Below are 57671 nucleotides of genomic sequence, written 5' to 3' on the forward strand. Positions count from 1 at the left end.
TTGATGTGAAAATTGGTGTGTGAGGTTTTATGCAAGGCTAGTGCTTATAGTGTGGCTATTTTCCCGCACAACGCGAAAAACAGGCCTGTAGCAACTCATAGTGTTGCTATTTCCTGTTACATATTACCGGATTACTTTTACAGCGGCGCCATACCGATTATTCCGCGATAAAGGCACCACTTCTCTCCCATATTCCTCAAGCCATTCGATAAAAGCTTTATATTCTCCATTTTGCCAATTATCGTATTGTTCAATCAAATCCCCCATCCTGTAATTTCATCAAAATAGAGAATGGTTCCATTCACGATCCGTTCATTTAGAACAGTCAAAATCGTCTTAGCAGAACTATACAAGTCGGAATCTATATTGATGAAAGCAATCTTTTCGTTATGATGGTTTGCAAATTCAGGTAACGTGTCGCTAAACAACCCTTTACTAAAACGACATTAGAACTTACCTCGGGTAATTTCTCCACAGAGAAAGTCCCCGCTTCGTAATTGAGTGAACCATCCTTTTTTCTTTCCCATGTTTCGGGCAATCCCTCGAACGAATCAAAACCGTATATGATACGGGGTGAAATGATATTGGCGATAAAATTTACGGAGTCCCCTTCTCTCACACCAAATTCTAAAAATAAGCCATCCGTTGATACTTGATCCAACAGATGCTCGAAATGGTCATAACGGTCATCGATACAATAAGAATTACGCATCAACTCAATGAATTCCATAGTACACCTCGGAAATTTAGAAATCAGAAAATGCAAAACTATTGCTATGAACGTACCACTGACCAATAATGAAGGAGACAGCTAACGTTGAATTGTTCATGCAAGGCATTTATTCCAAAAGGATGATGAGTGATGGACTTCAAACTGCTGGCCCACCGACATGTACGCGCAGCATTTGCTAAATAATCAGGAGCCCTTCGTGCATCCGCGTTTGAAAAATATCGTTAACCCCTGCCTGTAAGCACCAAGACGAGATAAGAAAGGAACGGCGGTCCCGACATGGTATTTGCCTTGGACTGCCGTTCCGGTTGTTTAAATACAGTTATTCCCATGATTGGAAGGTGGACCTTAGAATGAATCAATATCATTGCTGCGCCACGTGCATACATTTCGGCGTTAATAAGACGAAGCCCCATACAACTTATAAATGTGAGAGACTGGGCTATGCAACAAAGCCTTCATACAAATTTAATTGCTGGGTCCCGAAAGACATTGTGAAGCAGCGAATAGAAAAAAGGAAATGAAGCCTCAAATTTGTTGTGCCACTTTAAACATATGGCCGTTAAGATCACGGAAGGTAAATTCTTTTACTTCCCACGGCTTATGTTCCAATTCCTGGACAATGTCTACGCCTTTGATTTTATATTCGGCATACATTTCATCTGCATTATCAACAAAAAAGTACGAATGCGCCCGATATGTAGTGAACGATTCCTGTACATCCAAATGCAGTTCAATATCGCCGCATCGTACTGCGGCATATCCGTTGTCTTCCCAAACCCACGCGACATCGAAACCAAGCACATCCCGATAAAATGCAAGAGATTCATCCATAGAATATACCGGTATAATCGGCACCTGACATTGGAACCCCATCCCATACACTCCCTTCATCTTTCAACAGTTCATGTTAGACTCACCGCACTAGGTTTTGCTAAAGTTTTTAATTCTTCCTTTATTTCCTGTTCAATATTCCCAAATATTGTTTCCAGGGCCCGACATCTTCCCTATATCTTTCAGCCATTACTCGTACGATTTGAGCTATATGGGTGAAATCATGGACAACCCACGTAGAAAGCAGTTCGCTTGCCTTCACCACGCCGAATGCAGGGTGCTTACCCGTCAAATCAAGGTGCAATTCAGGCTCAATAAGAGCCTTAAGTTTGGCTATATTATTCAGCCGGGTCGTTTTAAAAGCATGCAATTTTTGTTCAATGGAAGTATTAGAGTTTTCTTGTAAGTGCGAAGTACGGTCAAATGGCGGAAAAGTTTTGCTTTCGCCTTCCGTAATAATCGTTTCCAATCTTGGTATCCAATTCGTATTTTCTGCCTCGATCAGGTGGTCGATCACTTCGGTAACATTCCATGTTCCTTCGCCTTCGTTGCACTGAAGCCACCCGTCGGACAAGCCGGACAAAAAATATTCCAATGATTGCGGTGTGCGCTCCAGAACCTCAATCGCTTCTTTCATATTGAAATTCATATTATCCTCCTCTGTGGAATCTACAATACGGAGATCACCCACGTTATCCAATAAGCCGCCGGCACTAATAATAATTGCGCGACAACTGTCCCCGCTAATCTTGAGACCAGCAGCAATCCGAACACTTTTTGAAGCGCCGCAATATTTTTTTCGCCTCTTAGGACTTTGTCGGTGATCAGGCCGATTTGCGGATCGATCAGCAGGGTCAGTAATATTGTCGCAATGCCATTGATCAGCCCGGACGATTGGGAGGCAGCCGTTGAATATTCGGTAGTCAAGGTCGAGGCAAGCAGGGCGGACAAGACTCCAATTGTATAAATGGCTGTAACAAAACAATTTAGAAGTATTAGCCTTTTGGGTACTCCGCCGATTCTTAAGCGCGCTAACATCGATAGTTTCGGAGACCGCAAATGATTCCGTGCGTTGCTTATTTTTTGAAAGGAAACGGAGGAGCGCACCATTTGAGGTATGGAACCGGCTGCTTCCAGTTGAACCACGACCCTAGAAAAAAGGGAAACGGCTGACGGAAAAAGGAGTATTGCAGCGAGCGTTCCAATAGCTGCCGACCCGACGATCAGTCGAAGTTGATCGGTTAACGCGTACTCCGGGTGATGCTTAGCAAAATCAATCATCTTCCCGAGAAGCGGAGCTTGGACCATGTTAGCCGTTCGAGCAATCAATAGAATAACTCCGGATAAGGACAAGGCGACGGCGAGTCTTCCTAAACGCACCCCTGCTAAACGCAGAGAATAAGTAATGGTTTCCGAAAAATGGATGACGAATGTAAAAACAGAAATAATGATCAGCTGTTCAACCAACAATTCGCTTCCCCTTTTGCCTGTTATTCTAATTGCTAACAAGGTCCCATATTTGAATCGTGACGTGAGGCGCGAATTCTTGCGGGTAGAGAGCGACGGCAACAACCATCGTCAACAAGATGACGACCACGCCGCAGAAGGTTTTCAACGATTTCTTGGTATAACGAGCCGCAATGATTCGACCTGTTAGTATGATGATGATGTTTACCGTCAGAATGGCTGGAATGGCAGCGATCCTGCCTAATCCGGTATAGGGGAAGTATTGAATAAGCAAATAAAGGGTGAGGTATGTCGGTGCAAGCATTAGCAGCACCTTTAATGTACCGAATAAGGCGTTCATTACAGCATCACTCCGTTATAGCGCCGCTCTGTCCAAGAAAGTGGCCATCCTTGAAAAGAATGGCCATTTCGTCCCTTACCTAAGCAAGCGAATTTTGCAATACCGAGCGGTGCCGCAAAATCCAAGCCGCAGCCCGTGCCCGCCAAGCAATCCCCCAAAGCGGTCCTTGACTGTCGGGGGTAACTTGATTCTCAATCGCTTCCTCAGCAGTCTCTCTTACGACCACTTCCAAGATCAGATCGAACATCTTATGCCTTTGAGCCCGATCTAAACCGTAAGCGTCCACAAGCAGCCTAAGCTGCCGAGCTCGAACTGCCAATGAGGGCAAACCTACCCGATCCGCGACATCATCGTCATGAAGCTGCGGAAACAGCCAACATACCCGTGCCAGCTCCGCTAACGGATCGACGGGACCGGCAAACTCCCAATCGATCAGCGCAAAAGGATGCCCATTACGTGTCACCATGTTCCAAGGCGCCACATCGCCATGACTGTATACAACATGCGTTCCGCCCATTCCCCTCAAAAACCATGGCTTCCATTCCGCATCGGCTGCAGGCACAAACTTTGCGGAAGCATCATGAAGCTTTCGAAGCATGCCCCCAACCTCCACTAACGCCTCGTCGCTCCAAGGGCCGGGGTGTATGAACTCCCCTTCAATAAAGCTCAGCATCTCGCGACCGTCTTCGTCCAATCCGGAGCCGATGACGGATGGCAGCGAGGTAAAGCCCGATTCCTGCAAATGCCGCAACAGTGAATGCACGTGCGGCGTCCACGGACCCGAAGGCCGATAAATGACATTCTCCTTGCGAGTAACGGACTTGTCGGCAGATAATACGAGTTCGTTTTCCTTATCTTTCACGCGGTGGTACCCCTTTCGTCATGTAAGGGGAATTTCGCAGTTTAACGGGCTAGTTATGCGTGTTCCCCGTTTGATCATATGCCCGATTGTCATGTACATGGCTTTCCATAGACAACGCCTCCATTCGGTAATACCAATAGAATATCATATAAAAACCAACCGCTACTTGCTCCAATCAAAAAAGTAGCGGCCGAGTTTAATCAAAATTCAATATTCGACGATTCAACGAGGTTTGCAAAAGCCCGAAACTGATCGTTGTAACGGGCGATAATCTCCTCCGCACTTTCATTGCCTATGCTAAAGGTGCTATGGCAGTCTTTGACCACAGTCACTTGATAGTTTAACTCGCTGGCTCGGCGGCTTGTCGCGTGGACGCAATAATCGGTTTGAAGCCCCGTCAAAATAACGTTATCGATCCCTAGCGACTTTAATTCCGTTTGGAGATTCGTTTCATGGAACGAGTCGGGCACGTGCTTTTGAATAATTAAATCCCCATCAATAGGCGCAATCCTAGGGTGTATGTTCCAGCCTTCGCTGTTAGTTTCAAGCGGCTCGCCTTCACCTTCGTTATGTTGGACATATATAACGGGAATGTTTTTTTCTCTAGCTTTTGTAATAAGACTGCTAATTCGCTCTAGCAACCCGTCGCTGTCGTGTAACGGATATTCTTCCATAAACATTCCGTTCTGAACGTCGATGACCAGCAAGGCAGTGCCATTCCCCATCTTTCGGACCCCATTCCATGAATTAATTGGTTTCCTTTCTATTTTATACAAACGTATGTTCCTTTGGCAATATAGTACCTGCGGCAAGCAACAAAACGTGCCTTGATGCGGTAAGAGCCGAAGATCGCAACAAACAACAATAAAATAAGAGCAACTAGCCAAATCCCTAACCGATTTATATCTTTCAGCCCCTCCGCATGAACAATTACAAATACGGACAGTCCGAAAAAGAAAACATATGTCAGGATATTGGGAATTAACCATGCGATTCTTAGCGCCATAGTAGGTTTGCCCATTCGATTATCCTCCATTTCAATTCTTCGTTGATGACTTACCCTTCATTCGGCGGTCGGTACCCTTTATACGCTTCCATTGATTGGAAAGTTACGTCAAAAAATCAATTTTCAAACACTGACATACTGCTGTCAAACTTCACCCTTTACGATGGAGTCAATCCAAACGAAAGGGTGTCTATGTAAATGAGCAGCAACAAAAGCAAATCCGCATGGGTCGTCGCAGGGCTTCTGTTATCGATCCTCATGTCCTCCATGGACAACACGATTCTCGCAACATCAATGGGAACCATCGTAGGGGAGCTCGGCGGCATGGATAAATTCGTATGGGTCATGTCCGCTTATATGATCGCTGAGATGGCGGGGATGCCCATCTTCGGCAAATTGTCCGATATGTACGGCCGCAAGCGTTTCTTCGTCTTCGGAATTATTACGTTCATGCTCGGCTCCGCGCTGTGCGGAACGGCTGACTCGATTGTCGAACTAAGCCTCTACCGCGCGATCCAAGGAATCGGCGGCGGGGCGCTGATCCCGATCTGCTTCACGATCATGTTCGATGCGGTGCCTCCGGAGCATCGCGGCAAGCTGATGGGCATGTTCGGCGCCGTATTCGGCCTCTCGAGCATCTTCGGCCCGCTGCTCGGCGCATACATTACCGATTATATCAGCTGGCAATGGGTGTTTTACGTTAACATCCCGTTAGGCCTTATTGCGCTGCTGCTTATCGCCGGCTTTTATAAGGAAACGATTCAACATGCCAAGCAGCGGATCGACTGGATCGGGGCAATCACACTGGTGGGGGCGGTCGTTTGCTTAATGTTCGCGCTTGAGTTCGGCGGAAAGATGTATGCCTGGGATTCGGTGCAAATTGTCGGTTTATTCGGGGGCTTTACGGTTCTGGCGGCCTCCTTCGTACTCGCCGAGCGGCGCGCCTCGGAGCCGATCATTTCGTTCCGCATGTTCCAGAACCGCCTCTTCGCTTCCAGCAATCTGATCGCCATACTTAGCGGCGCAGCGTATATTATCGCCTCCGTGTACATTCCGATCTTCATGCAAGGCGTATTGGGCGGTACGGCGACAAATTCGGGCCATGTGCTGTTGCCTATGATGCTGGGAACCGTCGTCTCGGCTACCTTGAGCGGCTTCGTCATGAACCGGCTCCCTTACCGGACCATATTATTGACGACCTTGACGCTTCTTGTAGCGGGGACCGGGCTTCTGACGACCATATCGACGGACACATCGCGTTTGATCATCACCTTGTACATGATTCTGGTCGGTTTAGGGATCGGCGCTTCGTTCTCGATTTTAACCAATGCGGCAATGCATTCATTGCCGGGAAATCAAAGAGGGTCGGCCAACGCGACGTTAAATTTCCTTCGTTCTTTGGGAATGACGCTCGGGATTACCATTTTCGGCATTCTTCAAAGCCATGCCATGACGAGAGAACTGTCCGAATCTTTCGCGGCAAAAGGATTGGCCGTACCCAAAGGCATCGACTTTAAGGACCCCTATGTGTTGATGGCTTCCGCATCGCGGGCGCTAATACCGGAAAACGCTTTGGAGCTGATTACGTCCGGTTTGGCATCGTCCATTTCAGGCATTTTTGTTTGGGGGCTCATTCCCGCTTTTCTCTCGCTTGCGGCGGCTTTCGCAATGGGCGGTGAAAAGCACGATCCGAAGGCGGAATCGGAAGCGTACGCCGCATCTCATTAACGAGAGGGGGCGCTCACGTCGACCGCATCGAACTGATGCGGTCGACTTGCGCCTCCGCATACTTATTCAGCATATGTTCAAGCATCGTCTTGAATTCGGTTCTCCACTCGGCAGGCTCCTCGAGTTCCGCCTCTTCACCGAAGCTTAATAGAATCGGGAACAGCCATCTCTTTTCTTCGGGCGATTTCAAACGAAGCGTGACGGTAAGCGTACCGTCCGAATGAAAGTGTTTTTCCCGATCATTGAAATAATCAAGAGCTCTGGCAAGTATAAAGCGCGAAAACCGAACGGAGGCGACGATCGGCTCCTCCGGTATGAGATCTTCGAATGCCCCGCGTTCTTGAACGGGCATTTCATGCTGCCGGTGAAACGTCTCCGCCAGCACCTGCACGTCCGTCATTCTGGACAATCGAAACTCGCGGTAATCTTTGCGGCTTCTGCAGAAGCCGTAAAGATACCAAGTACGGTTCTTATACATTAAACAGATCGGCTCGACGGTTCGGTTCGTTCTTTCGTTTTTCAAGCTCATATATTCCATGTACACGACTTTGCGGGACTTGATCGCAGACCGAAGCAGCCGAAGCGTCTCCTTGTTCGACCAGCGGTTCTCGATTTCCAGCGTCATGCCCGGCCCCGAGCCCTCGGACCGGATCGTCTGAAGCTTGCGGACCGTATCCATCGTCTGCTCGTCCACGAACACGCCGGACAAGCCGTTCAGCATCGTAAGCAGCGTTTCGATATCGAACGAGCTTAACAGACTTTTATCCATCTTGTACGTTTCCATGATCCCGTACCCGCCGTTTACCCCTTGATAGGAAACGACCGGAATGCCCGCTGCGCATATGGCGTCGATGTCCCGATAGATCGTCCGCTGCGAAACCTGATATTTTTCCGCCAGCTCCGATGCCGAAATCACTTCGTTGTTTAATAGCATATATATCATTGAAATCAACCGCTCTAGTTTCATAGACTTCCCTCCGTGATCCGTCCGCGCTCTCTTTAAAAACTCCCTATGATCCCGTCAAGTTAATTCCATGTAAAATTTTCGGAACTGCCATATCCGAATCTGGTTTTGAGCTCCTATGAAATTGGTGCCGCAGCCCTAATCTATCAATTATCATTTTTACCAAAGTTTAGCATCTATTTTACCTTCTACTGATTTTTACCAACTACATTATAGCTGAGGCGGGAGCGGCCCCGCCATCAATACATACGGGAGGGAAATAATAATGAAAAGCTTTACCCCAACGAAATGGCGAAGCCGGCTCACAGCCGTCGCTCTTACGTCCGCCCTGCTGATGCCGGGATGGGCCGGTCAAGCTCTCGCGCAAGCCGAAACCGGACAGGAAGCGTTGATTTCGCAATTGAACGCCGCTGATTCTACCGTCACATCTTCCGTCTATGCGCCGCTCAGCTTGTCCGTCCGCGATCTGGACGTGCTGTCCGGAATCGAGACGCTTCAGGCCGAGACGGGCAACCCGGACGAATCGCTGTCGCTCTATATCGACGATGTGCAGATGCCGGCCGTTCAAGGCTTGCCGAAACCGCCGGAATTCGTAATGGAGGTGAACGGATTCGACAACGGCTTTAAGAACGGCATCTTAATCGGCGATCAAGTCGTTCACATTTTTGAAGGCGCGGTCACCGGCTACCAAACCGTAAGGGTGCCGATTCCGACGAATTTTCTGCAAAAAGGCGCGAACGTCATCTCCTTATATTCGGGTAACAATCAGGCGCCTACCGGTACGGAAGGCAATAATGACGATTTTACCGTGCGGAACTTCCGTCTGATATTATCCGACGGAACGGTCATGCCGGTGGAGGACATCAAGGTGCGCATCGGTGACGGATCGATCCAGACGGTACCGGCGACGGATCCGGTTGCGCTTCGCGACGGTTTGCCGCCGAACGACCTGACAGCGAGGGAAAGCGCGGATTTCCTGTTTACGATTCCGGACGAAAAATTTCTCGCTTGGTCGTATGAGTGGGATACGACGCAATCCGCGGACGGAGTTCATACGGTAACGGCGAAAGCGGCCGGTCCGAACGGCGAGCAAACGGTCGAAGCCAAAACAATCGTCGATAACTCCAAGCCGGTTATCGAATCCACCTCGATCGTCGAAGGGAAAACGTACAAAGGAAACATCGAGTTTTCCGTTAAAGCGGTCGACACGGTATCGGGAATCGCCAAAGTGGAAGGAAAGCTCGACGGCAATCCGATCCGGCTGCCCTCCACCGTTGCGGGAGTGGATCTCGCGCCGGGGGCGCATCGGTTTGAGGTGACCGCGACCGATAAAGCGGGAAATCAGCAGTCGGCTTCCGTCTCGTTCAATGTTGTTGAAGAGCATCCGTATAAGCCTGCGGAAACGGACCCTGCCGACGGTGCGCAAGTCGCCTCGCTTAACCCGAAGCTGAATGTCCGGGTGAACGACCCGACCGGCGATCCGATGGATGTAACGTTTTATCAAGGTTTCCGGGCCGATTTGAACAATAAGACCGTCAATAAAGCTTATTCGAACGCTACGGACCGCGAGCCTCCGCTGGAAATGATCCCGTCCGGCGAAACGGAATTCAGCGCGGAAGCATACTCGGCCGCCGCCGTCGCGGACGACAGCTACTTCACGACGGATGCCGATACGAAATTCCCTTACCACCGCTTCGATCTTACGTTGCAAAACAATCTTGCGGGGATCAAGGAAGTGGAAGTCGTATGGGAAGGCCATTCGCTTCCCGGCCGCCAAGTGACGCTATACACTTGGAACTACAACACCGGCAAGTGGGAAGCGGCCGCTTCCGGCATGGGTGAACTAGACTTTACGCTGCGCGCGATGGTCAGCGTCAAAGACATGGTGCAGAACAACGTCATCCGCGTGCTGGTTCAAGATTTGATCCCTTCGCCGGACGAGTATGACTTCACGTTCGCCTGGATCACCGATACCCAATATTATTCCGAGAGCTACCCGGACATCTTCGATAAGATGAACCGATATATTGTCGATAATCGCAAGGAGCTGAAGATCGACTATACGGTTCATACGGGCGACATCGTCGACGACTGGAACCAGCCGAACCAGTGGGCCAATGCGAACAAAAGCATGAAAATATTGGACGACGCTAACATGCCTTACGGTGTCGTGGCCGGCAACCATGACGTGAATTTCAACGCGGCGAACTATGCGGAATATTGGAAGTATTTCGGCAAAGACCGTTTCGAAGACCGCCCTTATTACGGCGGACAATTGGGCAATAACCGGGACCACTACGACCTGATTTCTTCCGAAGGCAATGATTTCATCATCCTGTACTTAGGCTGGTCCATTACGCAGGAAACGATCGATTGGGCGAACGAGGCGCTGAAGCAGTATCCGGATCGGAATGCGATCGTCGCTACCCATGAATACATCTCGCCGAGCGGCGACTACACGGGACAAGGCCAGGAAATATGGGAGAAAATCGTTGCCAAGAACGACAACGTATTCCTCGTGCTCTGCGGGCATCACCATGGGGTCGCTTATAACGTAAAGCATGTCGGCGACCGCACCGTCATCGAGATGCTGTCCGACTATCAAGCGGGGCCGGAAGGCGGCTCGGGCTATTTGCGCCTTCTCCACTTCGATGCCGAGAACGGACAGCTGATCGTGAACACCTATTCGCCGTACAAGGATGACTACAATTTCTTTGCGGATGAAAAGGAAGAATTCAGCCTGCCGATCGAGCTTAAGCCTGTTGAGAAGCAGGTGGCGACGGACTACATCGCAGTCAATGCGTATACCGACAACGTGATCGGCAAAGCGTCCGACATACCGAGCGGCGGGAAAGCGACCGTAGGCTGGAGAGGCTTAAAAAAAGGCTCGACGTATTATTGGTACGTAAGACTCTCTGACGATTACGGCGGAAGAACGACGTCCGACGTATGGGGCTTTACCGTTCGATAATAGGAAACTTTTGGGGAATGGGCCCGGCCGTTCGGGTTCATTTCCTATCATCTTTTTCAAGGTGGGGAAATCGCCATGTTGTTCCATTTCTATAGATTCACAGTAATGTTATGCGCGCTGCTTTTAATCTTCATCGCCCCTCCGCTTCAGGCGCAAGCCCATATGTCCACGATCGGGTATTCGGACATCGCCTTGCGCGGGAATACGATCCAGTATTCTCTTTACTTGGATCCGCAGGAAATCGGCCAGTGGATCGACCTGCACGGGAAAAAAGTATTCGTTATCGGTCCGGACGAAGAGCCGAAAGCAAACGAAAACGGGATCGGCTGGGAACGTTCGGAGCTGGAGCGTTTGGTCGCGGATTACTTGACGGTCAAAAACAACGATACGGCGGGTTTGCCGGAAATGACGGATGCGAAGCTCGTCAAACGCGGCGAAACGGATTACGTCCGGATGGATTTGCAATACGAGTTCGAAAAGCCGATCGAGCGCTATCAAATCGAGTACCGGTTCTTCTTCGACGACTTGGATCCGAAGCACCGCAATATTGCGAACGTGACCGCAGGCGAAGGGGAGACCGCCTCCACAACGGAGCATATTTTCAACAGCGGCAGCCGGGAGTTCGGCGGAAACGCGGCCGTAGCGGCGGCAAGCGCCGGGCGGGGCGTCATCAAGTTTGAGGTTCCCGGCTGGATGCATACGTTTTGGACTTATACCGTCATGGGGATGGAGCATATTTGGGAAGGGTACGATCATCTCGTCTTTTTGCTCGGGCTTGTCATTCTCAAGCAAAAAAAGCCGGACTACTTGAAAATGCTTACCGCTTTTACTGTCGGACACAGCATTACGCTCGCCTTGTCCGCGCTGGACATATTCACGATCTCGCTGAATATCGTAGAGCCTCTCATTGCGCTCAGCATCATCTATATCGCCGCCGAAAACATATGGTTGAAGCATCATACGAGCTGGCGGTGGCTGGCGGCATTGCTGTTCGGATTCGTGCACGGCTTCGGCTTCGCCGATATTTTGCGCGGGTCTCTCGGAGGTAATTACGTTCTTTCCCTCTTCTCCTTCAATCTGGGCGTCGAGCTCGGACAGCTGGCCGCACTCGCCGTTTTGCTGCCGTTGCTGGCGTGGGGCTTCAAGGTTCGATGGTATCCGAGTATGGCGTTCGGCGTATCCGGCATCATCGGAGCGGTCGGATGTTTTTGGTTTATTGAGCGTCTTTGGGATACTCTTGCCGCCTCTTAATTATTAAAATGGGCAAGCTTTTCCGGATTCATCACGATATAAACGTCCGAGATTCGGCCGGACTTGCATTGAAACGTAATCACGGCGAAGGTATAATCCGACGCTTTCAGTTCAACGCCGAGGCCTCCGTTCATTTCGCCGACGCGGCACGTAAATCCGGCCGGAACCTCGGGATGAACGGCCGCCAAATAACGGATGATGCGATCGGGTCCGATGATCGGGCGAACGGCCGCTTTTACTTTGCCGCCGCCATCGGTATAAAGAACGGAGTCTGCCGATAGTATGTCAACCAGCCCCGCCACGTTTCCCGACAAAAGGGCATCCACGAATCGACCGACCAAAGCCGGTTCGACCGCATCCGGCGATACCGTTGTTTCGCGTTTGCCCGCAGACAAGCTTTTTCGGGCGCGGTAAAAAATTTGCCGGCAATAATTGGCGTTCTTTCCGACGATGTCGGCTATTTCATCGAACGGGTATTGAAACACTTCACGAAGCAAAAACACGATCCGCTCCGTGGCGCTCAACTGCTGAAGCAGCAATAAATAAGCCGTCGACAAAGACTCCTTCATCACCACACGGTGCAAAGGGTCGTTGCCGGGAGTCGGGGCGGCGCCCGTTCTGACCGGCTCCGGCAGCCACGGCCCTGTATATACCTCGCGCTTATTGGCGGCGGACTTCAGCCGATTGATGCTTCGGTTCGCAACCGTCCTGCATAAATAAGCTTTGACATTGCGGACATGCCCCGAAGGCGTTTCCTCCAAAGAAAGAAACGCCTCGTGCACGAGGTCCTCCGCCTCCGTAACGCTCCCCAGCATATGGTACGCCACTGAAAACAAAAGCGGCTTCAATTCCGAATATAAAACACCGGTCTCCATCCGATTCCCCCCAGGCCGCCTTTACATTCGTTCCCGAATGACGGCAAGCGCCGCCCGCTTGGCGCTCGCCAGCGCGGCATCCGCCAGCATCTCGTCTACGAAGGTCCAATCTCCCGCGACGTACAGCCCGTCGATCTCGGGCACCTTCGGTCCGGGTACGATATTATTATTATCGATGTCTTGAAAGCGGTACGCAACCGTCATTTTCGGCAGAAACTGGCGGGCGGTTTCCTCCGCTCTCCACCCCGGCTGCATGAGGTCCATCGCCGCTTCCAGCTCCCGTTCGTCGGCTTTCGGCTCGCTCGGGTTCAACCCCAGATGTTTGATGAGATGTACGACGACGGAACCGTCATCGCTCATTGTGGCGACCGAAGTCGGATTGTTATAAAAGAGCGGCCGGTCGAGCCAAAAACCGGCGACGAAATCCCGCTTCGGCGACGGCAGCCGGCGGAGCACCAGATCGAGCGAAGCCCCCGTCATCGGGCGAATGCGACGATTCCAGTCCGCAAGACTCGTCTTCTCCGCATTCTCCACCATATTGCATAATTGCGCCGGAGCGGCGGTCGCGACGACGCTTCGCACATCCATCGTTTCATCGCCCGCTAATCGGATCCATAGTGTTTCTCCGCTCCGTTCGATTGCCTTTACCGATTTGCCGGTCAGGATGACGACTCCGAGCCGTTCCGCTGTCTCTTCCAATTCGCGAACGAGGGATGCCCACCCGCCGTCGACATAGAACGCCTTTCCACCGAACGTCCGCTGCAGCTGCCGGACAGCCGGGCCGGCAAGCTGCAGCTCCGGATGCGGCACGAAGGTGTTGGACCGGCAGACGGAATAAATAACCTCCCGCACGAGCGGATCGCCGAATTCGCTCTCCACCCAATCGCGCAGGCTGATGTTCGGGAATGCGCCGGTTTTCATGCTACCGAGCCTCATCATGAGCCGGGCAAGCTCCATCTTTCCGCTTGCGGAAAACAGCTTGGACAAAAGCAGCTTCATAGGCCCGGCAGGCAGCGGATACATGCTCCCGTCCCTTACGGCGACAGCCGACGGCGGGGGGTTGGCGCCTTTGAGCTCGATCCCCAGTTCCTTCAAAATCAATTCGCCCGCCCCGTCCTGATAGAACGCATGAACTCCCAAATTCAGCAGCCCGCCGCCCTTTTTCATCGTTCTTGCACGTCCGCCCAATACATTCGACTTCTCTAACAGCACGACCGATAACCCCGCCTTCGCCAAGAAGACGGCAGCGGTAAGCCCGGCAAGTCCCCCGCCGATCACCGCTGCGTCCCATCTTTTGTCCGATATGCTCACGGCCTTCACCTCATGTTTTTGACCATATGACAAGGAAGAGGAACGTTTTGTTACAAAAAAAGCGCTCGCAAGGAAAAATGTTTTCCCGCAAGCGCCGTGCGCCTTACAGAGCTACACAATAAACCGGTACCCCGAGCCCCATACTGTACCGATATATTGAGGCTTCGACGGATTGTCCTCAATTTTCTCCCGGATGCGGGCGATGTGCACCGTCACCGTAGACGTGTCGCCAAGCGCATCAAGCCCCCAAATTCGCTCGAACAGCTCCTCTTTGCTGAACACCCGATTCGCATGCTGCACCAGGAACAGCAGCAAATCGAACTCTTTATGCGCCAGCTGCACTTCCTGTCCGTTCACAAACACTCTCCGGGAATCCTTCTGTATTTCCAGCCCCCTGACCTGCAGCTTGCCGCCCGCTCCGGTTTTGCCGAACCGTTCCTTCATCCGGTCGAACTTTTTGATATGCGCGTTCACCCGCGCCACGAGTTCCCCGGAGCTGAAAGGCTTCGTAATATAATCGTCCGCCCCTAAGTCGAGACCGTTGATCTTATAAATTTCCTCCGCTCTGGCCGAAACGAGCAGCACCGGAATGTCTTCCTTCTCGCGAATCGTCCGCAGCACGCCGAACCCGTCCATCCCCGGCAGCATAATGTCCAGAATCACGAGGTCAAACCGCTCCCTTTCCAAAGCCGCTAAACCTTCAGGTCCGCTGTTTACGATCGCCACGGAATAGCCGCTCAGCTCCAAATAATCCTTCTGCAGGTTGGCTATGCTTTGATCGTCTTCTACGATTAATATGTTTTTCATCGCACCCTCCGGGAAACGCTACACTTTTTTTAGCGAAATCATCATACGGGTACCTTCCCCAACGCTGCTGGCGACCCAAATTTTCCCCTCGTGGTCCTCCACGATTTGTTTGGCGATCGCAAGGCCGAGTCCGCTGCCTTCCGCGCTTTTTCTCGACGCATCCGCGCGATAAAACCGTTCGAAAATAAATGGAAGGTGATCCTCGGGTATTCCGTGTCCGTTATCTTTGATTTCTATTACAGCGGAAGTCCGCGTTTCTCTTAACACAATATCCACACGGCCTTCGCCCTGTTTATCCATGTACTTCTTGGCGTTGTCCAATATATTTTGAACGACTCTCTGAAATCGTTCTCTATCGATAGAGACAAATACAGTCTCGTTCCATTCGCAGATCAGCGATAAAGCAACGCCGGCCTTTTCATATTCGTAGCGGTGATCGGTCACGCAATCTTCGAAGTATTGCTTCACGTCCGTTTTCTCGAAATGATACGGAATTTGGTTCAAGTCCAGCCTGGAATATAGAAGCAGATCGTCGATCATGGCATTGACCAAAATCGCCTTTGACCGCGCCGTTTCCAAGTATTCGTTCATCTTTTCCGGCGTCTTGGCCACTCCGTCCATTATCCCTTCAATATATCCCTGTATGGCGGCAACCGGCGTTTTTAAATCGTGCGAGATGCTGGATACGAGGAACTTTCGGTTCTCGTCGTATTTCCGCTGCAAATAGACGGACTCCTTCAGCTTGATTCTCATCAGCTCCAGCGTCCGGCTCAGCTCTTTCACCTCGTCCTCGCCTTCCTCCGCAATTCCTCCGCTTATATCGCCTTCGCTGATTTTTGCGGCCGCCTCGTTCAATCTTGAAACCGGAATAATAATTCGCTGCGAGAACCGGTAAGACACCCAAAAGTTCATAATTAGAAACGTAATAATAAAAAAGCCCGCCGTAAATAGTCCCAGCGTCATAAAAAAGCCCGTATTCATGCGGAACGGAGCAAGCAGCAGCAGCACGCCTTCCTCGCCGGAGGAAAGCCGGTAATCCGTCCTTGCGAATAGAAACGTCTTGTTATTGAGCTGCAACGTATCGATGCTCGGCGTATTGTCCGACAGCATCAAGCTTTTCTCGAGGTCGATTTTGTCCAGCTCTGCAGTAGAAAATATGACTTCTCTATTTTTCAAAATGACGGCGTCGGCTCCCAGGAGCTTTACCCGGTCGGACAGCTCCCGCTGCGTTCGTTGATCGAGCAATTGTTCGAACGAAAGAGCTTCCGCAAACCTCTTGATTTCGCCGATTCCCGTTCGGATCTCGTAGCTTCGTTTCCATTCGTCCATTTTCGCTTTAGGGCCGAATACGGCGGTATGTGCGGCGACAAAAATCGTCGCGGCCAACATGGTCAAGGCGATGGAACCGAGCACCGCCAGCGCATTCATGGCAAAAAATCGTTTGGTCAATCGCACCGTAAATTACCTTTCTATAGATCTTTGCGGTCGAACAAATAATAACCCGCGGTAAACAGCATTATACCACAGCCCGACATGATCAAGAGTTGCCGAACGATCTTATACCAATTGACCGTCTCTGAAATCCAGAGCGTATACCAGTCAAACATGGAAGTAATGAGAAAGCTCGAATAGCCGGAAAACACGATGCCCGCAAAGGTGAACCCGATATAAATAAGAATCGAAAGAAAAAATACCGCCAGCCCGCCGCGAATAACATTCGAAAGCAGCACGACCAGAAGGGAGAACACAAACACCGGGAAAAACGTTGCGCCATAGGACAAAACGATTCTCGCAAAATCGGACAAGCCGGCGGACGACGGATTAAAGATAACCCCTGCCAGCACGGAAAGCGCCATGAAAAACGCCAAATTCGCAATAATGAACGAGGCGAGGTTCAGCACCTTCGCGCTGAATACGCCGAACCTGGAAACCGGCCGCATAAGCGTTATTTTCATCGTGTTGGACGAAAATTCGCCGTTAAACATATCGATGGCCGCGAACGTTGCAAAGAGCGGCAGGATCGTATGGGAAAACATCGATAAGACGACCAAAGGAAATTCGGCGCTGCCTACCACCCGCAATCCGAAGCCGTGCTTGATCGCGGTAACGGCGACTTGTCCGATCAGTACGGCCAGAATGGACAGCACGGCGGCCGCGATGATTTTCTTCTTCTTCAGCAGCTTGACAGTTTCGTTGATGTATGCGGCCTTAAACCCTTCCATTCCGGTCCACCTCGCTTACAAAATAATTTTCCAAGGAAGCGTAGTTCGACAAAATGTTCTTCGTATAGTCCGTTCCGACAAGCTTTCCTCCGTACACGACGCCGATTCTGGTGCAGGTTAGCTCCACATCGTGAATCAGATGGCTGGATATAAAGAACGTCGTGCCTTCTTCTTCGGCAAGCCGTTTGATCAGCCTGCGCATATCGAGCATCCCCTCGACATCGAGCCCGTTCAGCGGCTCGTCCAATATGAGCAGCTTCGGATTCGACAGGATCGCCGCCGCGACGCCCAGCCGCTGCTTCATCCCGAGCGAGAACTTTCTCGATTTCTCGTGCTTATATTTCAACATGCCGGTAAGCTCAAGACATTCATCGATTCTTCGCTGATCGACCTGCGGGTAATACCTCGCAAGCAGCCTCAAATTTTCGTTCGCCGTTAAATAGGGGTACGACTCCGCCGTTTCGATTATGCAGCCCACATGCTTCATCGCATTCACATAATCGTCTACGATGCTGGCCCCGAATATTTTCACATCCCCGCGGTCCGGTTTCATGAGTCCCGCCATCATCTTCATCGCTGTCGTCTTTCCGGCGCCGTTCGGCCCGAGAAAACCGAATATTTCGCCTTGCGCCACTTCCAAATCCAAATCGCCGATGCCCCGGCCGTTCGCATAAACTTTAGTCAAACCGGTAATTTCTATCGCTTTCGTCAACAACGGCAGCCTCCTTCCAAAAATGAGAGATGGCCGCTCCCTCAAGCGTTATTTCGCCTGAGGGAACAGCCGTTGAGCTTACTCAAATACGCGGTCGAACTGCGGGTCGTAATATTGACGCCCCATCCCGGAGCGATACGAATTGTCGTCGATCACCTCGATGCCCAGTTCCAGGTACACATTCCCGTTGCCGCCGATATGAAGACTTCCGAATTCCTTCTCGCCGTCTGCATTCGTATAGCTGAATAACGACATCGGCTTTGAGCTTTCCGGAGCATACTCGAATGTAAAGCTGTACGGGTTCGGATAGTCTGTCTTGTATTCGGGCTTCACGTTCTCCTGATATTTGCCCGTCACTTTTCCGTCAGCGACGCTCGTAATCTCGACAATTCGCTCGCCGATCTTCACAAACCGGCCGTCTTTCTCGATCACGATGTTATTTTTGTATGTCCCGACATACTTGCTGCTGAAGCCGCCCAATTGCCCGTTAACCTTCTCGACTTCCGCATTCGTCAGATCCGGCGCGCTCACCTTTGTCCGACCGATATTCGAGAGCTTGAACACGATGTCCAGCGTCATGTCGTGTTGAACGCCGTCCTTGTCTTTCCCGGACAACGTCGCGCTGCCCGTCACTTGCTCCAACAATCCGCTTTTGTTTTCTACCGCTGTGCCCGTAACCCTTTTGACATAAATATCGCTTTCGATTTCCGGCAGCTTCGAATGTTGTTCGGAACGTCTTTGGTCGCTAATAATCTGCTTCATGCCAAAGGAAGAAACCGCATTGACAATCGCCGGCACCTGCACCTCGGACAAGCTTCCCGAATAGATCCGGCCTCCTTCGGTTCTTTCCTCCACCTGCACATGATCCTTCAAATTGCCGACCACTGCGTCAAAGATTTTCTCCATTTCCGTAAAACCGTTTTGGTTGAACGGACTTGTAAACATCCCCCAGTCGTCTCTTGCGTTCGGGTATCCCGTTGCATAATATTTATCGTCCAAGCTGTTTTTCCATACGGAAAGCTTTCGATCGGAATAAGAATAGTTCGATTTGGATTCGCCGTCCGATTCCTGAGTTACGGTCGTTTCTTCCATCGCTTGATTTTCCGTATCGATTTTCAGGACGCTGGAAACTTGAAGCATCGTTCGATCGTTATCCTTCAGCGTCATCAATACTTCGGTCGTGTAGCTGTCTAGCCCGTTCTCCATTTGCGCGGCCGTATGCTTTGCCGAATCTTTCAACCGGTCGTAGCCCGTGCCGAGCGCCATATCGGCGAACGCCGTAGATACGAAGACGCACGCTCCGATAGTAAAGGAAAGCAGCGTGACCGCTTTTTTGCTTAGCTTCATTGTGGTTCTCCTTTATAACGATTTTGGGGAAACGTTTCCTTGCTCTTCATTATAGACAAGGTGGATTGAATCGGAATAAATAAACTATTAACAAAAAATAAAATCGGATGATGGAACGAGGCCGCCGCGGATTGTTCCCCGCGACAGCCCCTCTCTATAGACATTATTCTACTTCCCTGCGTATACTCCATCCTGATAAGTCATTGTATATATCATTCCGGCATCCGTTAATATTGCTTTATCGATATGATCCGTGACCAACGAAACGATGCGCCCGTCCGTATCGATTTTATATAACCCGGGCTCATAGCCGTCCGCCACGAAATAAACGCCGGAATCCCCTACAAAAAACGATCTGATATGCTTACCGCTCTCGATCAGCTTTACTTCCTTCTCCGCCGCAATTCGATATCGATACAATTCGGAAATGGTAGTATTGGCACTGTTTGCAGCCGCCGAATAATACAAATCTCCATTATGGAACGTAACGTTCGACACTTTCCTTTCAATCAAGACCCGATCGTTTCCTCCGTCCAACTCAACCGATTTCAAATAACCCGAACTTGCGTCGATGTAAAAAATTTGGTTTTCCGCCATCCAGAAGTCATCTGCCGCAGAGGTCAGCTTAACGTGCGTCCGATCTGCGAGGTTAATTTTGTATACTGAGCTTTCGTCTTTAGGATCGGTTTCATTATATCCTAACGTGTAGAGGTAGCCGTCTTTAACGTACAATCCTCCTCGCCCCGTATAACTACCTCCTCCATTTTCATTTATCGTCCGATCGATTCCATAGGCGTATCCGTTTTGAGCGATCAAAGTCACGTTTTTTGTTTTCGTATCGACCTGGAACAAGTTGTTGGCCGGGCCGCTCATGAACAAGAAGTCCGTAAAGTAAATATTCGCTCCTGCTTTCGCAAAATTCATGAGGCTCTTTCCTGAAAGCACTTCTTTAAGGGCACCGTTCTCCACCTTTAGTAAGCCTTCATGCCCCATTATTAGTTCCCCGTTGTGAAGAGTGACGTACAGCTCGTCGTCTAAATGCAGCACATCCCCCAGATAACCGTAAGACGTTTTCCATGGTTCAAGCGAGCTGATCATCGTAGATTTATTATCGGCAAAGCTGAACGCATAAAGGCCGCTTTTGTTATTTACCTCGGAAATGAAGTAAAGTTTATCGCCATCGACCTTTGCAGAGCCAAACACGGGGTTCCCCGGCACTTGAACTTTCACCTCTTTTTGCCCGTCTGCTTTTTTAAATAGTTGTTCAATTACATCGGATTCTTTATAAACGGTCTGAATGAAATAACTCGTATTTCCGTACCTAGTTAAAGGAGTCACCGATTTCTCATGATCGATTCGTTTCCGGGTGTCTGTCAGCTGGGTTTTGATTTTATCTTTAATTGCGATCGTCTGCGGGTGCTGTAAATCGACCGATTCGTCACCGATTAAAATCAACCCGTCCAGCCAATCGATGTTTTTCTCCAAAGCTGCAGCCGTACTCCTAAGAGGCAATACGATTCGGCCATCGATGAGCTGGGGCGGTACATCCAAGGCAACAGGCTGATTATTGACCAACATGGTTTTGTTGTTCACCGTTAACTTAATCGTCTTATGCAAATTTGGGTTCGTTAAGATCACATCGTCGGGGTTTTGCTTATTCCAGATCACATTCCAATTGCCTTGACCGTTGGCGGTTTGATCGGCAAGATAACCCATGAACCGAATCGGAACCAACACGCGCCCGTTTTTTTCAAACATCCGATAGTCTCCGTAGAGATCGGCTTGTTGACCGTTAATGAATGCCTTCCCCTGATAATCGTACGGAACGATCGCCAGCCGGTCGAACACTTCATGTAATGGCTTCTTCCCCTCTTCAGCAGCATAAGTCGGATGAATTCCAAGAACGAAAACAATAGCGAAACATAATAAGACCGTTAACATTCTCACGAAAAGGTCCCCTTTCTATAAGTCCCGCGCCTCCATAACCTCATATTGTCTCAACGGAACGTATCCGAAAAAGGTTGCGCCCCCCCTTCGAAAAGGCGAGGCGCACGTAATAGGTTAGAAGGTGCTTGCTTTATTCGTATCGGGACACCAGCGGGAGGTGCGGTAATGGCGGATCAGCAGTTCGATCGCTTCCTCGGTGCGAATGTTGGTTAACGCCTCCGATGCGTATGCCCTGGCGTACCGGTCCTTGCTGTTCAGCGCTTTTTCCAGCACGGACAAGACCTGCCCGGCATCAACGGATTTTCCTGTGCGCAGTAAAGCTAATGCCGCCGTATATCCGATTTTATTTATGATATATTGCTGCTGATTGACGTACATGTCGTTCGGCTTCGGGGCATCGTCGCTTTCCGACGCCAATGACTGCGCCAATGCATCCGCAATAGCGGGGACAACTTGCTCCGAAGGCTTGCCGATCATGCCGAGCGCTTCAACTGCGTTGCGGCGAACCCATTCGCTTCCGTCCTCCCGCAGACAGGCCGTCAATGCCGGCACCGCTTCATATGCGTCCGGACCGACGATCATGCCGAGCACGAATGCGGCCAGCCCTCTTCGTTTCTCATTCGGATGCCGGTTCAAAATCCGTGTTAGCTCGTAAGCCGCTTCCGCACCGGCCGCTTGAAGGCCGTAAGCTGCTCGCTCCGCCGTCTGATTCGTTCCGTTGTTTATGCAATCGATCAATATGCCGATTCCTTCGGCCCCCATGCGTCCAAGCGCATAAGCGGCATTCAGCGCCTCTATTTCAGAGGAACCGCGAAGAAGGTCTCCCAAGTCGTCGGATGCGCGATGTTCATGCGACTCGCGGCCGATGTCCGGCATCGACTGTCTCTTTCCGCGCAGCCAATCCCATACGTCCTGCCACAAATCCGTATGCCGCGCGGGTAACCCGTCCGGAATGCTCAGCTCCGGATTACGATGATTCCAGCTTGCATATTCCGGCGCCTTCAAACGGACGAACTGGAATTTCAGCATAAATCGGTCCAGTCCAGAAAGATTGAGCGTGGCTTTGTGCCATATGTCGAAATGAACGAGCACCATCGTTCCCGCTTTGCCGGTCGGCAGCAGCGTCTCTCCCTTGTCCCCGATGAACTTTTCGTAATATTGCGTGCCGGGCATAATAGCCGTCGGACCGAGCTCCTCCGTAATATCCTGCGTGTAATAAAAAATCATGGCCCACCACGGGCGATGGCTGCGCATGGACGACCAATAGCCGTCTTTATGCCATTGTCCGCCGCCGGGCGTTTGATTGCCGGGGCTGTTGTAATGGCAATGTCTGTGCGGGTGCATGTAGTAGTCCGGACCCAATATGCTTGTTAAAGCGCCTTTGACAATGGGAGTATCGAAGAAATGCTGAATTTCCGGGATCCTCGGCAAAATATTGTTGCCCGGGTTGCCTTCCTCCTGAAATACGCGGGTAATTTTGTTCATAACGCTCCGATGCAGCTCATCGGGAAGTTCGTTCCGAAGCACAACGTAACCTTTGGTAATGAATTGAGACATTTGTTCATCCGTCAACAAATATTTTGCATCTAGCAACTGCTTTCACTCTCCTTCGACTTTTCTATTCCGCGTATAGTGTAACAACGATGACGTTAATTGTATTTACAGAATCGTATCATCTTTTATACAATCGTCATATGAAATGAACACGATCGACAAAGCCGAAGGGGAACGACATGGATTTTGCCGCATTGCATCCTTACGTATATTACGCGACCCGCTACCCTTTCTCCAGAAGGCAAGCCAGCCTGTCAAGAATGTGCTACTCATCTTCCCTATACTTGATCAGCGAAGGAAAGGGCGCTTTGGCGACGGAAGGCCGAATCTACGAAACGAAACCCGGCTCGCTAATTTATATTCCGGCAGGGCAAAAGCACGATTGGATCGCCGACAAAGACGACCCGATGGTACACGTTTGCTGTTATTTCGATTGGGCATTTACGGATCGCCGGGCGTTCTTTCCGCATCCGCACACGATTTGCTATCAGGAGCATGAGCTGATCCCGTCAATGATCGGCCCGTTCTTTCCTATGGAAATACCTGAATATACCTTAGTTGAGAAGCTGTGGGTTTGGATCGAAATGTTTGAGAAGTTTTATACCTCGAATGAGTACGCGAACGAGAAGACGTATATTCGCGGGTTGAAGGTGCAAAGCCGGTTCAAGCAGTTCATTGAGTTTTTTCTGACTCAGGTGTTGAAGGAGGAGCACATTCCCGACGCACGAATCTTCAAGCTTCTGGATCGGCTGGAGCAGGATTTAACGCGTGGACAGCTGCTGCCGCTTGAAGCCTACTACGCAAAAATGCAGGTTAGCCGGGGTTATTTTTTTGAATTGTTCAAAAAAGCGACCGGCATGCCGCCGACCCAATATATTAATCATTTCAAAATCAACCGGGCAAAGGAAGACCTTCAATTTACAGACCTGAGCATTACGGAAATCGCTGAAAAGCACTGCTTTTCGTCCATCCATTACTTCTCGAAGCTGTTCCGGCAGTTAACCGGTCATACGCCTAAAGAGTATAGGGACTTGCGGCGATGATCGTTGCCCGCCGACACTTCGCTATCGGACAACATTGACGCTATACCGCCAGTTTGCCCACCGCCATTTCGCTCCCTCGGACTCCACGGACGATATATCGCTAATTTACCCGCCGCCATTTCTCTAACGGACACCACAGACGCTATATCGCCATTTTGCCCACCGTTATTACGCTAACGGACACCACAGACGCTAAACCCTTATTTTAGGTGATTTTCCCTACTTTTTCAGGGTAATAACTGCAGTGGTGTCCGTTAAAGCTCCAAACTCCGCTCAAAACGCCGAATAACTGCATCCCTGTCCGTTACGTTAGAGAGAGCCGCCAGCCATCCGATCTTGATTGGTCCGATGCCCGAGATTGGCGTTCCTGACCAAGAGCAGCCCTCTCCTGCGCACCAGATCGTGCAGGACGCGCCGAGTGTACCGCTAGCACAATCGAATGTGTGCCGAAGCTTCATCGCCATTTCGCTAACGGACACCACAGACGCTATATCGCCATTTTGCCCACCGTTATTTATCTAACGGACACCACAGACGCTAAACCCTTATTTTAGGTGATTTTCCCTACTTTTTCAGGGTAATAACTGCAGTGGTGTCCGTTAAAGCTCCAAACTCCGCTCAAAACGCCGAATAACTGCATCCCTGTCCGTTACGTTAGAGAGAGCCGCCAGCCATCCGATCTTGATTGGTCCGATGCCCGAGATTGGCGTTCCTGACCAAGAGCAGCCCTCTCCTGCGCACCAGATCGTGCAGGACGCGCCGAGTGTACCGCTAGCACAATCGAATGTGTGCCGAAGCTTCATCGCCATTTCGCTAACGGACACCACAGACGCTATATCGCCATTTTGCCCACCGTTATTTATCTAACGGACACCACAGACGCTAAACCCTTATTTTAGGTGATTTTCCCTACTTTTTCAGGGTAATAACTGCAGTGGTGTCCGTTAAACCTCTAAACTCCGCTCAAAACGCCGAATAACTGCAGCCCTGTCCGTTACGTTAGAGAGAGCCGCCAGCCATCCGAATTTGATTGGTCCGATGCCCGAGATTGGCGTTCCTGACCAAGAGCAGCCCTCTGCTAACCAAATCGTGTAGCACGCGGCGTATGTGCCGAAAGAAGCAAGCTCCGCCGGCATAAAGGAGCGCAGCGACTGGCGAGCGAACCGCAGCGCTTCCGCTTTCCCCCAGTTCAAGTCCGATGGCGTATATGTTGCGTTGAGAGACACAGGGATATATATCAACTATTTATTTCCCGAGCAATGTTTGCATAGCGAATTCAAAGAAAGCCGACGTATCTTCCTGCGAACCGAACCCCGCCTGCGCCATGACGGTACTGCCCCCGCCTTTGCCGTGAAACTGTCCCACATGCTCTTTAATGAAGGCGCCGCAGGAACGTTCGAATCGGCCGCTGTGCGCAAGGACGACTTTGCAGCCCGTAAAGTCGGCGAGCAGGACGGGAACGTCGCTCATCGTCGTAAGCTTTAGCGCTAAGCTTTGCAGCTCCTTCAGCGGCTTGTCCTCAAACGAATGCGCGATCAGGCCGTCTTCCCTCATCTCTAAAAGCTCGCGAGCCGCATATGTATCGTTCGCCTCCTTCAGCGCCGCAAGCTCTGTCTGAAGTAGCCTCTGCTCCAGCTCCCACTTCTCGATGCGGTCGATAATTTCGTCCTTCCCCGTATTGAATTTCGCAGACAGCTCCCCCAATATCCCAAGGCAGTCATTAAATTCCTCTAAAGCCCTGTTTCCGCATTTGAAAGTAATTCGGGTATTCCCCTTCATCTTTTCCGCTCTCAGCAGCTTGATCATTCCGATTCCGCCCGTCGAACCGACATGCGTCCCGCCGCAGGCGTTATACTCCACGCCTTCGATCTCGACAATCCGCACCTGACCGGTCACCTTCGGCGGCTTGACCAGCGGCAGACGGGATGCCTCCTCCTCGGAAACCATATAAGCGCGAATGCGGCGGTTATCGTAAACGGCTTGATTCACTTCACGCTCCAGAGAGACAAGCTCCTCCGGCGACAGCTCGGATCGCTCCACATCGATCGTCGCGGCTTCGGCGCCTAGATGGAAGCTTACCGTCATAGCGCCATAAAGCTTTAAGCATACGGCCGACAACAGATGCTGGCCGCTGTGCTGCTGCATATGATCGAACCTCCGCCGCCAGTCGATCCGGCATGCCGCCGCCGTCCCCTCTGGCAATCGCTCCACTTTATGCAGCATTTTATCTTCCTCGCTAACGACGTCAAGAACGTGAATTCCGTTGATCGTCCCATAATCGCAAGGCTGTCCTCCTCCATGAGGATAAAAGGCGCTTTCTTCCAAAACGACGTACCATCCGTCCTGCCTTTTGAGCGTCTCAGTGATCCGCGTCTCCCATTCCGTCAGGTATGCGGAGTCGTAATACAATCTATTAGTCATAAGCTCAAATCCCTTCCATTCCGTTTAGTTTTTCCATGACGATATATTCCTTCCCGCCCTTGACGAAAGTACAATCCGTCTCTTGCAAGCCGAATTTTCGGTAGAAATCCGCTTTTTCTTTTCTTGCGTTGCAGAAAATCCGCTTTACGCCCGCTCGTTCGGCCGCCTCCAGCACATGGTGCAGCAGCCGGCTCCCATATCCTTTCCCCTGCAAGGCTTGTACAGTTGCAAATTTTCGAAACTGAGCTTCCTCGCCATCCACGAACAGTGACACGACCGAAGCAAGCCGCTCCCCGATAAATAGCCCATAATGCGCGCCTTTGTCGTCATCCTGTAATTTTACATAATCTATATCCCGCTCCGGCCACATCACTTCGTGTCTGATTTCCCAAGCTTGTTCTTTGTCGATCGTTCTGATTTCCACAGCCTGCACCTCAATTTAAAAAACCCTGCCTTAAAAATAACGAACCGCGGGCTGAATTGCAAAGGATTCGATTTAATAGAAAGCAGATGCAAGAATCATATTTTCTGTTACAATGGAGGGAACATTTACCAAAATAAAACAAAGAGGCGAAACGATGAGCTTAATCCAAGTGGAGGCATTGACGAAAACATTCAAGCAGCCGATTAAGGATCCCGGTTTAGCCGGTGCGGTAAAGCACTTGTTCACCCAAAAATATAAAGAAAAGATCGCGGTGAACGGAATTGATCTTACGATTCATGAAGGGGAAACGGTCGCTTACGTCGGCCCGAACGGAGCCGGCAAATCAACGACCATAAAAATGCTGACTGGCGTATTGGTGCCCACCTCCGGAAAGGTGGTCGTCGACGGGCTCGTTCCGAGCGAGAAACGCATCCAGAACGCCAAGAAGATCGGCGTCGTATTCGGGCAGCGCACGCAGCTTTGGTGGGACTTGCCGCTCACCGAGTCATTCTCGCTGCTGAAAGACATATACGAGATTCCGCAGCACGTTTACAAAGAAAATATGGATCGCTTCGTCGAGCTGCTCGGCATGGAAGATTTCCTTCACTTGTCCGCCCGAAAAATATCGCTCGGCCAGCGGATGCGCGCCGATCTGGCCGCGGCGTTGCTCCATAATCCGAAGATCGTTTATTTGGACGAGCCTACGATCGGTCTCGATATTGCCGTGAAGGAACGAATCCGCACGTTTATCAAGCAATTGAACAAGGAGCAGGGTACGACCGTCATGCTGACGACCCATGATTTGGAGGACATCGAGGACATTTGCCGGCGTTTAGTCATCATCGATCAAGGACGCATCATCTACGACGGGGAATTGCAGGCGGTGAAAGATTTGTTCGCAAGGGATCGGACGATACATTTCCAGGTCGAGCATCCGATTCCGAATCTTCATAGCATTGTCGAACAGCTGCACGGGGTAAGTTTGGAGCAAGAAGAGGGGAACGCATTCTCTATTCGGTTCAACCGGTTTCAAATTTCCGCCGGCGAGGTGGCAGGGCACATCATGAAGCACGGCAGCGTCAGCGATTTTCGCATTGATGAGCCCAAGATCGAACACGTCATCCGCAAGGTGTATTCCGGCGAGCTTGAGCTCGGAAGTCCGGAGGAGAAGGGAGCATAGCGGTGATCAAGAAGAAGTACGTATCCATTGCCAAAAATACGATGCAGCACACGCTTGCCTACCGCTCCACGTACTTTATCAGCCTGCTCGGGAGCTTTATTTTCATCTTCTCGATGCTTTACTTATGGAAGGCGATTTTTTCCGGCCGGGAGCAGTTGTCGGGCTTTACTTGGGAGCAGATGAAAGTCTACTTATTGATAACATTTCTGACCAATTCTCTGATCTCATGGTATTCGGAAACGAAAATCTCCAGAAAAATTGTAAGCGGAGACGTAGTCATGGACTTATTAAAGCCGGTCGATTTCCAGAAAGCGCGCATAGCGGAAACGGTAGGCTCCAGCCTCTTGGAAGGCGGAATCGCGGCCGTCATGATCGCAGTCATTCTGTTTTTCACGCAAGGCTTCATGCTGCCGCCCTCCGCCGGTTCCGGCATTTTATTTCTCATCAGTCTGGGTGCGTCCCTGCTCATCAAATTCGGAATCATCTACTTGGCGAGCCTGACCTGCTTCTGGAGCTCGAACGGCATCGGAATCGCTTGGACGAGAGCGGCGCTCACTAATTTTTTCTCCGGAGCGCTCGTTCCGATCCCCTTCTTTCCGAACTGGCTGCAGACAATCGCTTATGGGCTGCCTTTTCAAGGGATCGTGCATATCCCTGCTTCCATATACCTCGGTAAAGTAACCGAGGCACAATTGCTCCAAAGCTTGGCGCTTCAACTGTTTTGGGTAATTGCACTTTGGACGCTGGGCATACCGATGTGGAAATGGGCGGTCCGGCAAGTGACGATTCACGGCGGATAGGGGGATGTTTCTATGAGACCGGTAAGACTCGTATACGTATATTTCCGCCTGATGAGTCAGCATTTGAAGTCGATACTCGAATATCAGGCCGATTTTCTAATTACTTTAGTCGCGGCGTTGCTTACGCAGCTGCTGGGCTTTGTGTTTTTATGGGTCGTCTATCAGCGCATCCCGGAAATCAACGGCTGGAGCTTTTGGGAGGTTGCCTTCATTTATGCGACGATCTTTTTTACCGAGGGCTTTTCCTCCTTGTTCTTTAACGGAATGTGGCACTTGGGCACGTTAGTCAACAGAGGCGGATTGGATCGGTATTTGGTAAGGCCGATGCCGGCCGCTCTACAAGTATTAACGACCGAATTCGGCATTGGCGGGGTCGGAAACTTAGTATTAGGCGGTATAATTATTTTCCAAGCGCTGCAGCATATACAAACCGAATGGACTTTATCCAAAATAGTGATTGCGGCGGTCTTGATTTTTTCGGGCATGGTCATACGGGTGAGCGTTATTTTCGCCGCATGCTGCCAAGTATTTTGGACCGGGAGCAGCAACACCTCATTTCCTCATATGGTCCATACGTTATCCGATTTTGCCAAGTACCCGATTACGATCTACAATCTCGGGGTGCAGGCGCTGGTCACCGTGATCGTTCCGTATGCGTTCATCAGCTTTTTTCCGGCGTCGTATATTATAGGCAAAGCGGATTGGGCCGTATGGGGACTGCTGTCTCCCCTTGTAGCCATATATACTGCGGCGGCTGCTTTATGGATTTTTCGAACAGGCATCCGCCGATACGAAAGCTCTGGTAATTAACGTTTGGTTCGGCGACAATTTGAGCAGGCAGGGGGGCAGGCGGTCAAGGTTGTGCAGAGGTTTGTCAGCGAGATTGACAAATTAATCCGTGTCGGCTGACTAATTTGTCAATCTCAGCGACAACCGCTTCCACTAGTCAATCAAATTGACTATTTTGTCTCTTTACGCTGACTAATTTGTCAATATGACTGACATTTCCGCGAAGCATCCGGAGTTAAGGTGATAAGGGAGCTGAAACACCCGGAAATTAATGTAAAAAAGCGTATAACGCCACAAATAGGCGCTATACGCTTTTTCGATGGTTACTCCCTCGCAGCGATATGCTCCGGCCGGGGCTGCAATCCGGAAAACGGCGCGTTCAACCGGTTCTCGACACTGTTAAATACGATAAATACGTTGCTGCGGGGAAACGGCGTAATGTTGCTGTTCGAGCCGTGCATAATGTTGCAGTCGAAAAACACGATCGACCCCGCCTTCCCGGCAGGCTGCTCAATGCCGCCGCGATTGACGAGCCACGTCAAGCTCTCTTGGTCGGGCACGCCGAATTGCTGCCGCCGCAGTGACGTTTCGTAGTTTTTCTCGGGCGTCCTCCCGACACAGGCTACATAATGCCGATGGGAGCCCGGAATTACCATCAAGGGGCCGTTAAACGGGTAATTATCGCTCAGTGCAATGGAGCAGCTAAGCGCTCTCATCCGCGGCATGCCGTCTTCGACGTGCCACGTCTCGAAATCGGAGTGCCATTGAAACTCCTTGCCCTGGAAACCCGGTTTAAAGTTAATGCGGGACTGGTGTACGTACACTTCGCTTCCTAATATTTGCTTCACCGCCGCTTGCAGCTTCGGATGCAAGGACAAGGATCGAAACACCTCGTTGTCCCGATGCACCGCAAATATGGACCGCACCTCGTCGCCTTCCGGCTCTAGAATGACCTCCGCTCTTCGCTCGCCTCTGCCGGCTTCCAGCAACCTGCCCATCTCCAATTGAAGCGTTTCAACCTCAAGCGGGGTAAAAAAGCGTTCCATAAACAAGTACCCGTTCCGGTCATAAGCTGCTATATGTTCTTTCGAAAGCGGACCGCTGTAATCATTCGGATACACGACCGGATCCAGACGATCCGATATGTGCGGTTGATCGGCTACTCTGGACGGGTAAGCATCAATCATCGTTTCGTTAAGCGTCATAACTATCGATCTCCTTCCTAGAAGCATTATGTTAACAACGGATAAACGCCCTCTCGATCATGCGTTTCTTGTCCGGTGCAAGGCGGATTAAATACACACACCACCCGGAGATCGCGTTTGACTTCCATGCGGTGCCGGTCATGCTCGTTCAGCAAATACATCGTCCCCGGCGTAATGAAGTGCCGCTCGCCTGTTTTTAAGTCCGTCAGCACGCCTTCGCCTTCAATGCAGTACACTGCTTCAATGTGATGTTTGTACCACATATCCGTCACCGTACCCGCGTACATTACCGTATCGTGGAGGGAAAATCCGACTTCGTCGTCCTTCAGAATGAGCCGGCGGCTTTCCCATGTTTCCGCCTTCACATCGCGATCGGTGCCTTGAATTGTCTCCAGATTTCTTACGATCATGATTTTCTCTCCCTTCGATTTGCCAATGCGGCCTCTACAGCCGCATCGATTCGTTCAAAGCCTTGATTCAGCCCGGTTTCGTCGATGATCAGCGGCGGAAGCAGCTTAAACACCTCGTCGCTCGGACCCGACGTTTCCATAATGAGGCCCCGCTTAAACGCTTCCCGGCATATATCCGATGCGAGCCCCTCCGGACCGCAGGCGATCCCTTGAATCAATCCCCTCCCCCGAAGCTCTCCTTGCAGCCCAGGGTATTTCGTTAATAAGTGAAATAAGAAGTGCGTGATCACATCTGCTTTGCGAAGCGTCCCCTTCTCGAACGAACCGTCCTTCCAATATTCCAAAGCGGCCGCAGCCGTAACAAAAGCCAAGTTGTTGCCTCGAAACGTGCCGTTATGCTCTCCCGGCGCCCACCGGTCATATTCGGGCTTAATCAGCGTCAGCGCCAGCGGCAAGCCGTAGCCGCCGATCGATTTGGACAGGCACACAATATCCGGATGAATTCCCGCAGGCTCGAAGCTGAAGAAAGGGCCTGTTCTGCCGCACCCGACCTGAACATCGTCGACGATAAGCAGCATGCCGAACTTTCGGCAGATCGCTTCAATTTTCCGAAGCCACTGGAACGAAGCGGTGTTTAAGCCTCCTTCGCCTTGAACCGTCTCCACGATGACGGCTGCCGGAGCTTCGACGCCGCTGCCGCCGTCTTCGATCATTCGCTCGATATAATCGGCCGTATCCGCCTCCAGCCCGAAATAGTTGTCAAACGGCATCGTAATCGTATGGTTAAGCGGAACGCCCGCACCGCTTCGCTTAAACCCGTTCCCGGTTACCGCCAAAGCTCCCAGCGTCATACCGTGGAACCCGTTCGTGAAGCTTAGGACGGTTTGTCTGCCGGTTACCTTCCTCGCGAGCTTCAACGCGCTCTCGACCGAATTCGTGCCCGTCGGCCCCGGAAACATTACCTTATAAGTAAGCTTCCTCGGCTTCAGGATTACCTTCTCGAACGCTTCGAGCAGCCGGCTCTTCGCCTCCGTCGCCATATCCAAACTATGGGTGATACCGTCCTCCGCAATATATCGGATCAGCTTCTCTTTCAATTCAGGGTTGTTATGACCGTAATTTAACGTACCGGCGCCGGCAAAAAAGTCGATATACTCTTTGCCGTTAACGTCCAGCATTTTGTAACCGCTAGCTTTGGTGAATAGGGTAGGAAAGCTTCTGCAGTAGCTTCGAACCTCGGATTCCATCCGGTCAAAAACGGATAAATAAGATTCGGCAACCGCCGTCGATTGTAAACTCATGCTCGTTTCCTCCTCTATCGATTTTTCTTATCTCATCGGGCCGATTTGAAACAGCATCTCATCCTCGTGCGCGCCTTCCGGAAACAGCTGTGACGTAAAGCATTCCGTAATCTCGCAGACCGCTTTCCGCTCCCGCGCCAAGCGGAGGAATAGCTGCTGCGACGCCGCGTTAGAAGGCGAAATCGTCGTTTCGATATATCGGATGTCGGCATGCTCCGGCCGATTCAGGACATGTTCGAGCAGCGCCCGACCCACCCCGCGCCCTCTCGCTTGCTCCTCCACCGCGATTTGCCACACGAACCAAGTATCCTTCCTTGCCGGATGGCGAAACCCGGTTACAAAACCGACCGGCTCTCCGTCGAATTCGGCGACGGCGCAAGTGTCGTGGAAATATTTGCCCAGCAACAAGTAACTGTAAGGCGAATTGACGTCAAGCTTCTCGGAATTACGGACGATTTCCCAAATTCGTCCTCCGTCCGTCTTATTAGGCTTCCTGATCGTAAGCGCCGGCTTTTCGTCCGCCATCACAGCTCGGTCCCCCGGAACCTGGATAGGAAAGTTTGCAGCCGCTCGCTTTGGGGATTGTCGAACAACAGCTTCGGAGGGCCTTGCTCGACGATGTTACCTTCGTCGAAAAATACGACCCGGTCCGCGATATCGCGGGCAAACGCCATTTCATGCGTAATGAGCAGCATGGCCATGTCCCCTTCCTTAGCGATATCGCGAATGACTCCCAATACTTCGCCTACCAGCTCCGGATCCAGCGCTGAGGTCGGCTCGTCGAACAGCATGATTTTCGGCCGCATGACCAGTGCTCTTGCAATCGCCACCCTCTGCTTCTGGCCGCCGGACAGCTGGGCCGGATAAGCGTCCACTTTATCGGCCAGCCCGACCTTACCCAGCATCTCGATCGAGCGTTCCCGCGCTTCGTGCTTCGATAATCCGAGCACCCGTACCGGGGCTTCCATACAGTTGCGCAGTATCGTCATGTGAGGAAACAGGTTGAAATGCTGAAACACCATTCCGATTTTGCCCCTCACCCGGTGAAGATGCCTTTCGCCCGCCCGGACCGGCTTGCCGCGCTTCATTTCATGCCACAGCTGTTCTCCATCCACTTCAATCGTGCCGTCCGTCGGCTCTTCCAGCGTCATGAGCAACCGCGCAATCGTCGTCTTGCCGGAGCCGCTCGGCCCGATGACCGCAACCTTCTCTCCGGGAAAAATATCGAGGTCGATCCCCTTCAGTACCTGCAAGTCCCCGAAACTTTTGTGAATATTCCGATATTTTACGATAGGCTCCGCCATTATGATTCGTTCCTGTTCCGGCTGCGAACTCATAGAGATCATAGAGCTCATGGAACTCACCTCCGGTTCAATTTTCTTTCCAATGTATGAATGAGCATGGCCGACGGGAGGCTTAACGCTAAGAAGATTACCCCGACCATCGTGACCGCTTCGATATAGCGAAAGTGAGACGATCCGTACAGCTTCGCCTGAAGGAGCATTTCAGGCAGCGCGATCGCGATTAAAAACGGAGTTTCCTTAAACATCGTAATGAGGTAATTGCCGAGCACCGGGATGACCGGCGGGACGGCCTGGGGCAACACGATCCGCGTCCACGTTTGAGCTTTCGAGAAGTTCAACGCGCGCGCCGCCTCCCATTGTCCCTTCGGAATGTTTTCGATGCCCGCCCTGTACACTTCCGACAAATAAGTGCTGTAATGTATGCCGAGCGCCGTTATTCCGGCTGCGAACGTTCCGAGCGTAATCCCCCACTCCGGCAATACGTAATAAATGAAGAAGGCTTGCACAAGCAAGGGCGTACATCGGATAAAATCAATCACGAACCCGGTCGGCTTAGTGATCCACACCAGCTTTGACCTTCTCAGCAGAGCAAACAATAATCCTACAAATAGCGCCACGAAAAATCCGACCGCCGTAGCCGCCACCGTTGTCTTGGCCCCTTCGAGCAGAAGGGGAAAAACCTCTGCGACGACATCCCATTTCCATTTTTCCGCCATCTCCGTTTACCTCCCGACCGCCGCTTTTCGTTCGTACCAACGGACCAGCAGCAGCAGCGGATAAGAAATGACGAAATACATGACCAGCAGCAGGCTGAATATCTCCACAGTACGGTAAGTCGTGTTGTTCAATACGTTCGCTTGGAACGTTATATCCGCAAGCGTAATGAGCGAAACAAGCGATGTCGATTTCAGCAGCTCGATCAGCAAATTCCCGAAGGACGGAAGCATCATCCGAAAAGCTTGAGGCAAAATGATAAGCCGCAATCGTTGAAACGGCGAGAAATTGAGCGCTACCGACGCCTCCGTCTGCCCCTTCGGCACCGCTAGGATGGAGCTTCGCACAATTTCGGAGCCGTACGCGCCGTAATTCAGCCCGATGGCAAGCATGCCCGCCAGAAAAGGAGGCATGATTTGCACATCGAGAAGGATCGGAAACGCGTAGAGAAACCAGAACATTTGGACCAGTAAAGAGGTGCCCCGGAATATTTCAACATAAACGTTGGTGGCCCACCGGAGCCAAGACCATTTGGCCATTCTGCCCAGCCCTGCAACGAATGCAATGCCGGCGGCCAGCGCCGCCGATGCGAGCAGCATTTGAACGGTAACCACCGCCCCCTTCAGCAATAACGGAAGCAGATCCAAAGGAGCAGGCATTCCTTATCCAACTCCTTTCCTCGTGATTTGCCTACTGAATCAATTCCGCAGCCGTTACATCTCCTGGGAGCTCCGTCTCGGTAAAGCCGAAGGGAGAAATAATGTCAAGCAGCTTTCCTTCATCCTTGAGCTTTTGCAGCCCTTCATTGAATGCTTGCTGGAAATCCGCATCCTCCAGCCGGAACGCGGTTGCGCCGTAACCCCAAACCTCTTTGCCGTCAATGACCGGTTGTTTGAAATCCGCTACGCGCTCGATTTTGTCGGTTTGTCCGGAATTGATAAACGCCTGCAGAGACGGCCCGGTCATCGTTACCGCATCCACCCGTTTAGAGCCGAGAGCGCTGATGACTTGCGTTTGGTCGTTGTAAATTTTGATTTGATCGTCCTTTACGCCGAGCTGCTTCATATAGTCGATTTCAATGGCGCCTACCATAACGGCAACGGTAATGCTTGCGTCGGCGGCGATATCCTCGTAGCTGTGCAGGTTTTTCGGATTTCCCGGCTGAACTCCAAGCGCTTCGCCGACGCGATACTCCGGATTGGCGAACAAAACTTCCTTCCCCCGTTCCGGATTGATAAACATCCCCGCCGTGATCGTATCGAACTGCTTCGCTTTCAGCCCCGGGATTAAGGATCCGAAATCGACGAGCTTGCCTTCCATCTGCTCGATGCCCATTTCCTTAAAGACGGCGCGGGCTACCTCCACCGCTTCTCCTGTCAGTTCGCCGTCTTCGGTTTGAAACGCATAAGGATTTTCATTCGCAAAGCCAATGACAACTTTCCCGGTCCGCTTCGCTTTTTCTAATGTCGTCTCTTCGCCGCCCCCCTTCGAATCGGACGCACCTTGCGACACATCGTTTGATGCTGTCTGGCCGCACGCGGACAGTACCAATACCGCCGCAATACTGAGTAAAACAACGATCCACTTTTTCCCTTTCATGCTTCGACTCCTTTCAACATTTTTTGATATAAGTCCAGCTTATGGAAGTAATCCGCGTAAATGTTGATTTGGACTTATAACAAAACCTTATGACTTATTTATGGTAACATACTTTTCCCGTTCGCTCACCCAGCATATCCCAGCCTCAGACCCCCTGACCCCCGCACAGCCGGACTGAGTGGGAATTATATGGGAAATGCTCCTTATTGCTTCCGTCTCCTCCCATATCCGCTCGGATCCCTAACCGGCGACCGGCTCCAAAAAAAAATAGCCGCATAAATCGCGGCTATTTCCAAGGAAACTATTTCTTCGCCCGAAACGGAAAGCTCGGCATTCCCGCAACCCCCGGTTTATGCCGAAACACACCGCCGGCAAGCGGCTGGTTGAGAAGCTCCGCATCGGGGATCCCGGTCCTCGCGGTCGTTATGTACAGCTCGTCGAGGTTCTCTCCCCCGAATACGCAAGAGGTAACTCTTGCCGCGGGCACCTCCACCTTGCAAAGCCTTTCTCCCGTCGCCGGATTCCAACGGGATACGCACCATCCGTCCCATTGAGCGACCCACAGCATGCCCTCATTGTCAGTGGTCATGCCGTCCGGCAGCCCTTCCCCTTCCGGAATGACGACGGCAGTCCGGCCGCCGCTTATTTTCCCCGTTTCCGGGTCGAAATCATACTGTACGACACGCTTGGTCGGCGAATCGATATAGTACATGCTAGTATGATCCGGGCTCCACGTAATTCCGTTGGAGCAAGTAACGCCGGCAACGATCCGCTCAACCCGCAGGCTCGTGTCAAGACAATATAACGCGCCGACTCCCGGTTCGTCGCTCATGGACATGGTGCCCGCCCAGAATCGGCCTTTCACGTCGCACTTGCCGTCGTTAAACCGGTTTCCGGGCAGCTCGGCTTCCGGATCTTCCAAGGCTTGCAGCTCCGACGTTTCCGGGTTAAACCGATAAAAGCCGTGCCGAGCCGCCAGCACCAAACATCCCTCCGTATCCGGAACGACCGCGCCGACATACTGTCCGATCTCGTACTCATCGTCGACGCCGCGTGCAGGATCGAACCGATGAATTTTCCCCGCCAAAATGTCCACCCAATACAAAACTTTATTCTCCGCATTCCAAGACGGCCCTTCGCCGAGAATCGATTTCGCATCCAAAACAAGTTCAACCGTCATGTCTAATTCCCCTCCCATTATGGTGCCATATACATTTACATATATTTCTACAAGGCTTGTCTCACACCTTCCGGGAGGACTGGATTATCCGTTCAAAACAATCTATTTCCTAACTGGACGCAGCAATAACAAAAGCATGAACCCGATCCCCGAAAATAACGCCATAACCTGGTACAAAGCCGTCCCCCCGTACACGTCGAGGAGCCGGCCGCCTAATGTAGAACCGACTACGCCGGAGATGCCGAAAAACATGACGGAGTACAGCGTTTGCCCCGTTGCTTTCCACTGCTCGGGGACGATCGAATAAAGATATTGAATGCCGCCGACATAGAAAATGACAAACGTAAAGCCTTGAAATACTTGAAGCGCAACCAGCATGTACGGATGGAACGCCATAGAGCAAAGCAAGAAGCGGACGACATAAACCGCCGCAGCTGCCGTCATAAACCGTACTTCCCGGCCCGGCTTTATCAACTTGGCGCTGAGCGCAAAAAATACCGTCTCCGCAAGCGTCATTACGAACCAAGCCAACCCCGTAAGCCGCGTGTCTCCCCCCAGACGTTGCTTCCGTACACCGGCAAATACGATAAAAAGAGAGAAAAAAGAGAAAAGTAGAAAAAGTTAAAGCTTCTTATCCGCCAAGGAATCGACATCTAATGCTCCTTCACTGATGACTTGTCTTACCTCCGATCGCTTTGAATTCACCAACTACAATACAAGTAAACCGGTTAATCATAATCGGGTTGTTCCCCACATCCTCAGCATGCCGAATCGGCTCTGCCAGTCCCTTTCTTCCGTACAGCATCCAAACAAGAGCTACTCCGATTAAAACATAAATCGCTAATTCCATCACTCGTTTCCTCCATCCGGTTCTATGAATGAATTTACATCGTGCCGCGCCTCTGTTGCCGTTAGACACATCGTACAGCAGATGGAAACGGGAAAAAGCGCAAAGATTCGACGAACATCCGCAACATTTTGCGGCTTTGACGCAATTCCTTGCGCTTGTGCGGAATTTATTTTTGTTGCAGATGCCGTCTTAGGAACGGAAGGACTGAATTCCAAAAATCGGGGTCTTTGTGCGAATTTCTATGTCCCGACGTATGCAAATATTGATGGCTGACACCAGGCAGCTGCGACACTAAATAATCCAGTTCCGTAACAGGTACATAATCATCCTTCTTCGAATGCAGCAATAGAACCGGGATCGAAGTCTGTTTCAAGATCGAAACCGGATCAAATCGTTTCACCTCTTTACGGCTGATTCCAGCTCTCCAAAACCCGATCCGTAACAAAAAATAAGCTAAAGGCAAATGCTTTAGAGAGGATCTGGACAAATAAGCCTTCATGATCGTATCGAATTGGGCAGGCATGGAGTCCGTAACCAGCGCTTTGATACGGTCCGTTTCTTTCAATGCCAATACACCGCCGAAGCCGCCGAAAGAGTGGGCGAGAACGGCGACCCGATCCGGGTCCGCTTCTTCCCTTTGCATGGCGAATCGAACGGCCGCCAACAAATCGTCCCGAAAGGACTTCACGGTTGGAGCTTTAATTGACTCGCTCTCGCCGTGACTTCGCGCGTCATACAGCAATAAAGCGTATCCTTCCTTGTATAAAGTCTCTGCATACCTAAGCATTCTCGATTTGCTTGACGCCCAGCCATGAGCGAGTATGACGACCGGTTTTTTTTCAAGATTCTCATTGTCTCGGTTAGAAATAAACCATCCCGCAATTTGCGACCCGCTGCTGGTGAAAGAAATTTTATCATAAGGGAATGCCGGCACCGCGCTCCCCTCTGTTTTTTTCGGGGATTGGCTTTTAACGGTAAGCAGCCAAAGCGCAATACAAACGGCCAAAACTACAATAAAAAGAACCGAGAAAACTATCGCGAGTGCATCCATTTTGTCTACCGCCCATCTCTTATTAATGATTATAACCGGTTCAACCGCTAAACTGCCGAAGAGCGGCCGCCGCCTCCGCCGGGTGGGAAATCGGAAACTGGTGCCCGAATTCAAACGTCGTAAGCCGCACGTGAGTGTGAGTTTGAACCGCCTGCCTGCTCCAATTGACGGGGAACGACTCGTCCTTTACCCCCCAGATCAAGTGAATCGGTACTTTAATTCCTTCAAGAAGAATTCCCGAGTAGCCGCCCGAAAGCACTTTATAGCTTTCGGCCGTCGCGTACCGGACACGGGGCGACGTCATATCGGCCAACACTCGTCCCGCATAGCCGCCGGGCATCCCGGCCGAATCATTAAAACCTTGTTTTAGCGATAACTCCGTTACTCCGAGACGAAGAAGCTTGCGGGTTAGCGCAGGATATCGGCCTATGACCGATAGCGGCCTAGGCAATCTCGGACGTTGAAGCGGCGGCTGCATCAATTGCAGTTCCAGTACTTTGTCAGGGCATATGGTTGCCGCTCGTGCCGCTAATAGAGCTCCGTAGGAGTGGCCGACAAGGCGGACCTTTCCTGGAATAGCCTTCAAAGCCATTATCACTGCTTCAATCTGCCCGGCTTCATAATCTTCACCCGATCTCGGTAAGGGAGACCTGCCGAATCCCGGCAAATCGAGCACATACACCGGGTCATCGCCGCCGAGCGCTTCAGCGAGCGGAACCATTTCGTCCGCATTGCTGAATAGGCCGTGCGCAATAACCCATGGATTCCCTCTCCCCGTACGCAGCAGACCGGCCATTCGACCAAGACGAATGCGCTCAAACCGGCGATTCCCATTCACGTTCACGCTCGAGTTCGAGATTGCGATGTTCCTTCGGGACAATCTATAGTCGAGATCCGCAATCACGGCTGGAAGAATTTCCGCCGTTTCGGTGAACGCAACCGCATCCGGGAAACGCTTCTCCGTAACGAAGTCAAGTGATTGGGGCAGAATTCCAGTAAGCCTGCCTCCCCCATGCTCCATGACCGACCGCATCATTGGGAGCGGCATTGAGAACTTGGGGCGCGGCATGCGCAGTTCATCCGCGACCATTCGGAGCAAGCGAACCATATCCGGGCCGTTGCGGTCCAAGGAGTAATAGGTGCGATTCGCGGCGTCCACACAGGTTGCCGCCTTGACGGCGGTTCTTGCCACATCGTCAACCGTAACGAGAGGGAGCCAGTGACCCGCTCCGCCTGGCGTTACACCCATGAGGCCGCGCCTCACCGCGTCAACGATAAGGCCGAATCCTCCCGTTTGTTCCGTTTCGCCCGTTTTGCCGCTGCCGATCACCGTTGCCGGATGGATGACCGTAAGCGCGAAACCGGACCGGAGGGCAGCCTGGCGAACACGCAGGTCGGCTAAGCATTTCGCCCGTTCGTAAGGTGACGCCTTAGGCAGAAATTCGCTCAAGGCTTGCTCATCCGATATAAGATCAGACCCATCATGGAAAGGACTCATGAATCCGACAAGATGGACAAATCGGGCTAGCCCGCCACGCTCATGAATCTCCTCAGCAAGCTCCAGCACATGATCCACAGCTCTGAGAATGTGCTCGTTTGCTTCCTCCTCACTGAGGTCAAGCCGCATAGGACCGCCTGCATGAATGATAATTTCTGCCTTCAACGCTTCTCGTCGATCTTCAGGGGACAGCCCTAAGCTCGGTTCCGTTAAGTCGCCCGTCAGCGCTTTGACAGGCGTGCCTACCGGCAGCCCGATCGAAGAAAGACGGTTCAAGCTCCCTTCCTTGCCGGGCCGAACGAGAGCCAACACCTCATGATTCTGCCTAACAAGCGATCGTAAAATTTCCTTCCCAACGTACCCGGTTGAACCGATAAGAAAAACACGCGCCATTAAACAGCCTTCCTTCCCGAAGTAAATATGAGGAGCGCTCCCGCTGCGACAAGCACGGAGGACATCACAACCATATACAAGGGCAAAACAAGGTATGCGATATAAAACCAGGCGAAATACAGCGAAATCGGACTGGTAGCTCTAAGAAGCTTCGTTATTTTCGACTTTCGTAGAGCGGTAGCTTCAAATAAAAGAATGGAAGGGTTGCAGATCATTCCGTAAATCAGAGGAATGAGCACATAGGCCGGGAACTCGATATTCATAGCCGCTCCCAGCAAGTAAGCGAACCCTGCGGCGAAAGCTTGCGTAAAAAAGTCCAGATGAGCCGACAACAATTTGCGGTAATTAATAAATACTTTGGTCCATTTCGCCGCCGGTCCGTATCCGTAGTGAACTGCCGCTACCGGAAGCGATACGAGCAAACCAATCAAAAAAGAAACAAGTCCCCATTGCAGCAACTGAATGTTCATTCGTTCTCCTCTTTTCCTGAAGTGCGAGTCAATCTTAATGGAAGCCTAACTTTTTGCCCGATGCCGAAGAAACCAATCGCTCTTTCCCGGCCAGAAAGCTAAATGCCAGCATGACGAATGCGGCGCCAACCGTCACGGCAAACACTTGAATAATTCCCGCGCCCAGGGAATCTTGCAAAATTTGCAGCGCTTGCTCCGAAACCAAAGGCTTGAGGGCGGAATCCATCAGCAGATTCGGGTCGGTAAGCAGACTTGTTTGCTCGGGCGAAAGATCGCCGGATTGCTCGATTATGATGCCTGCGGATTTCGTTAATTTGTAATTCACGATCACTGCCAGCAAATTGCTCCCGATCGCCATCCCGATGTTGCGGAAAAAGCTAAGAATGGACGTGACGCTCGTCGTCTGCTCGTGCTTTACCGATGTTTGCGCAAGGAGCGTAGTCGTCGGAAATAGAGGGCCCATCCCTAACCCAATGACCGCCATCGTGATAAAGAAATACATATCCGGCGTTTGAGCATCAATTTGAGTCAGCATGTAGCTGCCTATTCCGATCAAGATTACGGAGCCGATAAGCATAGTCCGCGCGGGAAACTTTTCCAGCAAATGACCGCCGGCCGCGGTGCCGACAATCATCGCCGCGATCATATGGGTTACGATCATTCCGACATTCGTCACCGAACCCCCTAGAACCCCTTGGATGTAGAACGGAATATAGGTCATGACCGCAATCATGATCAAGCCTTGAAAAAATCCGATTCCGGTGGAGGAAACCACTTTTCGATTAAAAAGCTGAAAATCGATGATCGGCTCCGTTGCCTTTCTTTCCATTCGCACAAACAGATAGGAAAAGATAATGCTTAAAGCGAACAAGCCTACGATTTGCCAAGATCCCCAGGCGAAATTTTTGCCGCCCATCACTAAACCGAGCATAAGCGGAGCGATCGCGAAAGCGAGAAGAACGGCTCCTGCGTAATCGACGGACCCTTTCCTTCTCTCCTTCGTCTCCGCATAAAACACCATTACAAGAATCAAAGCCGCAATTCCGAGAGGCACGTTCATCCAAAAAATCCAGTGCCATGACCAATGCTCCGTTACGAGCGCCCCAATGATCGGCCCGAGCAAGAGCGATAAGCCGTTCACCGCCGCGAACGCCGCCTGCATCTTCCCCTGCTGCTCCGGTTTGACCAGATCGAAGATCAAGCTGAACGCAATCGGCATTAACGGTGCGGCGCCGAGGCCTTGCAACGCCCGGCAAGCGATCAGCTGCCCCATCGTTTCCGCATTGGCGGAAAGCGCGGACGCTGCAATAAACGTCAAAAATCCGATGATGAGAAACGGCTTTTTCCCGTATTGGTCCGCCAGTTTGCCGAACACCGGGATAAAGATGGTGGAAGTAAGCAAATAAACCGAAAATACCCAAGGAAAAATGTCCATTCCTCCCAGATCGGCAACAACCGACGGAATGGCCGTAGCCATGACGGTGTGGTCCAGATTTTCTAAAAACACACCGATAAGCAGTGCAATTAGCACCATAATTTTGTTACCAGCCTTCATTGTGGTTTCCTCCTATTATTGTTATCCATTACAACATTGGCAACCAGACATTTGTTGTAATAACCAAACCATTGTATTAATACAAATATAATCGATATTTTCCCTTTGTCAATACTCATCGCAATACAATTATTGCAATCATACATTTGTTTTGTTTATACTACGGGTAGTTTCCTGAAAAGAGGCGATCATCGTGAATCCTGCCGCATTTGCCGAATTGGCCAACGAAATCATTAAAATGTCCGGTCTGCTCGGATCGGACAAATCTTTTATTGAGGGACTTACTCCGAAACAAGTCCATATTTTGATGGAAATCGGTTCAAAGACATTCAGACACGGGGATTTAGCGGGTATTCTCGGTGTCGACCCTTCCACTTTAACGAGAACGCTGGATCCGCTGGTGAGAGCGAATTTAATCGACAGACAAACAAATCCCGAAAACCGAAGAGAAGTGTTAATCCGGCTTTCCGGTCACGGTTTGGAGGTTCTTGAGGAGGTCAGGAACAAGATGAGCCGGCTATTGGCCCAAATACTGGAGCAAATTCCGGAGGGTCAACAACAGCAGGTGGAATCCGGCATCGGGATTTTATTAACCGCCATTAAAAACTTTAACATGGCCAGGTAAAAAAAGAAGCGGAAAACGCCGCGTCAGGCGCCATCCGCTTCTTTCACCTCGTCGTTGTGACTCCGGTGATATCGACTTCGAAAGTAGCCGGCCGACCCGAAAGATGGGCAGCCTAAATCACAGCGATCCGTGATCCGATAATACATGCGCTTTCGCCCTTCGGCTTCCTCCCAATATGACTCCACCCATTGTTCCGACTCCATGCCGTAAACAATTCTAAACCATACGAATCTTATACCCCCTTAAAGGGTCCGGCGGCTACGAATCATAGTAATACGCGAAGCTTTGCTGGACAAATATCACAATAGAAGGGACAAGTGGTATGAAAAAAATGGTTGTTAGCGCGTTTTTGTCGGGATTATTGATTACGGCGGCAGGCGCAGCTCCGGTATTGGCGGACGATAGCGAAAACACGAACCAAACGATCGAAGCGACGGCAGCAGCCGGTACGGACTCACAAATCGAGCAGAAAACGCCTGCGCTCATTCCCGGAAATTTCTTTTACTTTATTAAGACGGTCGTAGAAAATATTCAACTAGCTTTGACCTTTAACGATGTGGATAAGGCACTGCTCCTAGCCGAGCACGCTCAAGAAAGAATTTTGGAAGCGAATGCGCTCATCGCCGAAGGCAAATCCGATCTTGCCGCCGAAACGCTGCAAAAAGCGCTTGAGAACCAACAGAAGGCTCTGCAACAGGCAAATCAAACGGAAACGCTGACGAGCAATGAAGATGCGCTTGACGCTTACTTGCCCGCCGCGTCATCAGACGATGTAGCGGACGAAGAAGACGCAGACGAGGACTTGGATGCAGACGAAGATGCGGATCATGATGCATACGTTGACGAAGACGAAGACAAGGACGAGGACGAGCATGAGGATGAGGATGCCGATTCGAAAGTGAGGGAGCAATTCTCCGGTAAGCTTAAGCAAAACATTGCATCCTTAATATTGGCGATGAATAAAGTAAAAAATCCTACGGCTAAAGCGGCGCTTGCCAAAAATATCGAAAAAAGCTTCGGAAAAATGGTAACGAAGTCGGCGAAGTTTGCGGCTGTTGAAGAGGTCGAGATCGACGATCCATTGCAACAACTGTCCGTAGAAGCTGACGAACAAACCGATGTGCAAACCGATGTGCAGACCGAAGCGGCTGCTGCGGCTGCTGCGGTCATAATGGCTGCGGGTCAATCAGCAAAGACGCAAATCGTGGCAAACACAGAAGTCGAGCCGGAAACCAAATCCATTAAGCTTGAAAAGAAGCTTGAAAAGAAAAAAGAAAAAGCGGAAAAACAGCACGGAAAACCTGAAAAGTCCGAAAAGCACAACAACGGTCGCAAAAACGGCCACAATAAATAATTGAAAACGCAATTTCGGGGCGGCTCCGTATCATACAAACGGGGTCGCTTTTTTATTAGAAAGACTTACTCCATATCAAAACAGCTCTATCAACTTCATCAACGTAGCCGATATCGTCAGATAAATTCCAAAATAAAATCTTATCGGTTTCGTCATTTTCTATGAAGGGGGCTATGTAATCCAAGACAGCAAAGTATACTGGATTATATTTTATCGCTCCATTCGGCTTCCTAACCTTAAGTAAGCCTTTAAAATCCATATCATGAACAATCTGCGCTGTTTCCTCAAAAAGCTCCCGCATGGCGCATTCTTTAGAGGTTTCGCCTTCTTCTTTTACCCCAGCAGGTACTTCCCATTCGTAACATATTAGTTCATCTTCATGCAAAGTAATGAATTCTAATAACTCATAGCCATCTTTATTGGTGGCAATCATTAATACTCCCCCCCCCCCCACTACGATTACTTATATTGAGACGCTTTTGCTTTGAAAGTCCAGCAGCCTTGTTCTTACATCATTTTTTGAGATGAACACCGCATTTCCATCTTGGTCAATGCAGTATGCGATTGGTATCGATACATCACTGCCCCTGAACGATCCGTCTGCGTGACTCGTACCGACGATCATTGTTCTATAATTGATTGCTACCTTGCTCGCTTCATTGATCCATTCCTCGAATTGCTCTTCACTCAACATTCCGACGCCGATTGGATGCACAATCAAGTCTATATGGTCGGCATCTTCACTCTTCACACCTTGTTCAACCAATTCATCACAAAGAATGTGTCCTATCCTCAATCCCTTTACAGATGCAAAAGTTGTCCGGCCATACTTAACCCTGTCCAATACGATTTCGCCTAAGTCGTTAATAATAATGGCTCTATCCTTAGGGCTTTCGCTGAACTTTCTGTGTCCTCCGATTAATACCTTGTTATATTTCCTTGCTAAAGTACAAGCTTTTTCCACATTTTCATTCAAATAACCTTCCGGAAAGATTACAGCGTCAGCGGAAGGATGATTTTTAAGCTCGCGTTCAAGTTGTTCAATATTCTTTTCAAGTTTTGGTTGGATGATGAGAAATTTCATACGAACCCCCCGGCATTATTGAACCCATTTTACTTTCGACAGGGAGGAATATATTTCCTGTTTTTTCGCCCGAAATTTCAGCGGATTTCTAATAAACGCCAAAAGCGATGGATCGACTCCATCGCTTCGCTATTGTTCTCCGTTAAATGAATTACAATTTAATGGCCATAATCCTCAGCCGTTTGTAGTCTATATACCAGGCGCCATCTTTGAATAATTCACTACGAGTTTCCTCTTCAATTTTATGAATTACGTTATTTTTTTCTTCAGCAGAAAATCCTTTAAAGAAATCGTCGGCAAATCCCGTTAACCATAAATGTAACCCCTCTTCACCGTTTGGCATCTTTGTCGGTCTTTCGAAATGAACGGCATACGTAACCCGAAAACCTTGTTGCTCTAACAGTGTGCTGTACTGAGCGATGCTGGGGAAGTACCAAGGATTTAGCGTTGAAGCGTCGATTCCATACTCTTTACCAAGCACTTGGCTGGTTGCCCTAATTACGTTCTCTACGTTCCCTTGACCACCAAATTCAGCAACAAACCTTCCGCCTGTTTTTAAGGCATCCCATATACACTTAATTACCCGTTCAGGCTTTTTCATCCAATGCAAGGCAGCGTTTGAGAATACGGCGTCTATTTGTTCATCAAGTTTGAAACTCTCGGCGTCGCCTACGAAAAAGTTAATCTCAGGATATTTTTCCTTAGCGGAATTAATCATCTGAGTGGATAAATCCATACCGACGACTGTTGCACCTGTCTTCGAAATCTCATTCGCTAAATCCCCTGTACCACAACCCAAATCTAAAATTTTCTCTCCGATCTTAGGGTTCAAAAGTTCGACTACACCTTTACCGAGTTCAGACACATAATCCAGTTTCTTATCGTAGAGATCGGTTTGCCAAACATGAATTGAATTCACGACATCATCCCCCAGTAGTTGGTAAATCAATTGTCGCACAAACCGCTTTATATTTTAAATATATAAAACCTATCGTCTTTATAGTTATTAGATATTTGTGAGAAACTTATTATTTTGACAACAGACTCTTACATAAAATAATATTTTTACAAGTAACTTTTTTATACTTTACAAACTATTTGCACTTAAATTTCAAACATAAACTAAGGAGTGAATTGAATGGGTATTTCAAGCACGAATACATCCCCCGAAAGTATGGAATGTACTATCGAAAAAGCCTTAAATATCATTGGCGGAAAATGGTCCTTCTTAGTCCTTCGCGAACTATTTTGTGGTACAAAAAGATTCGGAGAACTGAAGAGTTGTATTCATGGGATCAGTCCGAAAGCTTTGACCGATACACTCCGCCATTTAGAGAAGAACGGTATTATAATCCGTACGGCCTATTCAACGATTCCGCCAACCGTCGAATATACTCTCACCGAAAAAGGTAACTCCATACACACAATTATTCATGAAATGAAAGTTTGGGGAAAACATTGGGCATAGAAGTTTTTTGTCAAATACAAAAAAGCCGATGCATGTGGAAGCACGGCTTTTTCTCTTTTTCGACTGATATATTTTAAGTTTTCGGAGCTTCTACGGCTTGGTGCAAGCGAAACTTGGCCTCTTCATAAACATCGGCCGGTAGTTGGCCCTTGTTCGCAATTTTCAGGTTTTCGGCGAGATGCTCCGGATTTTTCGTGCCGACGATCGTCGTCGACATATGTGGGTGGCTTAGCGTAAAGCGGAGCAAGAACGCCGTGCGGCTTTCGCCTTCCTCGAGCAGATCGTCCAGCTTCGCTTTCTCCCATATTGCCCATCGATCCGCATTCCCAAGTCCTACTCCCGGTTCGCCACGCCCTACTCCTCCGCGAATGATAGTGCCTGCACCGGCTTGAGAGGACGCAGTAATGATGTTTTCATGAGCCCTTTCCAATGCCGAGTACGGAATTTGGAAACAATCAAACACTCCGGACTCAATATATTTTTCAATATGAGGAAGTGTTGAGGAAATGCCGATCCAGCGAACCTTCCCTGATGCCTGGATTTCCTTCAGCACTTCCACCAAATTACCTTCTTTCGTCTGCTCTACCGATGGGTTATGAAGCTGCAACAAATCCACGTAATCCGTCTTCATTCTCCGCAAGCTGGTTTCAATGTTATGCAGAAGGTTCTCTCTTGTCCACACGTGCGGCGTCTCGTCATGATCTCCCGCGTTTACTACCGTGCATCCGCATTTAGTAGCCAGAAAATACTCATTGCGGCGGTGGCTGATAAACTTCCCGATATACTCCTCACTTAGACCGTAATCGTATGCGGTATCAATGAAGTTAATACCGGCATCCAAGACGGCGTTCAAAATTCGTTCGGCTTCATCATCGGTTACCGATCGGCCACTCCAAATTCTTGGACCTCTTATTTCCATTGCCCCAAACCCTAAACGTGTCACTTCCAATCCGGTACGTCCCAACACTGCTTTTTGCACGGATGATTCCTCCTTTTCACGATTATATTAGGGGTGAAACTTCATCTATGAAATTAACGTCTTCTTCCGAAAGCAGAGGGCGTACGGAGGCCGCCGCGTTTTGCTCGGCCTGCGCCGGTGTTTTAGCGCCTGGAATGGCAACGGATACCGCAGGATGGTTTAGGACATAGCGCAGTGCAGCTTGGCCAAGTGTACGGTGTTCATTCTCCAGAAGACGAAGGCGTTCCGCTTTTTCTAGGCTGTCTTTGTACCATTGCTCGTTCGGCCAGTTTTTTCGGATATCTCCTTCAGGGAATGTTGTTTCTTCCGTAAATTTTCCTGTAAGAATGCCCATTCTGAGCGGCCCCCGTACTACAACGCCGATTCCGTTCTCCTGAAGATACGGAAGAACTTCCTTTTCGGTCGAACGGTTTAGAATGCTGTAGTCCAGTTGAACAACATCAAGACAGCCTTCTCTATTAAAGTGCTTGATATACTCAAAGTTTTCCGTAGATACTCCTGTCAATCTTACCTTCCCGTCCCGCTTCAGGATTTCGAAAGCCCGCATGAACGCTTCGGTTTCTTCGTGCTTATCCCACCAAAGATGACAAAAGTAAACGTCTATGTAATCGGTTTCGAGTCGGCGCAGGCTGTTTTCAAACGCGTCGATAACTTTTTCCGGACGGTCATAGACCGGCTCGCGCTTCGGATCCCGATGATGCCCCATCAACCCGCCTTTGGTGGAAAGAATCACGTTGTCCCGTCTGCCTTTCATTACTTTGGCGACAAGCGCCTCGCTGCGGCCGGAACCGTACACATCGGCCGTATCGATGAAGTTAATTCCCAGTTCAAGGGCTCTTTCCATAGCATTGATCGAGTTATCATCCTGAACGGGCCCCCATGCGTCTCCGCCGATGGCCCATGCTCCGAAACCAATCTCGGAAACCTCGATTTCGGATTTTCCAAGCTTGCGATAATTCATTCGGCGACCTCTCCTTATTCATAGATTACCTAGACTAATTTACTGGTCTGATACAATAATATTGCCAAGATAATCGATTGAGAAGTACGCACTTTTTCTTAAGTCAGTTACCTTGAAGTTACTATTAAACTTGCCTTGAGTAATCGTTAAGCCCCTGCATCCACTAATAATCTTACAATCGCACCGAACCGGCGAGCTTTGGCATGCTCCAGCGGTGTTACCCCGTTCTTATCCGGAATCGTCACGTTAGCCCCATGCTCGATCAGCAATCGGATAACCTGCTGCTGCCTCTCTCCTCCGTTATTCAATACGATCGCTTCCATCAGCGCCGTCCATCCTAAATTGTTAACGTGATTCACGTCTATTTCCGTTCGAGTAAGCAGTTCTTTAACGACTTCAACATAGCCGTGCTCCGATGCAAGAATAAGCGCGGTGCCGCCATAACGATTCGTAATCGTCGGGTCTGCGCCGGCATCGATCAACAGCTTTACAATTTCGAGAAACCCCTCAGCACCGGCATACAAGAACGGGTTATCCAGTATGTTATCTTGCAAGTGAATATCGGCCCCCGCCTCAATCAATGCTTTGACAGTCTCCGCTTTATTGCCGTGCGTAGCCGCTAGAATCGGCGTACGTCCCCGCGCATCTCTTGTATTTATGTCCGCCCCATCATTGATCAATTGCAAAACCTTATCGGTATTCCCGCTCTCCGCAGCCTGAATTAACGACCGGTTCAATGATTCCACACCCTTTTCCGATAATTTAATGTAAGACTGACAGCCCATCAGCATCAAAATGATCGTAATTAAAGCCACATAACGCGTAGAAAGCAACCTCCTTGCAATAATATCGGCGCTCTACAGCGATTATATCGCATATCAAGGTGTATACTGTGCAAAAAAGCCATCCCAAAGCGAATTTTTAAACTTTACATTGCTATAGTCAAATGCCTCAATCAGCTTTCAGTTATTCGCCATATACTTATTTTATCTGATTGAATTTTCAGGGCAGTTCAATAATTTATGGTTTGAATGTTGCATCGCAATAAAGCAATTACGCGTTAAACGACGTGCTTGCAAGGAAATTTTCTAAGCAATACAATCAACCTAAATAAAACGCGATGATGGAGAGAGTAAGCGGATCTAGATTCTTGACAGGGACGGTGTGCCGACCGACTGAGAGCACCCGAATGGATTTGTCCGCCGAAGTTCACTCCGGAGCCGGTTGCTGAACGAGCCCTGTTTATTAAAGCTCGCTAGGCTTACACGTATTTCTCTGCGTTAAAGAGACGAAAGTGAGAAATGACGACACGCCCTATGGCATTCTTCATTTCTAATAAGGGTGGTACCACGGCTCCTCGTCCCTTGCGGACAGGAGCTTTTTTGTTGTTCAAAAAACATAGTAAGGAGCGATTTTCATGACTACACCTAGTTTGAAGCAATTAAGAGAAAAGCTGAACGTCATCAACCACAACCTTTTGGAGCTGCTGTCCGAACGGGCCCGGATCGCCCAAGAAATCGGAAACATAAAGGAAAAGCAAGGTACGCCTAAATTCGATCCCGTTCGCGAGAAGGAAATGCTGGCCGAACTGGCTGCCGCTAATAAGGGTCCTTTTGATGATAATACGATCCAGCACCTGTTCAAACAAATTTTTCAAGCGTCTTTAAATCTCCAGGAATCGGAGCATAAGAAGCATTTGCTCGTAAGCCGCAAAAAGCAGAAGGAAGACACTATAGTCTGCATAGGAGATGTATCCGTAGGAGGAGCAAAGCCGATCATGATCGCAGGTCCATGTTCGGTCGAAAGCTATGAGCAGGTTCGGGTCGTAGCAAAGGCGTTAAAGGAGGCCGGTATTGACGTCATGCGGGGAGGTGCGTTTAAACCGAGGACATCACCGTATGATTTCCAGGGTCTTGGAATTGAGGGCCTAAAAATTCTGAAGGAGGTTGCATACGAATTCGGTCTGAAGACGATTAGTGAAATCGTCGACCCAAGACATATCGAGCTTGCTTCCGAATATATCGATGTGATCCAAATCGGGGCCCGCAACATGCAAAATTTCGAATTGCTCAAAGCGGCAGGCGAGACTCGCACGCCCATCCTTCTCAAACGGGGGCTGGCTGCCACAATTGATGAGTTTCTGCATGCCGCTGAATATATCGTTTCTCGCGGGAACACCCAGGTGATGCTGATCGAGCGAGGAATCCGCACCTATGAGAAGGCAACCCGCAATACCTTAGATATTTCTGCGGTGCCTATTCTCAAACAGGAAAGTCATCTGCCGGTCCTCGTCGATGTCACCCACTCTACAGGACGTAAAGATATCCTTGCTCCGTGTGCAAAAGCGGCTCTCGCGGCTGGAGCAGACGGTATCATGGTCGAAGTACATCCAGATCCTGCTACGGCTTTATCCGATGCTGCACAACAGCTTACCATTGATGAATTTCACCGCTTTTATACGAATGTTAAAGAGTCCGGACTACTATAAATATTCAAAACGATTTATTAAAACCTGCAGTCAGGCGACTGCAGGTTTTGAAGTGGAAACAAAAGATAAGAATTAAATTTTGAGCTTCTTTTGTATTGCTGCAGCGATCAATCCAGCCAATAATCCCCAAATAGCATTGGTAACAAGCATACTAACGATAGCAAAAGGATTCGTGATCGGACCCTGTAACCGACCTTCAAGAATAGGTGATACGATCGCACCAATTACAATCGCAAATACCCCATAGGCGATACCGATAAATGTCAAATGAATCAACGGCTGGTTAACCCGACCAAACACGATTACCGCAATCCATATGAGGGTAATTACGATGGTGACGCCTATACTCGCGGTAGGTTGTCCGATCGGAGCCAGCGGGTTTGCGGGCTCCGTTTTCTAAATAAGTATGGAATATCACTAAAACAAAAACGGCTGCCCCCTTTACCGCAACCGCTTCTCTTAATTGTCGCAAATGCATTGCAGCAGGTACGATGATCCGATCGTACGAGATTTCATTGCAACATCTCAGACGGGGTAGCAACCATCCATACATGTCCGAATGGGTCTTCAATTTTTCCCACACGGTCCCCATGCGGCAAGTCCTGAGTTGGTCTAAGGGCTGTTGCTCCTTCATTCACAGCTCTTTGTATGGCATCGTCAACATTATCGACATATAAATAAATAATCACGGGTGTGCCCCCTAGTGATTTAGCTGCAAGATTATGCCCAGGAAATTCGTCGGCAATCATAATGCGCGCATCGCCTATTTTTATTTCGGCATGTTCAATTTTCCCGTCCTCCGTAACCATTCTACTTACCTCTACGGCACGAAATACATTTATGTAGAAATTTATTGCTTGATTAGCGTTATGTACTGCCAACATTGGGATTGCAGGAGTAGTATTCATATTTAACAAAGCTCCTCCAGAATACTAAATTTGATAAGAATAGTAGTCTTGTGAATGTACAGTTTTGAAACCAACAGATTCATATAACCCTAAAGCCCGGTCATTTTTCGTTTCGACTTCTAAATGTACAGAATGACCGGCAAAGCTTTGTACTTTTATAACCCGGATCAGCACTTTTCTGCCAATTCCTTTACCTCTATGCTCGGGTAAAATTGAAAAACCGTATATCCACGCTTGCCGGTCTACCCGATCCACACGAATTTTCCCTACCGTTACTTCGTTAACATCAATCATTAATATTTCAGTATCTTCATCCCTGTCGATCCTGCACTCTAATGCTTCGGCATCTTCTTTCCTCAGACCAAACGCTGTAACATTTAATCGCACACGCATGTCAAAATCATCCGCGCTTGCTTGTCGCAGTACAAAGCCGTCTACTTCTTCAAGAGACCTTTCCTGCCACTCCATTTGATGTTCTGAAAAAGCATATTCAGCACCTTGTTTATCTAAAAAGGCTTTTGCTGCATGTGATCCGGCAGGTGCGTTCAACAAGATTTTCTTATATCCGTTTTGATTGGCTGTTGCCATTCCTTGTTGGAATAATCGTTGGAAATGGCCTTTCCGTCGTTCGCTTGGTTTCACCATACCGCAAACTTCAACAGTAGAGCCAAAAGCATACAAACCTAAAAACGCTACAAGTACGTCATCTTCATAATGAAGAAAATCCAGCTGATTCGTTTCGCGTTTTCTTAGCATGTCCCAATTAAGCTTGAGCTGTAAATGATCGTAAGCTTCACACTCTTTTTGCAGTCGTTCAATATCTTCTAATTGTTGCGCAGTTAACATCGTCGTCTCCTTCAATTCTATGATACGGCGGCAGTTGTGGTTATTTGATCGGTCTTAGATCCCCAGTTTCATAAACAAATTGTTTCGTTGTATTTCCTTCCTCAAACAACGCATTAAACCGCTTTTCTTCATCGAGATGAACAGAGATGGCCTCCAACGCTTCGTTTACATTCGCAATTGAAAACTTATCCCCGTCCCACTTGTGCTTCCGTTTTCTACGGAGAAATAATTTTGTACAGGTGAGTTTGCCCCAAATACGCCTTTAATCCGTATAATTGTTTAATTGAACAGGCTTAATTGCTTAATGGAGAGCAATTCGTCATCCGGCTGCGTCGGTAAACCTCCGACGGCTCCCAGTTCATACACTGCATATAATAATCCGGTGATGGAATGTGCACAATTACTACCCATCCAAATGATATGTTAGCTGCACAACGCCGGAGGTAAACATTCTTGTATTAACCATTTTCAAATTCAACCTCTGTTTTATATCGATAAACAACGGTTTGCCTTCTCCTAAAATAACCGGGTGAACAGATAGTCTAAATTCATCAACAAGCCCTAAATTGATAAAAGTTGTAATAAGACTTGCTCCGCCATATAGCCAGATGTCTTTACCAGGCTTATTTTTTAATGAATTTACTTCTTCAAGAATATCGTCATTTATGAATATTGCTTTATTGTCGGTCCCCTTTTGCGTTCTGGAAAATACATATTTCTCTTTACTATGAACTATTTCCCATATTTCTTTATCAGTATCGGAATGTTCGATTTCTGGAGTAAATTGTCCCCATAAATCATAGCTCTTTCTTCCATATAATATAGTATCGATTTGATTTAAGAAATGAATAAACCCCATCTCGGAGTCCATAATGCACCAATCGACTTCTCCATTTTTCCCTTCAATAAAACCATCTAAAGTAACTGCTAAATCTAAAAGGATTCTTCGTTTCATAATTCGCTACTCCTTTCGTCGATTCACCTCCCATTATAGACCATAAATATGTCGCCTTATGTCATATTAAACGAAACGTATCTTTTTAACTAAGCTAAGACCACCCTCACCGGGTGGCCATAGCTCTACTCTTTTTTCCGATTAACGCGTTTGCCTCACCATGATTCCATTGCCATACGGGTCGTGGAACGTGAAGCATGTCATGCCCAACCGTTCCTTGATATCGGTCACGTCCGATGCGCCTTTTGCGGTTACGTGGGCTCTCGCAGCTTCGACGTCCGGCGAATCGATCACCAGAGCAGGAGCGACGCGCAGCTCGAGCTGCAGCTTCTCGTAATACACCTTGCCGGTCTGTGACAACCGGTTGTCGTCAAACAGCAGATCCGCACCTTTGTCCATCGCAATGCTGTTCAACCCGTGGACCGCCGGATCCGGGCGGACGTCTTTCCTCAAAAAGCCGGCATACCAGTTCTCCTTCTCGGCCGCATTGTCTCCATGCGCAACCACACGGCTGATCTTCGTAAGCAGCGGGTGCGCATCGCCTGCAGGCTCCTGCGGCTGCTCATGCGATACAGCCCAGCAGACCATGTTCCCGCCTACGGTGAAATGTGCGACATCGGAAAAACGGTACAACTCACCGACATGCGAATAGCCCATGCCGGTGCAGAAGTCGTACGACGCGTCGATATCCCGGACCGACTCGAACATGATCATCGGCGGGAAGCCCCACATATTGCTGTCGAGAATGATTCCGGTGCCTTCGAACGATACGCCCCAGTAGATGCCCCCTCCTGTCTTGTCCGGTCGAATCGGCTGTTCGAACAGGTCCGCGTACCATTCGACGGACGCCTTCAGATCGGATACGGGCAAAAATACGGTTTTGATGACGGGCTTAATCGGGTGTGTCAAAGCTTACACTTCCTCTCCAAAAAGTCGACTTCACCACAAAGACACATCGAACCGCAAATCTCTATCAATCCGCCAAAAAAATATTACAGCCGTTCCAGCGCAGCCTCCAAACAGGCCGCCGCCTCCGCCTCCGCCTCCATCAAAGCCTTGAGCTCTGCCGCCATATGTTCCCGGTTAGACGTTACGCCGCCTATTCCGAACGGGAAGGACGGATACAACTGCAGCGTGGTCCGATATATATGCTCGTATAATTGGCTTGCGACCGCCAACAGGGGCCGCGCTTCGCTGCGAATGCTCCGGTCCTGGGAGAGACGTTCCAGATAACGGAAGGCATGCTCACGGGCTTCCGACAGGAGAGCCACCTGGTAGGCGTGGCCTAGAGGATCCAGTCGGTTTTCCAAAACTGCGCTCTGCCATTCCCGGTAAGCGGCCTGACCGAACGCAAAACCGGGTACGCGAGGCTCGTCCCCTCGGATCTGCTTCACGATGCCGGCAAGGACGGTTCGGACGGAAGCGGGCGCACCCGTCCGCCTGTCCAGAACGGCCGCAAACAGCCCCGGACTTTCAGGGCTTCTGCCCAGGCTCTCGTATGTATAGCGATTCACCCCGGGCCGGTGGCTGCGTCCGAACAGTACACGCTCCGAATCGTCGTACCCGTAGATCAAGTCGAACTCGTTGATCGTCAAATTCCATACGATGGCCGGCCTGCCCGCCTCCACTGCGTCATGGATCAGCCTCAGCACGCCTACTTGCTGCTCCGGCACAATCTGCTGTCGGCCGGGACGCCCGAAGCATCGGGCGCTCCACCCGATTCGTTCCGCGGCACCGTAGAAGGCGAAGCTCCAGTCGAACGTCGACAGCCCTCGCCAGTCGCATCCTGAGGAAATGCCGAGCCGAAACGCATCGCCCGTCATCCCCATTATCGCCGTAAGCGGCCGCTCCGTATCGCCGCCGTACCGCAGCACTTCGAGCAGCGCCACGGACAAGAGCGCATACGGCCGTGAAAACCGGGGCTCCTCAAGGACGATCCGACTCGGTTTGCCTTCGCGGCGGCGGCAGGAGAGATAACGGTCCGCTTCTATGCGATAACGCTCCTCGTTCAGCTTCGAACGGGAACGTGAAATCAGGTTATAGACGTTGCTTCGCGTAATCCCGAGCGACACCGCAGCTTCATCCGGCTGCAGCCCCTCCTCCATAGCGTCCATGACGCGTTTCGCGTTGCCGCGCAAAGCGGCGGACGAGCGGTTGGCCGTTTCACGGCGCGTTTCGCTGACGAGCAGCTCCTTCAGCGGTTCTTCCTGAGGGCTGCCCAGGTACGGATGTGCCGATTCGGGCAGATCTCCGTACGGCTTCGTCCGGTTCTCTGCTCCGCGCAGCATATTGATCGCCGTCCGTCGAACGAGCTTCTTCAACCAGGGTCGAAAGCTCCCCGGATCCCGAAGTCCGGGAAGCTTGGCTGCCAGCCGAAGGAACGATTCCTGGACCGCATCCTCGGCAAGATGAGCGTCCCGTACAATATCGCGTGCCCACAACACAGCCTCCTGCCTGTACGCCGCGATCAGCTGCGTCAGCGCGTCCTTGTCGCCCGCGGCTGCGCGCGTAATCATATCCGTTTGGTTCATATTGTCCGACCTCGCCTCCGGTCCGCCGACATTTTCCATCCACTGTTCACTAAGCTAATGCCGATAAAATTCGTCACCACTACATTACCATCAAATTTGGAAATTTGTATATGCATGATCGTTGCGGATTGCTGAAAGATGCCTAACACTTGTCCTCTATCACAAACATATTATGTTATTGCTTATTGCCAAAGGAGGCGATTTTATGCCGGGAAAGTATCTGATATACAAATGGCTTTATAACAGTGCGTTTATTAGGCCCTATTTGCCGGATACGGCCCTATGTGACGAGCGCACGCTGACCTCCTACCTTGATCAATATAATACCGTTTATATAAAACCCGAGGATGGGTGTCA

Annotated in this window: 60 protein-coding genes and 1 pseudogene (1 of these 61 running past the window's edge); 12 read left to right on the top strand and 49 right to left on the bottom strand. The window is 50.1% G+C overall.

The features are described from left to right. Positions 1-254: 254 nt before the first annotated feature. From PT964_RS26555 to PT964_RS14345, 9 genes are all read right to left on the bottom strand, one after another. Positions 255-428 (bottom strand): TylF/MycF/NovP-related O-methyltransferase, encoded by a 174-nt coding sequence (locus PT964_RS26555; protein WP_425262729.1) that lies wholly within the window; start codon positions 426-428, stop codon positions 255-257. After that, positions 362-730 carry a class I SAM-dependent methyltransferase gene (locus tag PT964_RS14310; RefSeq protein WP_274364043.1) on the bottom strand — a complete coding sequence of 123 codons (369 nt, stop codon included), beginning with the start codon at positions 728-730 and terminating at the stop codon, positions 362-364. The genes PT964_RS26555 and PT964_RS14310 overlap by 67 nt, the downstream gene beginning before the upstream one ends. A 528-nt stretch (positions 731-1258) precedes the next feature. After that, positions 1259-1606: a VOC family protein gene (locus PT964_RS14315; RefSeq protein ID WP_274364044.1), complete on the bottom strand. Its 348-nt coding sequence runs from the start codon at positions 1604-1606 to the stop codon at positions 1259-1261. 79 nt (positions 1607-1685) lie between these two features. Then, positions 1686-2213, bottom strand: a complete 528-nt coding sequence (locus PT964_RS14320) for a DinB family protein (protein ID WP_274364045.1) — start codon at positions 2211-2213, stop codon at positions 1686-1688. 20 nt (positions 2214-2233) lie between these two features. After that, positions 2234-3031, bottom strand: coding sequence for a lipid II flippase Amj family protein (locus tag PT964_RS14325; protein WP_274364046.1), 798 nt, complete (start codon positions 3029-3031; stop codon positions 2234-2236). A 28-nt stretch (positions 3032-3059) separates the two neighbouring features. Next, entirely contained in the window at positions 3060-3371 is a 312-nt protein-coding gene (locus PT964_RS14330; RefSeq protein WP_274364047.1) for a hypothetical protein, read from the bottom strand. Between the two features lie 79 nt (positions 3372-3450). Continuing rightward, entirely contained in the window at positions 3451-4233 is a 783-nt protein-coding gene (locus tag PT964_RS14335; RefSeq protein WP_274364048.1) for an aminoglycoside phosphotransferase family protein, read from the bottom strand. Between the two features lie 200 nt (positions 4234-4433). Continuing rightward, complete coding sequence (locus tag PT964_RS14340) at positions 4434-4958, bottom strand: cysteine hydrolase family protein (RefSeq protein ID WP_274364049.1); 525 nt, start codon at positions 4956-4958, stop codon at positions 4434-4436. Positions 4959-4996: 38 nt separating this feature from the next. Further along, on the bottom strand, positions 4997-5254 hold the full coding sequence (locus PT964_RS14345) for a hypothetical protein (protein ID WP_274364050.1): 258 nt from the start codon (positions 5252-5254) through the stop codon (positions 4997-4999). 183 nt (positions 5255-5437) lie between these two features. Here PT964_RS14345 and PT964_RS14350 point away from each other — a divergent pair, with 183 nt between their 5' ends. Further along, positions 5438-6967 (top strand): MDR family MFS transporter, encoded by a 1530-nt coding sequence (locus PT964_RS14350; protein ID WP_274364051.1) that lies wholly within the window; start codon positions 5438-5440, stop codon positions 6965-6967. Between the two features lie 13 nt (positions 6968-6980). Here the strand turns inward: PT964_RS14350 and PT964_RS14355 are convergent, their stop codons facing one another. Then, positions 6981-7934, bottom strand: a complete 954-nt coding sequence (locus PT964_RS14355; protein WP_274364052.1) for a helix-turn-helix transcriptional regulator — start codon at positions 7932-7934, stop codon at positions 6981-6983. 262 nt (positions 7935-8196) lie between these two features. On the opposite strand from PT964_RS14355, the gene PT964_RS14360 reads away from it, so the two are divergent. Together PT964_RS14360 and PT964_RS14365 are read left to right on the top strand one after the other, a co-directional pair. Beyond that, entirely contained in the window at positions 8197-10902 is a 2706-nt protein-coding gene (locus PT964_RS14360) for a metallophosphoesterase (protein WP_274364053.1), read from the top strand. Between the two features lie 162 nt (positions 10903-11064). Next, the gene (locus tag PT964_RS14365) at positions 11065-12153 is read left to right on the top strand and encodes a HupE/UreJ family protein (protein WP_274364054.1); all 1089 of its coding nucleotides are present in this window, start codon (positions 11065-11067) and stop codon (positions 12151-12153) included. On the opposite strand, the gene sigJ is transcribed toward PT964_RS14365, so the two are convergent. From sigJ to PT964_RS14410, 9 genes are all read right to left on the bottom strand, one after another. After that, positions 12150-13028, bottom strand: a complete 879-nt coding sequence (gene sigJ, locus PT964_RS14370; RefSeq protein ID WP_274364055.1) for an RNA polymerase sigma factor SigJ — start codon at positions 13026-13028, stop codon at positions 12150-12152. The two genes, PT964_RS14365 and sigJ, sit on opposite strands and share 4 nt — an antisense overlap. Positions 13029-13049: 21 nt before the next feature. Continuing rightward, a complete protein-coding gene (locus PT964_RS14375; protein WP_274364056.1) occupies positions 13050-14339 on the bottom strand; it encodes a phytoene desaturase family protein in 1290 nt (429 codons plus the stop codon). A gap of 111 nt (positions 14340-14450) precedes the next feature. Then, on the bottom strand, positions 14451-15146 hold the full coding sequence (locus PT964_RS14380; RefSeq protein ID WP_274364057.1) for a response regulator transcription factor: 696 nt from the start codon (positions 15144-15146) through the stop codon (positions 14451-14453). Positions 15147-15164: 18 nt separating this feature from the next. Next, positions 15165-16601, bottom strand: coding sequence for a sensor histidine kinase (locus tag PT964_RS14385; RefSeq protein WP_274364058.1), 1437 nt, complete (start codon positions 16599-16601; stop codon positions 15165-15167). Between the two features lie 14 nt (positions 16602-16615). Next, positions 16616-17368, bottom strand: a complete 753-nt coding sequence (locus PT964_RS14390) for an ABC transporter permease (RefSeq protein WP_274364059.1) — start codon at positions 17366-17368, stop codon at positions 16616-16618. Beyond that, a complete protein-coding gene (locus PT964_RS14395; RefSeq protein WP_274364060.1) occupies positions 17355-18080 on the bottom strand; it encodes an ABC transporter ATP-binding protein in 726 nt (241 codons plus the stop codon). Before PT964_RS14395 ends, PT964_RS14390 begins: the two co-directional genes overlap by 14 nt. Before the next feature lie 78 nt (positions 18081-18158). Continuing rightward, positions 18159-19427 carry a hypothetical protein gene (locus tag PT964_RS14400; RefSeq protein WP_274364061.1) on the bottom strand — a complete coding sequence of 423 codons (1269 nt, stop codon included), beginning with the start codon at positions 19425-19427 and terminating at the stop codon, positions 18159-18161. Between the two features lie 168 nt (positions 19428-19595). Then, positions 19596-21368, bottom strand: a complete 1773-nt coding sequence (locus tag PT964_RS14405; RefSeq protein ID WP_274364139.1) for a DUF5050 domain-containing protein — start codon at positions 21366-21368, stop codon at positions 19596-19598. Between the two features lie 120 nt (positions 21369-21488). Then, positions 21489-22967: a HEAT repeat domain-containing protein gene (locus PT964_RS14410; RefSeq protein WP_274364062.1), complete on the bottom strand. Its 1479-nt coding sequence runs from the start codon at positions 22965-22967 to the stop codon at positions 21489-21491. A 140-nt stretch (positions 22968-23107) separates the two neighbouring features. Between PT964_RS14410 and PT964_RS14415 the strand changes: the two genes are divergently transcribed. Then, on the top strand, positions 23108-23971 hold the full coding sequence (locus tag PT964_RS14415; protein WP_274364063.1) for a helix-turn-helix transcriptional regulator: 864 nt from the start codon (positions 23108-23110) through the stop codon (positions 23969-23971). A gap of 944 nt (positions 23972-24915) precedes the next feature. Here the strand turns inward: PT964_RS14415 and PT964_RS14420 are convergent. From PT964_RS14420 to PT964_RS14430, 3 genes are read right to left on the bottom strand one after another with little or no spacing between them, the layout of a single operon-like run. Next, entirely contained in the window at positions 24916-25212 is a 297-nt protein-coding gene (locus PT964_RS14420) for a hypothetical protein (protein ID WP_274364064.1), read from the bottom strand. A gap of 4 nt (positions 25213-25216) precedes the next feature. Next, entirely contained in the window at positions 25217-26392 is a 1176-nt protein-coding gene (locus PT964_RS14425; protein WP_274364065.1) for an alanyl-tRNA editing protein, read from the bottom strand. Between the two features lie 4 nt (positions 26393-26396). Further along, the gene (locus PT964_RS14430; RefSeq protein ID WP_425262734.1) at positions 26397-26762 is read right to left on the bottom strand and encodes a GNAT family N-acetyltransferase; all 366 of its coding nucleotides are present in this window, start codon (positions 26760-26762) and stop codon (positions 26397-26399) included. A 208-nt stretch (positions 26763-26970) separates the two neighbouring features. Between PT964_RS14430 and PT964_RS14435 the strand changes: the two genes are divergently transcribed. The 3 genes from PT964_RS14435 to PT964_RS14445 are packed head-to-tail and all read left to right on the top strand — an operon-like array spanning position 26971 to position 29606. Continuing rightward, positions 26971-27996: an ABC transporter ATP-binding protein gene (locus PT964_RS14435; protein ID WP_274364067.1), complete on the top strand. Its 1026-nt coding sequence runs from the start codon at positions 26971-26973 to the stop codon at positions 27994-27996. A 2-nt stretch (positions 27997-27998) separates the two neighbouring features. Further along, a complete protein-coding gene (locus PT964_RS14440) occupies positions 27999-28796 on the top strand; it encodes an ABC transporter permease (RefSeq protein WP_274364068.1) in 798 nt (265 codons plus the stop codon). A 12-nt stretch (positions 28797-28808) separates the two neighbouring features. After that, positions 28809-29606 carry an ABC transporter permease gene (locus PT964_RS14445; RefSeq protein ID WP_274364069.1) on the top strand — a complete coding sequence of 266 codons (798 nt, stop codon included), beginning with the start codon at positions 28809-28811 and terminating at the stop codon, positions 29604-29606. 302 nt (positions 29607-29908) lie between these two features. On the opposite strand, the gene thpD is transcribed toward PT964_RS14445, so the two are convergent. The 15 genes and pseudogenes from thpD to PT964_RS14520 form a co-directional block, all read right to left on the bottom strand. Next, on the bottom strand, positions 29909-30790 hold the full coding sequence (thpD, locus tag PT964_RS14450; protein WP_274364070.1) for an ectoine hydroxylase: 882 nt from the start codon (positions 30788-30790) through the stop codon (positions 29909-29911). A 26-nt stretch (positions 30791-30816) separates the two neighbouring features. Continuing rightward, positions 30817-31200, bottom strand: a complete 384-nt coding sequence (locus PT964_RS14455; RefSeq protein ID WP_274364071.1) for an ectoine synthase — start codon at positions 31198-31200, stop codon at positions 30817-30819. Then, on the bottom strand, positions 31197-32501 hold the full coding sequence (gene ectB, locus PT964_RS14460; RefSeq protein WP_274364072.1) for a diaminobutyrate--2-oxoglutarate transaminase: 1305 nt from the start codon (positions 32499-32501) through the stop codon (positions 31197-31199). Before ectB ends, PT964_RS14455 begins: the two co-directional genes overlap by 4 nt. Positions 32502-32528: 27 nt before the next feature. Then, on the bottom strand, positions 32529-33026 hold the full coding sequence (gene ectA / locus PT964_RS14465) for a diaminobutyrate acetyltransferase (protein WP_274364140.1): 498 nt from the start codon (positions 33024-33026) through the stop codon (positions 32529-32531). After that, positions 33026-33856, bottom strand: a complete 831-nt coding sequence (gene ehuA, locus PT964_RS14470) for an ectoine/hydroxyectoine ABC transporter ATP-binding protein EhuA (RefSeq protein WP_274364073.1) — start codon at positions 33854-33856, stop codon at positions 33026-33028. Before ehuA ends, ectA begins: the two co-directional genes overlap by 1 nt. A 5-nt stretch (positions 33857-33861) precedes the next feature. Beyond that, the gene (gene ehuD / locus PT964_RS14475) at positions 33862-34521 is read right to left on the bottom strand and encodes an ectoine/hydroxyectoine ABC transporter permease subunit EhuD (RefSeq protein WP_274364074.1); all 660 of its coding nucleotides are present in this window, start codon (positions 34519-34521) and stop codon (positions 33862-33864) included. Between the two features lie 6 nt (positions 34522-34527). After that, positions 34528-35178, bottom strand: a complete 651-nt coding sequence (gene ehuC / locus PT964_RS14480) for an ectoine/hydroxyectoine ABC transporter permease subunit EhuC (protein WP_274364075.1) — start codon at positions 35176-35178, stop codon at positions 34528-34530. A 31-nt stretch (positions 35179-35209) separates the two neighbouring features. Continuing rightward, positions 35210-36118 carry an ectoine/hydroxyectoine ABC transporter substrate-binding protein EhuB gene (gene ehuB, locus PT964_RS14485; RefSeq protein WP_274364076.1) on the bottom strand — a complete coding sequence of 303 codons (909 nt, stop codon included), beginning with the start codon at positions 36116-36118 and terminating at the stop codon, positions 35210-35212. A 301-nt stretch (positions 36119-36419) separates the two neighbouring features. Then, complete coding sequence (locus PT964_RS14490) at positions 36420-37298, bottom strand: SMP-30/gluconolactonase/LRE family protein (RefSeq protein WP_274364077.1); 879 nt, start codon at positions 37296-37298, stop codon at positions 36420-36422. A 102-nt stretch (positions 37299-37400) separates the two neighbouring features. Beyond that, positions 37401-37904: pseudogene (locus PT964_RS14495) on the bottom strand (MFS transporter); the annotation flags it as partial. Between the two features lie 58 nt (positions 37905-37962). Then, entirely contained in the window at positions 37963-38148 is a 186-nt protein-coding gene (locus PT964_RS14500) for a hypothetical protein (protein ID WP_274364078.1), read from the bottom strand. A gap of 166 nt (positions 38149-38314) precedes the next feature. Beyond that, positions 38315-39199, bottom strand: coding sequence for an alpha/beta hydrolase (locus tag PT964_RS14505; protein ID WP_274364079.1), 885 nt, complete (start codon positions 39197-39199; stop codon positions 38315-38317). Positions 39200-39239: 40 nt separating this feature from the next. Then, complete coding sequence (locus tag PT964_RS14510) at positions 39240-41090, bottom strand: alpha/beta fold hydrolase (RefSeq protein ID WP_274364080.1); 1851 nt, start codon at positions 41088-41090, stop codon at positions 39240-39242. Then, entirely contained in the window at positions 41090-41560 is a 471-nt protein-coding gene (locus PT964_RS14515; protein ID WP_274364081.1) for a hypothetical protein, read from the bottom strand. Before PT964_RS14515 ends, PT964_RS14510 begins: the two co-directional genes overlap by 1 nt. Positions 41561-41594: 34 nt before the next feature. After that, the gene (locus tag PT964_RS14520; protein WP_274364082.1) at positions 41595-43115 is read right to left on the bottom strand and encodes an MFS transporter; all 1521 of its coding nucleotides are present in this window, start codon (positions 43113-43115) and stop codon (positions 41595-41597) included. 193 nt (positions 43116-43308) lie between these two features. Here PT964_RS14520 and PT964_RS14525 point away from each other — a divergent pair, with 193 nt between their 5' ends. Both PT964_RS14525 and PT964_RS14535 read left to right on the top strand, forming a co-directional pair. Continuing rightward, entirely contained in the window at positions 43309-43740 is a 432-nt protein-coding gene (locus PT964_RS14525; RefSeq protein ID WP_274364083.1) for a MarR family winged helix-turn-helix transcriptional regulator, read from the top strand. Positions 43741-44062: 322 nt separating this feature from the next. Continuing rightward, on the top strand, positions 44063-45094 hold the full coding sequence (locus tag PT964_RS14535; RefSeq protein ID WP_274364085.1) for a DUF5667 domain-containing protein: 1032 nt from the start codon (positions 44063-44065) through the stop codon (positions 45092-45094). Between the two features lie 55 nt (positions 45095-45149). Here the strand turns inward: PT964_RS14535 and PT964_RS14540 are convergent, their stop codons facing one another. The 3 genes from PT964_RS14540 to PT964_RS14550 form a co-directional block, all read right to left on the bottom strand. Next, positions 45150-45527, bottom strand: coding sequence for an NUDIX domain-containing protein (locus PT964_RS14540; protein ID WP_274364086.1), 378 nt, complete (start codon positions 45525-45527; stop codon positions 45150-45152). Positions 45528-45557: 30 nt separating this feature from the next. After that, the gene (locus tag PT964_RS14545; RefSeq protein ID WP_274364087.1) at positions 45558-46178 is read right to left on the bottom strand and encodes a carbon-nitrogen hydrolase family protein; all 621 of its coding nucleotides are present in this window, start codon (positions 46176-46178) and stop codon (positions 45558-45560) included. 151 nt (positions 46179-46329) lie between these two features. After that, complete coding sequence (locus PT964_RS14550) at positions 46330-47097, bottom strand: class I SAM-dependent methyltransferase (protein ID WP_274364088.1); 768 nt, start codon at positions 47095-47097, stop codon at positions 46330-46332. Positions 47098-47316: 219 nt separating this feature from the next. On the opposite strand from PT964_RS14550, the gene PT964_RS14555 reads away from it, so the two are divergent. Next, the gene (locus PT964_RS14555; protein ID WP_274364089.1) at positions 47317-47646 is read left to right on the top strand and encodes a winged helix-turn-helix transcriptional regulator; all 330 of its coding nucleotides are present in this window, start codon (positions 47317-47319) and stop codon (positions 47644-47646) included. A 73-nt stretch (positions 47647-47719) separates the two neighbouring features. On the opposite strand, the gene PT964_RS14560 is transcribed toward PT964_RS14555, so the two are convergent. The 3 genes from PT964_RS14560 to PT964_RS14570 all read right to left on the bottom strand — a co-directional run bounded on the left by PT964_RS14560 (position 47720) and on the right by PT964_RS14570 (position 50377). After that, positions 47720-48625: an aldo/keto reductase gene (locus tag PT964_RS14560; RefSeq protein WP_274364090.1), complete on the bottom strand. Its 906-nt coding sequence runs from the start codon at positions 48623-48625 to the stop codon at positions 47720-47722. A 22-nt stretch (positions 48626-48647) separates the two neighbouring features. Then, positions 48648-49586 (bottom strand): aldo/keto reductase, encoded by a 939-nt coding sequence (locus tag PT964_RS14565; protein ID WP_274364091.1) that lies wholly within the window; start codon positions 49584-49586, stop codon positions 48648-48650. A gap of 146 nt (positions 49587-49732) precedes the next feature. Next, entirely contained in the window at positions 49733-50377 is a 645-nt protein-coding gene (locus tag PT964_RS14570; protein WP_425262735.1) for an ankyrin repeat domain-containing protein, read from the bottom strand. 626 nt (positions 50378-51003) lie between these two features. Between PT964_RS14570 and PT964_RS14575 the strand changes: the two genes are divergently transcribed. Next, positions 51004-52074 carry a bifunctional 3-deoxy-7-phosphoheptulonate synthase/chorismate mutase gene (locus PT964_RS14575; RefSeq protein WP_274364092.1) on the top strand — a complete coding sequence of 357 codons (1071 nt, stop codon included), beginning with the start codon at positions 51004-51006 and terminating at the stop codon, positions 52072-52074. 72 nt (positions 52075-52146) lie between these two features. On the opposite strand, the gene PT964_RS14580 is transcribed toward PT964_RS14575, so the two are convergent. From PT964_RS14580 to PT964_RS14605, 6 genes are all read right to left on the bottom strand, one after another. Beyond that, positions 52147-52374, bottom strand: coding sequence for a hypothetical protein (locus PT964_RS14580; protein WP_274364093.1), 228 nt, complete (start codon positions 52372-52374; stop codon positions 52147-52149). Positions 52375-52586: 212 nt separating this feature from the next. Further along, positions 52587-52982: a VOC family protein gene (locus tag PT964_RS14585; RefSeq protein ID WP_274364094.1), complete on the bottom strand. Its 396-nt coding sequence runs from the start codon at positions 52980-52982 to the stop codon at positions 52587-52589. A 24-nt stretch (positions 52983-53006) separates the two neighbouring features. Continuing rightward, on the bottom strand, positions 53007-53828 hold the full coding sequence (locus PT964_RS14590; protein WP_274364095.1) for a GNAT family N-acetyltransferase: 822 nt from the start codon (positions 53826-53828) through the stop codon (positions 53007-53009). A 403-nt stretch (positions 53829-54231) separates the two neighbouring features. Next, positions 54232-54783, bottom strand: a complete 552-nt coding sequence (locus PT964_RS14595) for a dihydrofolate reductase family protein (RefSeq protein ID WP_274364096.1) — start codon at positions 54781-54783, stop codon at positions 54232-54234. 141 nt (positions 54784-54924) lie between these two features. Next, positions 54925-55692, bottom strand: a complete 768-nt coding sequence (locus PT964_RS14600) for a VOC family protein (RefSeq protein ID WP_274364097.1) — start codon at positions 55690-55692, stop codon at positions 54925-54927. Positions 55693-55775: 83 nt separating this feature from the next. Further along, on the bottom strand, positions 55776-57314 hold the full coding sequence (locus PT964_RS14605) for an RNA polymerase sigma factor (protein ID WP_274364098.1): 1539 nt from the start codon (positions 57312-57314) through the stop codon (positions 55776-55778). A 205-nt stretch (positions 57315-57519) separates the two neighbouring features. On the opposite strand from PT964_RS14605, the gene PT964_RS14610 reads away from it, so the two are divergent. Beyond that, positions 57520-57671, top strand: the 5' end (the start) of a protein-coding gene (locus PT964_RS14610; protein ID WP_274364099.1) for a YheC/YheD family protein. The gene runs 616 nt beyond the window's last position; only the first 152 of its 768 coding nucleotides appear in the window; the start codon lies at positions 57520-57522; its stop codon lies off the right edge, out of view.

It is taken from the genome of Paenibacillus thermotolerans (assembly GCF_028745515.1).
Classification (GTDB): domain Bacteria; phylum Bacillota; class Bacilli; order Paenibacillales; family YIM-B00363; genus Paenibacillus_AE; species Paenibacillus_AE thermotolerans.

Bases quoted from the DNA above. Each gene is read 5' to 3' on its own strand.
- PT964_RS14310 (WP_274364043.1), bottom strand. From the start codon at position 730: ATGGAATTCATTGAGTTGATGCGTAATTCTTATTGTATCGATGACCGT.
- PT964_RS14315 (WP_274364044.1), bottom strand. From the start codon at position 1,606: ATGGGGTTCCAATGTCAGGTGCCGATTATACCGGTATATTCTATGGAT.
- PT964_RS14320 (WP_274364045.1), bottom strand. From the start codon at position 2,213: ATGAATTTCAATATGAAAGAAGCGATTGAGGTTCTGGAGCGCACACCG.
- PT964_RS14330 (WP_274364047.1), bottom strand. From the start codon at position 3,371: ATGAACGCCTTATTCGGTACATTAAAGGTGCTGCTAATGCTTGCACCG.
- PT964_RS14340 (WP_274364049.1), bottom strand. From the start codon at position 4,958: ATGGGGAATGGCACTGCCTTGCTGGTCATCGACGTTCAGAACGGAATG.
- PT964_RS14345 (WP_274364050.1), bottom strand. From the start codon at position 5,254: ATGGGCAAACCTACTATGGCGCTAAGAATCGCATGGTTAATTCCCAAT.
- PT964_RS14350 (WP_274364051.1), top strand. From the start codon at position 5,438: ATGAGCAGCAACAAAAGCAAATCCGCATGGGTCGTCGCAGGGCTTCTG.
- PT964_RS14355 (WP_274364052.1), bottom strand. From the start codon at position 7,934: ATGAAACTAGAGCGGTTGATTTCAATGATATATATGCTATTAAACAAC.
- PT964_RS14360 (WP_274364053.1), top strand. From the start codon at position 8,197: ATGAAAAGCTTTACCCCAACGAAATGGCGAAGCCGGCTCACAGCCGTC.
- PT964_RS14365 (WP_274364054.1), top strand. From the start codon at position 11,065: ATGTCCACGATCGGGTATTCGGACATCGCCTTGCGCGGGAATACGATC.
- sigJ (WP_274364055.1), bottom strand. From the start codon at position 13,028: ATGGAGACCGGTGTTTTATATTCGGAATTGAAGCCGCTTTTGTTTTCA.
- PT964_RS14380 (WP_274364057.1), bottom strand. From the start codon at position 15,146: ATGAAAAACATATTAATCGTAGAAGACGATCAAAGCATAGCCAACCTG.
- PT964_RS14390 (WP_274364059.1), bottom strand. From the start codon at position 17,368: ATGGAAGGGTTTAAGGCCGCATACATCAACGAAACTGTCAAGCTGCTG.
- PT964_RS14400 (WP_274364061.1), bottom strand. From the start codon at position 19,427: ATGAAGCTAAGCAAAAAAGCGGTCACGCTGCTTTCCTTTACTATCGGA.
- PT964_RS14405 (WP_274364139.1), bottom strand. From the start codon at position 21,368: ATGTTAACGGTCTTATTATGTTTCGCTATTGTTTTCGTTCTTGGAATT.
- PT964_RS14415 (WP_274364063.1), top strand. From the start codon at position 23,108: ATGGATTTTGCCGCATTGCATCCTTACGTATATTACGCGACCCGCTAC.
- PT964_RS14425 (WP_274364065.1), bottom strand. From the start codon at position 26,392: ATGACTAATAGATTGTATTACGACTCCGCATACCTGACGGAATGGGAG.
- PT964_RS14430 (WP_425262734.1), bottom strand. From the start codon at position 26,762: ATGTGGCCGGAGCGGGATATAGATTATGTAAAATTACAGGATGACGAC.
- PT964_RS14435 (WP_274364067.1), top strand. From the start codon at position 26,971: ATGAGCTTAATCCAAGTGGAGGCATTGACGAAAACATTCAAGCAGCCG.
- PT964_RS14445 (WP_274364069.1), top strand. From the start codon at position 28,809: ATGAGACCGGTAAGACTCGTATACGTATATTTCCGCCTGATGAGTCAG.
- thpD (WP_274364070.1), bottom strand. From the start codon at position 30,790: ATGACGCTTAACGAAACGATGATTGATGCTTACCCGTCCAGAGTAGCC.
- PT964_RS14455 (WP_274364071.1), bottom strand. From the start codon at position 31,200: ATGATCGTAAGAAATCTGGAGACAATTCAAGGCACCGATCGCGATGTG.
- ectB (WP_274364072.1), bottom strand. From the start codon at position 32,501: ATGAGTTTACAATCGACGGCGGTTGCCGAATCTTATTTATCCGTTTTT.
- ectA (WP_274364140.1), bottom strand. From the start codon at position 33,026: ATGGCGGACGAAAAGCCGGCGCTTACGATCAGGAAGCCTAATAAGACG.
- ehuA (WP_274364073.1), bottom strand. From the start codon at position 33,856: ATGAGCTCTATGATCTCTATGAGTTCGCAGCCGGAACAGGAACGAATC.
- ehuD (WP_274364074.1), bottom strand. From the start codon at position 34,521: ATGGCGGAAAAATGGAAATGGGATGTCGTCGCAGAGGTTTTTCCCCTT.
- ehuC (WP_274364075.1), bottom strand. From the start codon at position 35,178: ATGCCTGCTCCTTTGGATCTGCTTCCGTTATTGCTGAAGGGGGCGGTG.
- ehuB (WP_274364076.1), bottom strand. From the start codon at position 36,118: ATGAAAGGGAAAAAGTGGATCGTTGTTTTACTCAGTATTGCGGCGGTA.
- PT964_RS14490 (WP_274364077.1), bottom strand. From the start codon at position 37,298: ATGACGGTTGAACTTGTTTTGGATGCGAAATCGATTCTCGGCGAAGGG.
- PT964_RS14500 (WP_274364078.1), bottom strand. From the start codon at position 38,148: ATGGAATTAGCGATTTATGTTTTAATCGGAGTAGCTCTTGTTTGGATG.
- PT964_RS14505 (WP_274364079.1), bottom strand. From the start codon at position 39,199: ATGGATGCACTCGCGATAGTTTTCTCGGTTCTTTTTATTGTAGTTTTG.
- PT964_RS14510 (WP_274364080.1), bottom strand. From the start codon at position 41,090: ATGGCGCGTGTTTTTCTTATCGGTTCAACCGGGTACGTTGGGAAGGAA.
- PT964_RS14515 (WP_274364081.1), bottom strand. From the start codon at position 41,560: ATGAACATTCAGTTGCTGCAATGGGGACTTGTTTCTTTTTTGATTGGT.
- PT964_RS14520 (WP_274364082.1), bottom strand. From the start codon at position 43,115: ATGAAGGCTGGTAACAAAATTATGGTGCTAATTGCACTGCTTATCGGT.
- PT964_RS14535 (WP_274364085.1), top strand. From the start codon at position 44,063: ATGAAAAAAATGGTTGTTAGCGCGTTTTTGTCGGGATTATTGATTACG.
- PT964_RS14540 (WP_274364086.1), bottom strand. From the start codon at position 45,527: ATGATTGCCACCAATAAAGATGGCTATGAGTTATTAGAATTCATTACT.
- PT964_RS14545 (WP_274364087.1), bottom strand. From the start codon at position 46,178: ATGAAATTTCTCATCATCCAACCAAAACTTGAAAAGAATATTGAACAA.
- PT964_RS14555 (WP_274364089.1), top strand. From the start codon at position 47,317: ATGGGTATTTCAAGCACGAATACATCCCCCGAAAGTATGGAATGTACT.
- PT964_RS14565 (WP_274364091.1), bottom strand. From the start codon at position 49,586: ATGAATTATCGCAAGCTTGGAAAATCCGAAATCGAGGTTTCCGAGATT.
- PT964_RS14570 (WP_425262735.1), bottom strand. From the start codon at position 50,377: ATGCTGATGGGCTGTCAGTCTTACATTAAATTATCGGAAAAGGGTGTG.
- PT964_RS14575 (WP_274364092.1), top strand. From the start codon at position 51,004: ATGACTACACCTAGTTTGAAGCAATTAAGAGAAAAGCTGAACGTCATC.
- PT964_RS14585 (WP_274364094.1), bottom strand. From the start codon at position 52,982: ATGAATACTACTCCTGCAATCCCAATGTTGGCAGTACATAACGCTAAT.
- PT964_RS14590 (WP_274364095.1), bottom strand. From the start codon at position 53,828: ATGTTAACTGCGCAACAATTAGAAGATATTGAACGACTGCAAAAAGAG.
- PT964_RS14595 (WP_274364096.1), bottom strand. From the start codon at position 54,783: ATGAAACGAAGAATCCTTTTAGATTTAGCAGTTACTTTAGATGGTTTT.
- PT964_RS14605 (WP_274364098.1), bottom strand. From the start codon at position 57,314: ATGAACCAAACGGATATGATTACGCGCGCAGCCGCGGGCGACAAGGAC.